Origin of the sequence: Mesorhizobium sp. IMUNJ 23232 (genome assembly GCF_044326205.1) — a bacterium.
GTDB lineage: Bacteria > Pseudomonadota > Alphaproteobacteria > Rhizobiales > Rhizobiaceae > Kumtagia.
In genome coordinates this window covers 1-49,569 of sequence record NZ_JBIRCY010000056.1, presented here as the reverse complement: position 1 = coordinate 49,569, position 49,569 = coordinate 1, and the positions used below count along the sequence as shown (strand labels likewise).

General features: G+C 63.6%; 47 protein-coding genes, 1 pseudogene and 1 riboswitch. Of the genes and pseudogenes, 34 read left to right on the top strand and 14 right to left on the bottom strand.

What is annotated here, in order from left to right:
• Positions 1-396: 396 nt before the first annotated feature.
• Positions 397-1,596 (top strand): MFS transporter, encoded by a 1,200-nt coding sequence (locus ACH196_RS29720; protein WP_396650462.1) that lies wholly within the window; start codon positions 397-399, stop codon positions 1,594-1,596.
• Here ACH196_RS29720 and ACH196_RS29715 read toward each other — a convergent pair.
• Positions 1,589-2,764 (bottom strand): aromatic ring-hydroxylating dioxygenase subunit alpha, encoded by a 1,176-nt coding sequence (locus ACH196_RS29715; RefSeq protein ID WP_396650461.1) that lies wholly within the window; start codon positions 2,762-2,764, stop codon positions 1,589-1,591. The two genes, ACH196_RS29720 and ACH196_RS29715, sit on opposite strands and share 8 nt — an antisense overlap.
• Before the next feature lie 224 nt (positions 2,765-2,988).
• Here ACH196_RS29715 and ACH196_RS29710 point away from each other — a divergent pair, with 224 nt between their 5' ends.
• The 5 genes from ACH196_RS29710 to cobO all read left to right on the top strand — a co-directional run bounded on the left by ACH196_RS29710 (position 2,989) and on the right by cobO (position 5,534).
• The gene (locus ACH196_RS29710; RefSeq protein WP_396650460.1) at positions 2,989-3,165 is read left to right on the top strand and encodes a hypothetical protein; all 177 of its coding nucleotides are present in this window, start codon (positions 2,989-2,991) and stop codon (positions 3,163-3,165) included.
• Positions 3,166-3,220: 55 nt separating this feature from the next.
• Positions 3,221-3,414: riboswitch (cobalamin riboswitch) on the top strand.
• Between the two features lie 33 nt (positions 3,415-3,447).
• Positions 3,448-3,627 carry a CbtB domain-containing protein gene (locus ACH196_RS29705; RefSeq protein ID WP_396650459.1) on the top strand — a complete coding sequence of 60 codons (180 nt, stop codon included), beginning with the start codon at positions 3,448-3,450 and terminating at the stop codon, positions 3,625-3,627.
• Between the two features lie 12 nt (positions 3,628-3,639).
• Entirely contained in the window at positions 3,640-4,410 is a 771-nt protein-coding gene (locus ACH196_RS29700; protein ID WP_396650458.1) for a CbtA family protein, read from the top strand.
• Entirely contained in the window at positions 4,403-4,918 is a 516-nt protein-coding gene (gene cobU, locus ACH196_RS29695; RefSeq protein ID WP_396650457.1) for a bifunctional adenosylcobinamide kinase/adenosylcobinamide-phosphate guanylyltransferase, read from the top strand. Before ACH196_RS29700 ends, cobU begins: the two co-directional genes overlap by 8 nt.
• 1 nt (position 4,919) lies before the next feature.
• Positions 4,920-5,534 (top strand): cob(I)yrinic acid a,c-diamide adenosyltransferase, encoded by a 615-nt coding sequence (gene cobO / locus ACH196_RS29690; RefSeq protein ID WP_396650456.1) that lies wholly within the window; start codon positions 4,920-4,922, stop codon positions 5,532-5,534.
• On the opposite strand, the gene ACH196_RS29685 is transcribed toward cobO, so the two are convergent.
• The gene (locus tag ACH196_RS29685; RefSeq protein WP_396650455.1) at positions 5,464-6,060 is read right to left on the bottom strand and encodes a class I SAM-dependent methyltransferase; all 597 of its coding nucleotides are present in this window, start codon (positions 6,058-6,060) and stop codon (positions 5,464-5,466) included. The genes cobO and ACH196_RS29685 overlap by 71 nt on opposite strands.
• A gap of 92 nt (positions 6,061-6,152) precedes the next feature.
• On the bottom strand, positions 6,153-7,124 hold the full coding sequence (gene cbiB, locus ACH196_RS29680; protein WP_396650454.1) for an adenosylcobinamide-phosphate synthase CbiB: 972 nt from the start codon (positions 7,122-7,124) through the stop codon (positions 6,153-6,155).
• On the opposite strand from cbiB, the gene cobD reads away from it, so the two are divergent.
• Positions 7,123-8,172: a threonine-phosphate decarboxylase CobD gene (cobD, locus tag ACH196_RS29675; protein ID WP_396650453.1), complete on the top strand. Its 1,050-nt coding sequence runs from the start codon at positions 7,123-7,125 to the stop codon at positions 8,170-8,172. The genes cbiB and cobD overlap by 2 nt on opposite strands.
• Positions 8,169-8,678 carry a tyrosine phosphatase family protein gene (locus ACH196_RS29670; protein WP_396650452.1) on the top strand — a complete coding sequence of 170 codons (510 nt, stop codon included), beginning with the start codon at positions 8,169-8,171 and terminating at the stop codon, positions 8,676-8,678. Before cobD ends, ACH196_RS29670 begins: the two co-directional genes overlap by 4 nt.
• Positions 8,679-8,869: 191 nt before the next feature.
• Here ACH196_RS29670 and ACH196_RS29665 read toward each other — a convergent pair whose 3' ends face one another.
• Positions 8,870-9,670 (bottom strand): creatininase family protein, encoded by an 801-nt coding sequence (locus tag ACH196_RS29665; RefSeq protein WP_396650451.1) that lies wholly within the window; start codon positions 9,668-9,670, stop codon positions 8,870-8,872.
• Between the two features lie 152 nt (positions 9,671-9,822).
• Here ACH196_RS29665 and ACH196_RS29660 point away from each other — a divergent pair, with 152 nt between their 5' ends.
• A complete protein-coding gene (locus ACH196_RS29660) occupies positions 9,823-10,059 on the top strand; it encodes a hypothetical protein (RefSeq protein ID WP_396650450.1) in 237 nt (78 codons plus the stop codon).
• On the opposite strand, the gene ACH196_RS29655 is transcribed toward ACH196_RS29660, so the two are convergent.
• The 3 genes from ACH196_RS29655 to ACH196_RS29645 all read right to left on the bottom strand — a co-directional run bounded on the left by ACH196_RS29655 (position 10,056) and on the right by ACH196_RS29645 (position 12,182).
• Positions 10,056-10,439: a RidA family protein gene (locus ACH196_RS29655; protein ID WP_396650463.1), complete on the bottom strand. Its 384-nt coding sequence runs from the start codon at positions 10,437-10,439 to the stop codon at positions 10,056-10,058. The two genes, ACH196_RS29660 and ACH196_RS29655, sit on opposite strands and share 4 nt — an antisense overlap.
• Before the next feature lie 67 nt (positions 10,440-10,506).
• Positions 10,507-11,484, bottom strand: coding sequence for an aldo/keto reductase (locus ACH196_RS29650; protein ID WP_396650449.1), 978 nt, complete (start codon positions 11,482-11,484; stop codon positions 10,507-10,509).
• A gap of 98 nt (positions 11,485-11,582) precedes the next feature.
• Positions 11,583-12,182, bottom strand: a complete 600-nt coding sequence (locus ACH196_RS29645; RefSeq protein ID WP_396650448.1) for an AAA family ATPase — start codon at positions 12,180-12,182, stop codon at positions 11,583-11,585.
• 219 nt (positions 12,183-12,401) lie between these two features.
• Here ACH196_RS29645 and ACH196_RS29640 point away from each other — a divergent pair, with 219 nt between their 5' ends.
• The 7 genes from ACH196_RS29640 to ACH196_RS29610 all read left to right on the top strand — a co-directional run bounded on the left by ACH196_RS29640 (position 12,402) and on the right by ACH196_RS29610 (position 19,247).
• Positions 12,402-13,406, top strand: a complete 1,005-nt coding sequence (locus ACH196_RS29640; protein ID WP_396650447.1) for an ABC transporter substrate-binding protein — start codon at positions 12,402-12,404, stop codon at positions 13,404-13,406.
• Positions 13,407-13,440: 34 nt separating this feature from the next.
• Positions 13,441-14,259 (top strand): ABC transporter ATP-binding protein, encoded by an 819-nt coding sequence (locus ACH196_RS29635; RefSeq protein WP_396650446.1) that lies wholly within the window; start codon positions 13,441-13,443, stop codon positions 14,257-14,259.
• Positions 14,246-15,103 (top strand): ABC transporter permease, encoded by an 858-nt coding sequence (locus ACH196_RS29630; protein ID WP_396650445.1) that lies wholly within the window; start codon positions 14,246-14,248, stop codon positions 15,101-15,103. Before ACH196_RS29635 ends, ACH196_RS29630 begins: the two co-directional genes overlap by 14 nt.
• 7 nt (positions 15,104-15,110) lie before the next feature.
• Positions 15,111-16,454 (top strand): cytosine deaminase, encoded by a 1,344-nt coding sequence (locus ACH196_RS29625; RefSeq protein WP_396650444.1) that lies wholly within the window; start codon positions 15,111-15,113, stop codon positions 16,452-16,454.
• A complete protein-coding gene (locus ACH196_RS29620) occupies positions 16,429-17,826 on the top strand; it encodes an FAD-binding oxidoreductase (protein ID WP_396650443.1) in 1,398 nt (465 codons plus the stop codon). Before ACH196_RS29625 ends, ACH196_RS29620 begins: the two co-directional genes overlap by 26 nt.
• Before the next feature lie 254 nt (positions 17,827-18,080).
• The gene (locus ACH196_RS29615) at positions 18,081-18,662 is read left to right on the top strand and encodes an NAD(P)H-dependent oxidoreductase (RefSeq protein WP_396650442.1); all 582 of its coding nucleotides are present in this window, start codon (positions 18,081-18,083) and stop codon (positions 18,660-18,662) included.
• Positions 18,663-19,247 carry an NAD(P)H-dependent oxidoreductase gene (locus tag ACH196_RS29610; protein ID WP_396650441.1) on the top strand — a complete coding sequence of 195 codons (585 nt, stop codon included), beginning with the start codon at positions 18,663-18,665 and terminating at the stop codon, positions 19,245-19,247.
• Between the two features lie 110 nt (positions 19,248-19,357).
• On the opposite strand, the gene ACH196_RS29605 is transcribed toward ACH196_RS29610, so the two are convergent.
• Together ACH196_RS29605 and ACH196_RS29600 are read right to left on the bottom strand one after the other, a co-directional pair.
• Positions 19,358-22,735 (bottom strand): ExeM/NucH family extracellular endonuclease, encoded by a 3,378-nt coding sequence (locus tag ACH196_RS29605; RefSeq protein WP_396650440.1) that lies wholly within the window; start codon positions 22,733-22,735, stop codon positions 19,358-19,360.
• 281 nt (positions 22,736-23,016) lie between these two features.
• A complete protein-coding gene (locus ACH196_RS29600; protein ID WP_396650439.1) occupies positions 23,017-23,511 on the bottom strand; it encodes a hypothetical protein in 495 nt (164 codons plus the stop codon).
• 355 nt (positions 23,512-23,866) lie between these two features.
• Here ACH196_RS29600 and ACH196_RS29595 point away from each other — a divergent pair, with 355 nt between their 5' ends.
• The 5 genes from ACH196_RS29595 (at position 23,867) to ACH196_RS29575 (ending at position 32,030) form a co-directional block, all read left to right on the top strand.
• Positions 23,867-26,368 (top strand): hypothetical protein, encoded by a 2,502-nt coding sequence (locus ACH196_RS29595; protein WP_396650438.1) that lies wholly within the window; start codon positions 23,867-23,869, stop codon positions 26,366-26,368.
• 154 nt (positions 26,369-26,522) lie between these two features.
• Positions 26,523-27,233 (top strand): response regulator, encoded by a 711-nt coding sequence (locus ACH196_RS29590; protein WP_396650437.1) that lies wholly within the window; start codon positions 26,523-26,525, stop codon positions 27,231-27,233.
• Positions 27,230-28,840, top strand: a complete 1,611-nt coding sequence (locus ACH196_RS29585; protein WP_396650436.1) for an ATP-binding protein — start codon at positions 27,230-27,232, stop codon at positions 28,838-28,840. Before ACH196_RS29590 ends, ACH196_RS29585 begins: the two co-directional genes overlap by 4 nt.
• Positions 28,841-28,995: 155 nt before the next feature.
• Positions 28,996-30,993, top strand: coding sequence for a threonine--tRNA ligase (thrS, locus tag ACH196_RS29580; protein ID WP_396650435.1), 1,998 nt, complete (start codon positions 28,996-28,998; stop codon positions 30,991-30,993).
• Between the two features lie 86 nt (positions 30,994-31,079).
• On the top strand, positions 31,080-32,030 hold the full coding sequence (locus tag ACH196_RS29575; RefSeq protein ID WP_396650434.1) for a 1-acyl-sn-glycerol-3-phosphate acyltransferase: 951 nt from the start codon (positions 31,080-31,082) through the stop codon (positions 32,028-32,030).
• A 19-nt stretch (positions 32,031-32,049) separates the two neighbouring features.
• On the opposite strand, the gene ACH196_RS29570 is transcribed toward ACH196_RS29575, so the two are convergent.
• Complete coding sequence (locus tag ACH196_RS29570) at positions 32,050-33,015, bottom strand: hypothetical protein (RefSeq protein WP_396650433.1); 966 nt, start codon at positions 33,013-33,015, stop codon at positions 32,050-32,052.
• Between the two features lie 244 nt (positions 33,016-33,259).
• Here ACH196_RS29570 and ACH196_RS29565 point away from each other — a divergent pair, with 244 nt between their 5' ends.
• The 3 genes from ACH196_RS29565 to ACH196_RS29555 all read left to right on the top strand — a co-directional run bounded on the left by ACH196_RS29565 (position 33,260) and on the right by ACH196_RS29555 (position 34,877).
• Complete coding sequence (locus ACH196_RS29565; RefSeq protein WP_396650432.1) at positions 33,260-33,844, top strand: nitroreductase; 585 nt, start codon at positions 33,260-33,262, stop codon at positions 33,842-33,844.
• A 2-nt stretch (positions 33,845-33,846) separates the two neighbouring features.
• Positions 33,847-34,452 carry a flavin reductase family protein gene (locus ACH196_RS29560; RefSeq protein WP_396650431.1) on the top strand — a complete coding sequence of 202 codons (606 nt, stop codon included), beginning with the start codon at positions 33,847-33,849 and terminating at the stop codon, positions 34,450-34,452.
• 77 nt (positions 34,453-34,529) lie between these two features.
• Positions 34,530-34,877 carry a hypothetical protein gene (locus ACH196_RS29555; protein WP_396650430.1) on the top strand — a complete coding sequence of 116 codons (348 nt, stop codon included), beginning with the start codon at positions 34,530-34,532 and terminating at the stop codon, positions 34,875-34,877.
• Between the two features lie 68 nt (positions 34,878-34,945).
• On the opposite strand, the gene ACH196_RS29550 is transcribed toward ACH196_RS29555, so the two are convergent.
• Together ACH196_RS29550 and ACH196_RS29545 are read right to left on the bottom strand one after the other, a co-directional pair.
• Complete coding sequence (locus tag ACH196_RS29550) at positions 34,946-35,812, bottom strand: HpcH/HpaI aldolase/citrate lyase family protein (protein WP_396650429.1); 867 nt, start codon at positions 35,810-35,812, stop codon at positions 34,946-34,948.
• Positions 35,812-36,264 (bottom strand): MaoC family dehydratase, encoded by a 453-nt coding sequence (locus ACH196_RS29545; protein WP_396650428.1) that lies wholly within the window; start codon positions 36,262-36,264, stop codon positions 35,812-35,814. Before ACH196_RS29545 ends, ACH196_RS29550 begins: the two co-directional genes overlap by 1 nt.
• A 245-nt stretch (positions 36,265-36,509) precedes the next feature.
• On the opposite strand from ACH196_RS29545, the gene ACH196_RS29540 reads away from it, so the two are divergent.
• The 5 genes from ACH196_RS29540 to ACH196_RS29520 all read left to right on the top strand — a co-directional run bounded on the left by ACH196_RS29540 (position 36,510) and on the right by ACH196_RS29520 (position 43,338).
• Positions 36,510-37,481 carry an ABC transporter permease gene (locus tag ACH196_RS29540; RefSeq protein WP_396650427.1) on the top strand — a complete coding sequence of 324 codons (972 nt, stop codon included), beginning with the start codon at positions 36,510-36,512 and terminating at the stop codon, positions 37,479-37,481.
• 66 nt (positions 37,482-37,547) lie between these two features.
• Positions 37,548-38,567 (top strand): sugar ABC transporter substrate-binding protein, encoded by a 1,020-nt coding sequence (locus ACH196_RS29535; protein WP_396650426.1) that lies wholly within the window; start codon positions 37,548-37,550, stop codon positions 38,565-38,567.
• Between the two features lie 73 nt (positions 38,568-38,640).
• Positions 38,641-40,764: an ABC transporter permease gene (locus ACH196_RS29530; protein ID WP_396650425.1), complete on the top strand. Its 2,124-nt coding sequence runs from the start codon at positions 38,641-38,643 to the stop codon at positions 40,762-40,764.
• The gene (locus tag ACH196_RS29525) at positions 40,761-41,810 is read left to right on the top strand and encodes a hypothetical protein (protein WP_396650424.1); all 1,050 of its coding nucleotides are present in this window, start codon (positions 40,761-40,763) and stop codon (positions 41,808-41,810) included. Before ACH196_RS29530 ends, ACH196_RS29525 begins: the two co-directional genes overlap by 4 nt.
• Position 41,811: 1 nt before the next feature.
• Positions 41,812-43,338 (top strand): sugar ABC transporter ATP-binding protein, encoded by a 1,527-nt coding sequence (locus ACH196_RS29520; RefSeq protein ID WP_396650423.1) that lies wholly within the window; start codon positions 41,812-41,814, stop codon positions 43,336-43,338.
• Positions 43,339-43,553: 215 nt separating this feature from the next.
• On the opposite strand, the gene ACH196_RS29515 is transcribed toward ACH196_RS29520, so the two are convergent.
• Positions 43,554-44,381, bottom strand: a complete 828-nt coding sequence (locus tag ACH196_RS29515) for an alpha/beta fold hydrolase (RefSeq protein WP_396650422.1) — start codon at positions 44,379-44,381, stop codon at positions 43,554-43,556.
• 177 nt (positions 44,382-44,558) lie between these two features.
• Here ACH196_RS29515 and ACH196_RS29510 point away from each other — a divergent pair, with 177 nt between their 5' ends.
• Genes ACH196_RS29510 through ACH196_RS29490 form a run of 5 tightly spaced genes read left to right on the top strand, consistent with a single transcriptional unit; the run spans position 44,559 to position 49,188 of the window.
• Positions 44,559-45,812, top strand: coding sequence for an ABC transporter substrate-binding protein (locus ACH196_RS29510; RefSeq protein WP_396650421.1), 1,254 nt, complete (start codon positions 44,559-44,561; stop codon positions 45,810-45,812).
• 3 nt (positions 45,813-45,815) lie between these two features.
• Positions 45,816-46,553: an ABC transporter ATP-binding protein gene (locus tag ACH196_RS29505; protein WP_396650420.1), complete on the top strand. Its 738-nt coding sequence runs from the start codon at positions 45,816-45,818 to the stop codon at positions 46,551-46,553.
• Complete coding sequence (locus ACH196_RS29500; protein ID WP_396650419.1) at positions 46,550-47,266, top strand: ABC transporter ATP-binding protein; 717 nt, start codon at positions 46,550-46,552, stop codon at positions 47,264-47,266. The genes ACH196_RS29505 and ACH196_RS29500 overlap by 4 nt, the downstream gene beginning before the upstream one ends.
• Positions 47,267-47,272: 6 nt before the next feature.
• Complete coding sequence (locus ACH196_RS29495) at positions 47,273-48,148, top strand: branched-chain amino acid ABC transporter permease (RefSeq protein WP_396650418.1); 876 nt, start codon at positions 47,273-47,275, stop codon at positions 48,146-48,148.
• Positions 48,145-49,188, top strand: a complete 1,044-nt coding sequence (locus ACH196_RS29490; protein WP_396650417.1) for a branched-chain amino acid ABC transporter permease — start codon at positions 48,145-48,147, stop codon at positions 49,186-49,188. Before ACH196_RS29495 ends, ACH196_RS29490 begins: the two co-directional genes overlap by 4 nt.
• Positions 49,189-49,460: 272 nt before the next feature.
• Here ACH196_RS29490 and ACH196_RS29485 read toward each other — a convergent pair.
• Positions 49,461-49,569, bottom strand: a pseudogene (locus tag ACH196_RS29485) (IS5/IS1182 family transposase); the annotation flags it as partial.

Genomic DNA, 49,569 nt, shown 5'->3' with positions numbered 1-49,569 from the left:
CACGAGGCCGGGAATGACGACAGTCATAGTCTGCCTTAGCTAACCTTCGACGTTGACGATTAGCTGAAACGCAAGGTGACTGTCGTCATTCCCGGCCTCGTGAGCGACCGAAGGGAGCGGAGAGTGTCGGGAATCCATGCCTCGATGGTGATGATATCAAAGTCTCAACAGAATTTATCGTCGGTAGGTGCGGGAGCCTCTTCGATCCAAACGTCGATGTGTATGAAAGTGTTGGCTTTCCTCGCTCGGGCTTTGGAGGGGCGCAACTCACCAAGCCTTTGGACCACAAGCGGTTTCGATGCTGGCCAGCATCCCATAACGACGCCGAATCGTCGGTTTCCTGCTAACGGCTGACACCCGCCGCCTGCATTTTTCGGGCGGTTTTGCGGGGCGCCGATGGCAACACAGGTCAGGCATCCGATCTGGCTTCCCGCCGTGCGTCCGCCCGGCGCGCGGACCTTTGCCAGCCTCTATGCGGTGGAATCCTTCGCCCGTGCCACGGTCTCCAGCGTCATCCCGATACAGGCCTACGAAATCCTGGCCAGCAAGCAGGGCGTTTCGATCCTCTACACAATCGTCGCGCTGCTCGGCCTATCGGCCACATTGTTCATGCCGATGATCATCGGACTGTTATCGCGGCGCTGGGTCTACACGATCGGCACGTGTTTCCTGGCGCTGGGTTCGGCGCTGTTCGTCACCCACACGCTGGCCGGGCAGGTCGGCGGCATGCTGCTGCGTGTCATGGGCGCCAGCGCGCTGGCGATCACGCTCAACCTCTACATCATGGACCACATCCGCAAGGCCGACGTGATGCAGTCCGAATCGATGCGCATGGCCTGGTCGATGGTGGCGTGGACCGGCGGGCCGACGCTCGGCGTCTTTCTCTACACGCGCTTCGGCATCGTCGCGCCACATCTGGTGGTCGTGGCCTTCGCGCTGACGCTGATGGTGCTTTTCTGGTATTTCCGGCTGTCTGATAATGCCGTGATCCGCCCCGGCAGGACGAGGGCCACCAATCCACTCAGCAATATCGGCCGCTTCGTGGCGCAACCGCGGCTGAGACTCGCCTGGCTGATCGCCTTCGGCCGCTCCTGTTTCTGGACGACCTTTTTCGTCTACGCGCCGATCCTGATGGTGGCGACGGGGCAGGGCGAGCTTGCCGGCGGGCTGCTGGTGTCGGCCGGCAATGCGGTGTTGTTCACGGCGATCTGGTGGGGACGTCTCGGCCGGCGTTTTGGCGCGCGCAACACCATGGCGGCAAGCTTTTTCGCGCTGTCGGTAGCGCTGTGGCTGGCTGGTCTGTGCGGTGAAGGCTTTCCGCTCGCCGCCGGCCTGCTGCTGCTGGTCGCGTCCTTCTTCGCCGTGGCGCTTGATGCGCTGGGCTCGACGCCCTTCATCCGCTCGGTGCGCGCCTATGAACGGCCGCAGATGACGGCGGTCTACCGCACCTATCTGGATTTTTCCGAACTGCTGCCGCCGCTCGTCTATTCGATCGTGCTGGCCTTCGGCGGCCTCGGCGCGGTTTTCGCCACGCTCGGCGTCTTTACCGCCATTTGCGGCCTGATCGTCTGGCGGTATCTGCCGAAATCTATGTAGCCGCCCGGCGGTGGGCGTCGCGCACCCAATCGTGGAAGCGATGCAGGTCGTATTCCTCTGGCATCAGCACGCCGGCGCGATGCGGCCGCGCGCGCAGGCCGCGCTGGTTGACCTCGCAGATCGCGGCATCCTCCTCCAGAACCGTCCTGCCGAAGGCGACGATGTTGTCGATGTCCTTGGTTGCTTCTGCCAGCGCTTCGGGCAGGAACAGCCATTCGGAGGTCAGTTCCGTCCTTTCCGGCCCGAGGGGTACGAGGCGGACGGTTCTGACATAGTCGACATGGCCGACGATGAACATGGAGGGAAGATTCATCGCATAGTTCTGGCCGGCGGCGCGCTCCTGGTCGCTGAGACCGGTGAAACGATGCGCCAGCGCCGTGCCGTCTTCCGACCAGGTCTCGGCGCCCTGGCGCAGGCCTCCGGAAAATTGCGGCTCGTCATTGTCGGCGTGCAGCGCCCATTCCGGATCGTCGTGCCGGGCCATCAGGCCGCGCCCGTAGATCGGGACCAGCGCCGACAAATGTTTATGCACGCCAGGGCAATGCAGGCATTCGTTGAAGTTTTCCCAGAAGATTTTCCAGTTGCAGTCCATCACCTTGGTCAGCACATGGCCGGTCACTAGATTCTCCAACGGCCAGTTGGAAAGGTCGGCCGAATCGCGGTCGAAGGTAGTGGCCGGCGTGCCGACCGGATCGTCCGCAAGATTGATGAAGACGAAGCCGCGCCAGACGGAAAGGGCTACGGAGTAAAGCGGATAGTCGGCCTTGTCGAAGCCGGCCGGCAGCGATTTCGACGGCACGCGCACGAGGTCGCCGCGCAACGAATAGGACCAGGCGTGATAGGGGCAGGTGAGCAGCCGCGCCTTCAGCCGGCCTTCCGTCTCGCGGCAAAGCTGCGAGCCGCGATGCCGGCAGGTGTTGTGGAAAGCGCGCAGCTCGCCCCGGTCGTCGTGCAGCACCAGCACCTGCTGGGAGCCCAGCGTGAACACGCGGTATGCAAGCGGCTGTGCTAGGTCGGCCTCGCGGCAGACCATGACCCAGTTGCGATACCAGATCGCCTCCATGTCCCGCTCGAATTCGGCGGTTTCCCAATAGGCGGAGGATGGCAAGGTGGCTTCGGCCGTGGTCAGGCCGTTGTAGGGATCGCTCTGTGCCGATTCAGGGTTCATGGCGCTCTCCGATCGCTTGAGCGGATACCTCGCATCGGGCTTTGTCAACCACTGGCGCGTAGCTTGATGTTTTGCCGGAGGACCTTCGGCAGACGAGCGCAAGGAGTACGTCGATGCCGCGGATGTACAGGGTCACGATTGAATGTCTTGAGGTTCCTGACCAAATCGGGCCGGAAGGCTCGATCGATATCGAGTAGGAGTTTCGCGAACACCGCCCATGGCACATGGACCCGAAATGCACGTTCTCCAACGGCATCATGACACTTAGCGCGACGAATGATTTCGACGGCGATGGACGCGCATTGCTGGACGAATTTTGGGATTGCCTTGCGGCCTATGTCGGCGTGCATGGCGAGATGAAGATTGTCTCGGTCGAGGAGATTTTAGGTCGCGGCTCATGACGCAAACGACGTGGAATGCGCCGGGAATTGGTTTGCCGAATGAAGCGATTACGCCTATGGTGCTGGCGTCGTCGGTTCCGATGGGAACCAAGAGGGAATGCGGTGCGGGCTGTTTGTCCAATGCCGCGGCTGCCCCCGCAACTGTAAGCGGCGAGCCCACCCCGAATGCCACTGAGGTTTGTCCTCGGGAAGGCGGGGTCGGGCGAGAACCCGTGAGCCAGGAGACCTGCCGGCGACAGGTTTGGATCAATGGCCCTCGGGTGGAGGGCGGAAGGATATGGAATGAACACGGCTTCGACCTCTCTCGGCGTACAGGTCTCGGCATCGTCGCGCGCGATGCAACTGGCGCTGGCTGCACTCCTCGGCATCTTTATCGTCGGCTTCGTCGGCTTCTCGCATGTGGAGGCCGCGCACAACGCGGCTCATGATTATCGCCATTCGATGGCGTTTCCCTGCCACTGACGAGGATTTGACATGAGCATCTTTCGCAACGTCGTGTTCATCGCGGCGATCGCGGGGCTGTTGGCAAGCCTCGTGATGGCCGCAATGCAATCCTTCGCCACCGATCCGCTGATCCTGAAGGCGGAAACGTATGAAAACGCCGCCGAACCGGCTCACGACCATGGCGCGCCGGCGGCCGACGCCACCGCGCCGGCCTCCAGCGAGGCGGCTCCCGCAGTCGCTGCGCATGAACACGAGCATGACGAGGAAGGTTGGGCGCCCGCCGACGGTTTCGAGCGTTTCGCGTTCAACGTGCTTGCCAATCTCGTCAGCGGCTTTGGTTTCGCACTGATCCTGGTTGCCGTTTCGGAGTTTGCAGGCGGCATCTCGGGCTGGCGCTCCGGCGTGCTTTGGGGTTTTGCCGGCTTTGCCGTGTTCACGCTCGCTCCCGGGCTCGGCCTGCCGCCGGAACTGCCGGCCATGCCCACCGCCGATCTTGGCGCGCGCCAGGTCTGGTGGATCGCCACCGTCGTCGCCACGGCGGCGGGGCTGGCGCTGATTGCCTTCCGGGGAACGGTTGTGCTGTCGATCGTCGGCGTGGCGCTGATCGTCGCGCCGCATATCGTCGGCGCACCTCAGCCTATCAGCCACGAATCGCCGATCCCTGCTGATCTGCATCACCAGTTCGTGGTCGCTTCCACGGTCACCAACCTGATCTTCTGGGTGGTGCTCGGCGGTCTTGTCGGCGCGATCCGGACGCGGTTCTCCGGCTCCGCGGGTTCGCTGCGCAACCAGCTTGCCTGACAAGGCCTTGCTGACTTTCGTTCTCGGCGGCGCGCGCTCCGGCAAGAGTTCGCACGCCGAGACGCTGGTTACAGTCTATCCCGCGCCGTGGGTCTATATCGCCACGGCGCAGGCCTATGGCGACGAGATGCGGGAGCGTATCGCGCTGCATCGCGCCCGTCGGCTGGATGGATGGCAGACGGTGGAGGCGCCGCTTGATGTCGCCGACGCACTGGCCGCAGTGCCGGAGGGCAGGCCGGTCTTGCTCGATTGCCTGACGCTCTGGCTTTCCAACCACATGCTGGCCGAACATGAAGTCGAAACCGAGAGCCACCGGCTGGCCGATGTGCTTTCGCGCCCGCGCGGCCCCTGGTTTGTCGTGTCCAATGAGGTCGGGCTCGGCATCGTGCCGGACAATGCGCTGGCCCGAAAATTTCGCGACGCTGCGGGCAGGCTCAATCAGGCAGTAGCGGCTGTCTCCGACAGCGTTGTCTTCATGGTCGCCGGGCTGCCGATGCGGGTGAAATGAGATGAAGATCGTCGACGACGAGGAAGCGGCCCGCCACAAGGCCAAGATGGCCAAGCGCAAGGCTGTGCAGGATGCCGAGGTGGCTGGCAAGACCATCGAAAAGGGCCTGCTGATCGTCAACACCGGCCCTGGCAAAGGCAAGACGACGGCGGCCTTCGGGCTGGCGCTGCGCATGCTCGGCTACGGCAAACGGGTCGGCGTCGTGCAATTCGTCAAGGGCGCCTGGCATACGGGCGAACGCGCCGCCTTCGCCGCCTTTGGCGACAAGGTCGTCTGGCATTCGATGGGCGAGGGGTTTACCTGGGAGACGCAGGACCTGAAACGGGATGTCGCGGCCGCCGAGGCGGCATGGGCGAAGGCGCTCGAACTGATGGCCGATCCGTCGATCAGCCTGATCGTGCTCGATGAGTTAAACATCGCGCTGCGCTACGACTATCTTGACCTCGAAGCGGTCGTCGCTACGCTGACGAACCGCCGCGAGGGCCTGCACGTCGTGGTGACCGGCCGCAATGCAAAACCGGCGCTGGTCGAGGCCGCCGACCTAGTCACCGAGATGGGTGCGACGAAGCACCATTTTTCCGCTGGCGTGAAGGCGCAGCAGGGAATCGAGTTCTGAAACCCGGCGTCCCGCGGGTTTCGTAGATGAAATACCGGCCTTGGCGCGCGCTTGCTGGAAGCGGCAGTGGCGTGGCGCTGTCAAGTTGCAGCGGCAGATCCGACAGGACGATGGCGCCGGGGGCGAGCAGCGCGGGAAGATGGCGGCTGAGCACCGCACCTCTCACCAGATTCTCGGCGTCGTCATAAGTACCCATATCGGCATGCGCCAGCACGACCTTTCCCCGAAATCGCTCGGTGAAGGAGGGCAGCGTATCCGCGATGTCGCCCAGGACCAGCCGGTTGTCCGGAGGCGTGCAGTCGGCGATGCAGTCGACCTCGCGGTCGAAAACATAGATGTCGCGATCCGCCAGATGCTTTCGCAGATGGTCGTAGGTGCGGCCGTGGCCCAGCCCGAGTTCGAGCACGATTCCGGGAAACCCGGCGATTTCGCCAATGGCCCACCCCAAGCACGCACGCTGAGCCTCCAGCCTGAACAGCAGTTTGTCGAGGCGCGTCAGTTGATCTGTGGCGATCCGGTCAAGCATCATGCGGACCGAACAAAATTCGCGGCATTCGGTTCCGCTCAGGCGAAAGGCAACCGTTATCGGACGCGAATAGGGCAGGACAACCGCACCGTCTAACCGATTGTGATCATTGCCACAGCGACTGCTCCGGTCAGCGCAATCAGCAGCGCATCGGCGGTCCAATGAAGTCGTAGCGCCCGACGAATGTCTGCGGCGGTCGCCTCGCGGCGGCCGCCTTCGCCCATGAAGGCGTCTTCGACCATGACGCCGCCATAGGCACGCGGGCCGTTGAGCGCCAGCCCCAGGGCGCCGGCCATCGCCGCCTCCGGCCAGCCGGCATTGGGCGAGCGGTGTTTTTTGGCGTCGCGCAGCACGGCGCGCCAGGCAGCGCCGGGGCTGGCGCCGGGAACGAGGCAGGCGGCGGCCACCAGCAGCAGGGCAGTCAGGCGCGAGGCGGGCAGGTTGATGAGATCGTCGAAGCGCGCCGCCGCCCAGCCGAAGGCAAGATGCTTTGGCGTGCGGTGGCCGATCATCGAATCGGCGGTGTTGGCGGCCTTATAGGCGACGCCGCCGGCCAATCCGCCGACGGAGAGCCAGAAGGCCGGCGCGACGATGCCGTCGGAGAAATTCTCCGCAAGGCTTTCGATCGCGGCGCGGCAGATGGCCGCTTCGTCGAGTTTTTCCGGGTCGCGGCCAACAATCATCGACACGGCCTTGCGGCCGGCAGGTAGCCCTTCGCGATCAAGGGCTTCAACGACGGCCTTGACGTGGCTGGCGAGGCTGCGCTGAGCCAACAGGGTGCTTGCGAGGATCGCTGTGATCAAGATGTCGAAGGGCAGGGCGCCGAGGAAAGATTCCAGGATCAAGGCGATCCCGGCGGGGATGCCGACCAGCAGAATCAAGGCGATACAGCCCAGAATGCGACGGGTCGTGTCGGAGGCGGTCGGGCGGTTGAGCGTCCGTTCGAGCAGAGAAATCAGATGGCCGATCCAGATCACCGGATGGCCGATTGCGCGCACGAGACGGTCGGGATAACCGAAGGCGAGTTCCACCAGAAGCGACAGGAAGGCGAGCGGAGCGGACATGGCGCCTGCGGGAAAGATCGAAGCGGTGGACGACCACGGCGGCAGCCTGGGCCGGGCGCGGGCGCTGTTTCCGCAGGCCCCTCAACCCTTTATCGACCTTTCGACCGGGATCAATCCGCACTCCTATCCGCTTTTCGACCTGCCCGCCACCGCCTTTGCCCGGCTGCCGGAGCCGGGCCGGGCCAGGGATCTGCGTGAGGTTGCCGCGCAAGCCTATGGCGCGCCGGCCGCCCCGAATGTTGTGGCGGCGCCGGGGACGCAAATCCTACTGCCGCGGGTGATGGCGCTGGTGTCTCCGGGGCGGGCGAAGGTGTTGGGACCGACTTACGCGGAACACGCGCGGACGGCAGCGTTAGCTGGGCATACTGTCGAAGAAGTAAGTGATTTCAAGGATTTGGCTAACGCGGATGTCGCAGTGGTGGTCAATCCGAACAATCCGGACGGTCGGATCACAACACGAGCGGCACTGCTTGATCTGGCGGACGGACTGGGCCGGAGAGGTGGTTTGCTTGTGGTCGACGAGGCTTTCATGGATGTCGGGCCGATGCGCGAAAGCCTTGCCGGCGACGTTGCGCGACCCGGTCTCATCGTGCTGAAATCATTTGGAAAATTCTTCGGGCTGGCCGGCGTGCGGCTGGGATTTGCGGCTGCCGAACACGGGCTTGCGGCAAGGCTCGAAGCCGAGCTTGGGCCGTGGGCGGTCAGCGGCCCGGCGCTGGAGATCGGAATCCGCGCGCTTGCTGACGAAGCGTGGCAGGAGGAGATGCGTAGCCGGCTTGCAGGCGAATCCGAAAGGTTGGATAAACTGTTGGAAATGTTTGGTTTGTGGGTCGCCGGCGGGACCTCGCTCTACCGGTTCTTCGAGACTCCAACGGCGTCGGAACTGTTCGAAGTGCTTGGCCGGAATGGCATCCTGCTCCGCAATTTCAGTTGGAGCAAATCGGCGCTGCGGTGCGGGCTGCCGGCCGACGAGGCGTCCTGGAGCCGGCTGGAACAGGCGCTGGTAATTTGGAAGAATGGAAAGCATTTCAAGGGGTTGGCGTCATGATCTATGTGTGTTCGCTGGCACGGATTGAGGAAACGGTTTCGAGGACCGGCGCCGAATGGATGCTTTCGCTGCTGTCGGAAGGCACGATGGTGACGCGGCCGGCCTCGATCCAGGAGGACCGGCACTTGCATATCAAGATGCATGACATTGCCGAGGCGCAGGAGGGGATGACGCTGCCCGCCGAGGAGCACGTTCGCTCGCTGATCGATTTCGGTCATGCGTGGGACCAGCGCAAGCCATTGATCGTGCATTGTTTTGCTGGCATCAGCCGGTCGACGGCGAGCGCCTACATCATCGCGGCGGCACTTGCGCCCGAGCGTGACGAGGCGGAACTCGCGGCGACGCTGCGAAAGCTATCACCGTCGGCGACGCCCAATCCGCGGTTGATTGCGCTGGCGGATCAAATGCTTGGGCGGGAGAACCGGATGGTCGAGGCGATCCGCTCGATTGGGCGGGGTGCAGATGCTTATGAGGGCGTTCCGTTCGGGCTGGCGATCGATATTTGAGGCCGCCCGCACAGCGCCATAGCTGCTACGCGTCCTAGGTCATGTCTCTAAAGCAATGCCTTTCCAATGGTTTGCGGTCGGGACATCGGGTTTTTTCCGGAACAAGCCGGACATTCCCCCTTACAGGCCGGACATTTTGGCCGTTTTCGGCCCCCAGGCCGACGAGCGAGGTTCGAGGCCTGACCGAAGGCTCATGAAATATAGGTGTTCAGCGAAGCCTTTTGAACATCGGTTAGAAGGCGGATAAAACCGTCGGCCTGATGCACGGCGGTGAGGCGGCCTTTTTCGGCGGTGGCGATCGAGGCGTCGCCGACCACGCCGTGCGGGTTCAGGTCGGTGGCGATCCAGGCGAAGGCGTGGGTGCCGGTGTGGCGCAGCAAATCGAAGTCTTTCTCGGCGCGGGCGACGTTGGAGACGAAATTCTGCGCCTTCGACATGTCGACGAGGTCCGGCCGGAAGTGGAGCATCAGCGAGGTCTCGACATCACCGCCATGGATGCCGTGGCGGTCTTCGAGTTCGGTGTACATGCCGGCGGGCCGGCCGAATCGTTGCCAACTGGTCTTGACCGAAAGCATGCCGAAGCGGACCCGCAATTCGCGGGAGACGATCCCCATGATTTCCTCGTTGCCACCATGCGAGTTGACGAAGACGATCTTTTTCACGCCCGCGCGCGCGACCGAGGCGCCGAGTTCGGTCCATGCCTCGATCAGCACAGGGGCGGGGAGGGTGAGCGTGCCGGGCGCGTAGAGATGCTCGTTCGACTTGCCGACCGACTGCACCGGCAGGATGCGGATGTCGAGGTCTTCCGGCAGGCGGGCAATCACCGTCTCCAGCATGCCCTGCATGATGGTGGTGTCGGTGGAGACTGGCAGGTGCGGGCCATGCTGCTCGATGGCGGCTACGGGCAAGACGGCGATTGTCTTGTCCGGATCGATCGAGGCGTATTCGGTGGTGCGATAGTCTCCCCACCAAAGGCGTTTTGTCTCATTCATCGCGCCAAGCTCCGTCGGGTGCCGATCCCTGTTCGCATCAGGTCATATTTGAAGCCGGCAACTTTTGTAAGCGCCGCGAGTTTCGGAAGGAGACGCGTATGTCGATTGCGCTCACGGCAATTGGCCCAATACCATGTTCCCGGGAGGCGAAAATGGCAGTTATTTTGCTCGGTGCGCTGCTGGTCGTGGCGGGTGTCGTCTATATGGCGGGTGCCGCCATATGGCGCGGGCGGATGAGTGATGCGACGCCGGCGCGGTCTGGCGGTAGCGCGACCTTGGAGCCTGCTCATAGAGGCGTTAGATTCCTCGGCCTTGGCTCGAACTGGCCGGGTATTTTGATGATGGTCGTCGGCGCGATGCTGCTGCTGCTCGGCGGAATGGCCTTTTAGCCAGCCGCGATCACTTCCACCTCCACCTTGAATTCCGGCCGGGCGAAGCCGGAGACGATCATCAGCGTCGAGGCGGGGGCGGGGTTGGAGAACAGCCGGTCGCGGACATCCATGTAAGGGCGCAGATGAGCGCGGTCGGTGACGAAGGCGTTGATGCGTACGATGTCTTTCAGGCTGAGACCCGCCTCGGCCAGGATTGCCGCAATGTTGGCGAAGCACATCTCGGCCTGCGCGCCGGCATCTTCCGGAACCGAATCGTCCGCTGCGATGCCCAACTGGCCGGAGCAAAGCACCAGCCGCTTGCCGGGCGGCACCTCGACGCCATGGCTGTAGCGGGCGAAGGGCGGCTTGATGGTCTTGGGGGCGAGATGTCGCAAGATCTAGGTCCTCGTCTTTATACCATGCAAATTCGGTCGTTCCGTGGATCAAGTTGCTCGACCTTCGGTATTAGAGGCCGGTCGCCTGTTCCATCTGCTCGGGATAGCGCGTTCCCTCAATCGGAATCGAATTGGCGGCCGTGTCGATGTCGCGAAGATCCTCGGCGGAGAGCTGAAGCTCCAGCGCCTCCAGATTTTCCTCCAGGCGCGAAAGCTTCGTGGTGCCGGGAATGGGAACGATCCACGGTTTTTGCGCCAGCAGCCAGGCCAGGGCGACCTGCGCCGGGGTTGCGTTCTTGCGGGTGGCCACCGATGCAAGAAGATCGATAAGGGTCTGGTTCGCCTTCAGCGCCTGCGGCGTGAAACGCGGCAGTTTGCTGCGCATGTCGGCGGCATCGAAGGTGGTGCTGCCGTCCATCTTGCCGGTGAGGAAACCGCGGCCGAGCGGGCTGAAGGCGACAAGGCCGATACCAAGCTCCTCCAGCCCCTTCAGGATTTCGGGGCGCCGGGTCCACAGCGAACATTCGTTCTGCAGCGCGGCGACTGCCTGGACCGCGTGGGCGCGGCGAACTGTATTGAGACCGGCTTCGGACAGGCCGAAATGCCTGACCTTGCCTTGCTTGATCAGATCCTTGACCGTGCCGGCGACATCCTCGATCGGGACGTCCGGATCGACGCGATGCTGGTAGAAAAGGTCGATGACATCCGTTTTCAGGCGCCTGAGCGACGCGTCCGCAACCTCCCTGATGTGCTCCGGCCGACTGTCGACGCCGGAGTGCCGGTCGTCTCCGGCGATGCGGAAGCCGAATTTCGTGGCGATGATCACCTTGTCCCGCACTGGGGCGAGTGCGGCGCCCACCAGTTCCTCGTTGATGAAGGGACCATAGATCTCGGCCGTGTCGAAGAAATCAACGCCGAGGTCGACGGCCTTGCGCAGGAGTACGGTCATTTCGCGGACGTCCTTGGGCGGGCCGTAGGACGAACTCATGCCCATGCAGCCCAGCCCGATCGCCGAGACTTCGAGATTTCCGAGTTTGCGCTTTTGCATGGCGCCGTCCATTAGAGATAAATGTCGCGCGGGCAAGGTAGGGCCTTGCGCCATGATATTCCAGCCATGCGTGACCGTTTTGCCGGACCGGCCGATCGTCACCCCGCAGGGCTGAGCCGAGCGAGGCGCCCAGGCGTTTCGGCATCGTACTCGAGGATCCGCAAATTCTCGGCATCCGCCGGCGGAACGAAGTAGCGGGTGACCTCGTTGAAGAGCGTTTCCGGCACATGGCCGAAGTAAAGGCCTTCCGGCTTCGTCTCGTTGCGCTTGCGCAGGCGCGCCTTGCACGCTTCGTCGGTTGCGGTGATGACGTGCAACACGTGGTCCGCGCCGGCGCCTTCAAAGATGGAGCGCACCCATGCCCGGTCCTCCGGCGTATTGCCGGCGAAATCGAAGATGACCGGGATGCCCAATTCGAGCAGCCTTCCGGCATGCGGCTTCAATGCCGATTTCAGCCGTTGCGAATGATGAACAAAATCGCTGAGGCTATCGATCCGTGCATCGAGCAGCGTCAGCCATTCGTCCTCGCAGAAGAACACCGCCTTGTGTCGCACCGCCAGCTCGCGCCCCAGCGTCGTCTTGCCGGAGGCCGCTTTCCCACAAATGAAATGCAGGGTGCTCATTCGCCACGCATAGTCCGACCGCCCCGAGCGATCAATCCGTAGTTGCCTTCGCATTTGTGGCCGGCAACGGCTCATGGTTTTCGGTCATCCTCGGGCGCGCTCCCGCATGGACAGCGGCCTGTAAAATATGCACGATGCCCTCTTCAGAGGCATAGGCTGACGGGCGCGGTTTTTCGACGGACAGGTGGCGTGCATTCCCACTCAGAAGCGGGCTGCTGGCATACGGATTGCTTCTCGAAATATTGGTTTGAAAAACGCTCCGCGGTGTGCGCGGGCCAGACGAGGGTGGTGTCGATGAACGGGAATCTTGGAAAATTGTCGGTGGCGCTGGCGGCGCTCGCGGCTTCGGCTTTTGGCGCAGCCGCGGCTGAAAAGGTCACCTACATGACCAACTGGCTGGCCCAGGCCGAGCACGGCGGATATTATCAGGCGGTGGCTGACGGCAGCTATGCCGCCTGTGGCATCGAGGTGACCATACAGCCCGGTGGTCCTCAGGTCAGCGGCCGGCCGCTGCTGCTTGCCGGCAAGATCGATTTCTACATGGGCGGCAATTTTTTGCAGGCATTCGACGCCGTTCAGCAGGGAATTCCGCTGCGGGTCGTCGCCGCCTCCTTCCAGAAGGAGCCGCAGGTGCTGATGAGCCATCCCGGCGAGGGGCTGGACAAGTGGGAAGATCTGAAGAACGCCGAGCAGTACATCATCGGCGACGAGGGTTTTCAGAGCTATTTCCAATGGATCGTCACCGACTTCGGCTGGGACCCCGCCAAGCGTGTGCCCTACACCTTCAACCCCGCGCCGTTCATCGCCAACAAGAAGTCAGTGCAGCAGGGTTACGTAACGTCGGAACCCTTCGCGGTGGAGAAGGAAGGTGGTTTCGTGCCGAACCAGTTCCTGTTGGCGGACTACGGTTTCGCCACCTACGCGACCACGATCGAAGTCATGCAGGACACGATCGACAAGCGGCCGCAGGTCGTCCAATGCTTCGTCGATGGCTCTGCCAAGGGCTGGTACAACTATCTCTACGGCGACAACAAGGCCGCCAACGAGATGATCAAGAAGGACAATCCCGACATCACCGACGAGCAGATCGCGTTTTCGATCGCCCAGATGAAAAAATTCGGCATCGTCGATTCCGGCGACACGGAAAAGCTCGGCATCGGCGCCATGACCGACGAGCACATCCAGAAATTCTACGACACGATGGTGAAGGCCAAGGTGGTTCCGGCTGGGCTCGACATCAAGAAGTCGTATACTCTGGACTTCGTCAACAAGGGCGTTGGGCTCGATCTGAAGAAGTGAGGGCGATCCTGCATTTTACGGTGCGTCGTCCGGCATGAGTTCGGCGAACGGATTGGTGCAGCAGCAGGTCGAGGCAGACCCGCTGCTGATCCTGCGTGGGATCGGCAAGACCTTTTCCAGCGGCACGACGGCGTTGCGCGATGCCAATCTGACGATCCGGGAAGGGGATTTTCTGAGCCTGCTCGGGCCTTCAGGCTGCGGCAAGTCGACCGTACTGCGCATCATCGCCGGGCTGCTTTCGCCGACCTCCGGCGTGCTCGATTGGCGCAAGACGCTCGGCGAGGACTGCGTCGGCTTCGTCTTCCAGGAGCCGACACTGCTGCCCTGGGCCAACGTCTTCGACAATGTCTGGCTGCCGCTCAGGCTGCGCGGCGTGTCTCGGGCCAAGGCTGCGCCGGCGATCGGCGAGTTGCTGGAGCGGGTGCGGCTGACCGGCTTCGAGAAGGCGATGCCGCGCGAGCTTTCCGGCGGCATGAAGATGCGGGTGTCGATCGCCCGCGGGCTGGTGACAAAACCCCGGTTGCTGCTGATGGACGAGCCGTTCGCAGCACTAGACGAGATCACCCGCTTCCGGCTGAACGACGATCTGCTCGACCTCTGGCGGGACGAACGTTTCACCGTGGTGTTCGTCACCCACAGCGTGTTCGAGAGTGTGTTCCTGTCGAACCGCATCGTGGTGATGGCGGCGCGGCCGGGCCGGGTGTTCGAGGAATTGCCGGTCGACGCGCCTTACCCGCGCGACGAAAAGTTCCGCACGTCGCCAGAATATGCCGCGCTCTGCCGGCAGGCCTCCGACGTGCTCATCGGGGCGATCAACGCGACCTCGGCGGAGGTGGCGCATGGCGGCCGTTGATCAGCGCACCGGCAGGCTTATCCTCGATCCCGACGAGGCGCGACGGGCGCGCAGCGCGCGGCTGGAAAGCATCGGCAAATGGGTTCTGCCGTTGGTCATCATGCTGGCGGCGATCTTTATGTGGGACCGCATCTGCGTGTGGAACGAGATCCCGAAATACATTCTTCCGCGACCCGGCGTGGTGCTCGACACGCTGATAGCGGATGCCGGCCTGTTGTTCTCATCCCTGCTGGTGACATTGCGCATCACCTTCTTGAGCTTGTTGCTGGCGGTCGCCGGTGGCGTCGGGCTGGCGATCCTGTTCACCCAGTCGAAATGGGTGGAAATGTCGTTCTTCCCCTTCGCCATCGTCTTGCAGGTGACGCCGATCGTGGCGATCTTTCCGCTCATCAACATCTATGTCGACAACCAGACGGCGAAGCTGCTGCTCTGCTCATGGATCGTCGCCTTTTTTCCTATCCTGTCGAACACCACGCTGGGGCTGAACTCGGTGGACCGCAACCTGATCGACCTGTTCCGGCTGAACGGCGCGACGCGCTGGCAGGAACTGTGGCATCTGCGGTTGCCGGCGGCGATGCCGTATTTCCTCGGTGGGCTGAAGATCGCCGGCGGCCTGTCGCTGATCGGCGCTGTGGTGGCGGAATTCGTGGCCGGCGCGGCGGGCCAGTCGTCAGGGCTGGCGTCGCGCATCATCGAGGCGGGCTACCGGCTCAACGCGCCCCGGCTGTTCGCCGCGCTATTCCTGATCTCGCTTACCGGCATCGTCATTTTCCTGGTGCTGACGCTGGTGTCGCATCTCATCCTCAGGCGCTGGCACGAAAGCGCTGTGAGGCAGGAGGGGTGAGAGCAGAGTGAGCGCAGCGGTTAAAATCCCCACCGCCGGCTGGTATGTGCTGGGCAATGCGCGGCTGCATCAGTCGCTGACGCCGGGACTTGACGGTCCGTTCGACCGTGACGGGTTCGTGCTGGTCGACGTGGCCGTTGCGGAGGGACGGATCAAAGGCATCGCGCCACGCGGCGAGCGGCCGAAACCACCGCGCACGGTCGATCTCGCCGGGCGGATCGTGCTGCCGTGTTTCGTCGATTGCCACACCCATCTCGACAAGGGTCATATCTGGCCACGCATGCCCAATCCCGATGGGTCGTTCATGGGCGCGCTGGAGGCGGCAGGCTCCGACCGGCTGGTGCACTGGAATGCCACGGACGTGGCGCGGCGCATGGATTTCTCGCTGCGCACGGCCTACGCCCACGGCACGAAGGCGATCCGCACCCACCTCGATTCGATAGCACCGCAGGAGGAGATTTCCTGGCCGGTGTTCGAGCAAATGCGCGAAAATTGGAGCGGGCGCATCGAGTTGCAGGCGGCGAGCCTGATCGGCATCGAGGGGGTTCGCGAAGAGAAATGGTTCGGGAAGCTGGCGCGACGGGTGGCGGCGGCGAAGGGCGTGCTGGGCGCGGTGACCTATATGGTGCCGGATCTCGATGCATTGCTCGACCGCGTGTTCGGGACCGCGGTGGAACTCGGGCTGGATCTCGACTTCCATGCCGACGAGACGGATGACCTCGCCGCCGTGTCGCTACGCCATATCGCCGAGGCTGTGCTGCGCCACAAATTCGAAGGAAAAATCCTGGTCGGCCATTGCTGCGCGCTGTCGCGCCAGCCGGACCGCGAGGTGAAGGATACGCTGGACAAGGTGGCAGAGGCAGGCCTGAGCGTCGTGTCCCTGCCGATGTGCAATCTTTATCTCCAGGACCGGCGGCAGGACGGCACCACGCCGCGCTGGCGTGGAGTGACGCTGCTGCATGAGATGAAGGCGCGCGGCATTCCGGTGGCGGTCGCCTCCGACAACACGCGCGATCCGTTCTATGCCTATGGCGACCTCGACATGCTGGAAGTCTATCGGATGGCGACGCGCATCCTGCACTTCGACCATCCCGTCGCCGATTGGCCGCGCGCTGTGGCAGCTACACCGGCTGATATGATGGGCTTGGACGGGGTGGGGAAGATGATGGTCGGCGGGCCGGCCGATCTCGTGATCTTCCGGGGCCGCAACTGGACCGAGCTTTTGTCGCGCCCGGAAGCCGACCGTATTGTGGTACGCGACGGCCGGGCGATTGACCGGAGGCTGCCTGACTATGAAGAGCTGGACGACCTGATGGGGGGAACGAATGGACATCGCGGTGCTGAAGCCTGACCTCGAAGGGCTGAAGATCGAGGACAATCCGGCGATCGTCCAGCAGAAGAGCCGCGACTTCTACTGGTACAGCCCGGTGTTGAAACGGCAACTCGATCATGTGACCGGCGATCTGGTCGTGTCGCCGAAGAGCGAGACCGAGGTGATCCGTGTGCTGGCGGCCTGCCACCGCCACGGCATACCGGTGACCCCGCGCGGCACGGGCACCGGCAATTACGGGCAGGCGATGCCGCTGTCGGGCGGCGTCATCCTCAACCTTGCCGAGATGAATGCGGTGAAGTCGATCTCTACCGGGCGCGCCGTGCTGGAGCCGGGCGCGGTGCTGGCCGACATCGACAAGGCGACGAAGGCGGATTCGGCGCAGGAATTGCGCCTGCATCCCTCGACCTACCATACCGCCTCGATCGGCGGCTTCATCGCCGGCGGATCGGGCGGCGTCGGTTCGATCAATTTCGGAGGGCTGCGCGACTTCGGCAATGTGATCCGGCTGCGCGTCGTCACGATGGAGGCCGAACCGAAGGTTTTGGAACTGACCGGCGAGGACCTGCACAAGGTCACCCATGCCTACGGCACCAACGGCATCATCACCGAGGTGGAGATGCCGCTAACCGCCTCCTACGACTGGGTAGACGTCATCGTCGGTTTCGACCGCTTTGCCGACGCTGCGCGCTACGGCAACGCGCTCGGGTGCCAGGACGGAATCCTGACCAAGCTCATCACGCCGGTGGCCGCACCCGCGCCGTGGCTCTACTTCAAGCGGCACCAGAAGTTCCTGAAGGAGCACCAGAGCGTCGTCATCTGCATGGTGGCGCCGCACGCGCTCGACGCTTTCCGCGCCTTCACGCGTCGCGAGAAGGGAGAGATCGTCTACGACGCCTCGCTGGTCGAGGACCGGAAGGGCATTCCGCCGGCGTACGAACTCGCCTGGAACCACACGACGCTCAGGGCGCTGCGTGTCGATCCGTCGATCACCTACCTGCAGTCGCTTTACCCGTTCCCGGATCAGCTTAAACTGGTCGAAAAAGTCGATGGCATGTTTCCGGGGGAAGTCATGTCGCATCTCGAATTCGTACGCTTCGACGGCAACATCACCTGCTTCGGACTGCCGCTGGTGAAATTCACCACCGAGGAGCGGCTGGACGAGATCATCCGCACCTATGAGGAAAACGGCTGCCCGATCTTCAACCCGCATCGCTACACGCTGGAAGAGGGCGGCATGAAGCAGACCGACGACATCCAGCTTGCCTTCAAGCGCCAGGCCGACCCGCAGGGGTTGCTCAATCCGGGCAAGATGATCGCCTGGGAGCATCCGGAGTATGATTATCGAAGCGGCAAGACGTTTTTGTTCAAGGGGTTGGAGCGGGCGGGATAGTCTGTTTCAATGTCGAGGTCGCGTTCCTTCGCACCCCCCTCTGTCCTGTCGGACATCTCCCCCTCACGGGGGGAGATTGGCAGCTTCGATCTTGCCGCTTATCCTACCGCGTTGGCGATTGGCGAAAAGCAAGCGGCCGACGCAATCTGCCCCCTTGAGGGGGAGATGTCCGACAGGACAGAGGGGGGTGCGAAGGAACGCGATTCAGCCACCCGTGATACAGGCGCACATAGCGCGCGTCATGCAGGCCGCGCATGAAAATCCTCGTGCTGCACGCCCATCCGGTCGAGACGAGTTTTAACGCCGCGCTGCACCGGCTGATCGTCGAGCGGCTGGAGAAACGGGGACACGAGATCGACGACTGCGACCTCTACGCCGAAAACTTCGAGCCGCGGCTGAGTGCAGCCGAGCGGCTTGCCTATCACGATCCGCGAACGCATGACGAGGCGATCGCGCCTTATGTCGAACGGCTCAAAAGCGCGGAAGGCCTCGTACTCTGCTATCCCGTGTGGAACTACGGCTATCCTGCGATCCTGAAGGGCTATTTCGACCGTGTGTTCCTGCCCGGCGTCTCTTTCGAGCTGGTTGCCGGCAAGGTGCGGCCATCGCTGCACAACATTTGCAAGGTTGCGGTGGTGACAACCTATGGCGGCAGTTGGTTCCGGGCGGCGCTGATGGGCAACCCGCCGCGCAAGCTCGTCAACCGCGTGCTTCGCGCGACGGTAAAACCTGGCGCGCCGGTCAGCTATCTCGCGCATTACTCAATGAACCTTTCCACCGACGCCTCGCGAAAGGCCTTCATGGACAAGGTGGCGGCCAGGATGGATTCTTTCTGAATGCGCGTTCTGGTCGTCTATTGCCACCCGGTGCCGGAGAGCTTTTGCGCCTCGCTCCGCGACGCGGCGGTGGCGACGCTGACGGGCCGAGGCGACGAAGTCCGGCTGGTCGACCTCTATGCGGAGGGCTTCGATCCGGTCATGCGGCCCGAGGAACGGCGGCGCTATAATGACGGGCCGCCAGCCGATCCGGCGCTGACACCCTATGTCGAGCAGCTAAAATGGGCGGAGGCCGTGCTGTTCGTCTATCCGACGTGGTGGTACGGCCTGCCGGCCATGCTGAAGGGTTTTTTCGACCGCGTCTGGGCGACGGGCGTGGTGTTCGATCTCGCGCCGCAGGGCGGCATCGTTTCGCGCATCCCGCATATCCGCCGCATCGGCGTCGTCACAACCTGCGGCGCGAACCGATTCCTGTCGATCCTGATGGGGCAACCGGGGCGCAAGACGATCCTGCGCGGTATCAGGGCGCTGTGCGGCCTGCGGACGCGCACGATGTATCTGGCGCATTACGACATGGATCGTTCGACGCCGGAGAGCCGGGCGGCGTTTCTGGGGCGGGTGAACCGGAAGCTGAAGCGGTTTTGACGGCGTTTTCTCGCCGTCTCCAACCTATCGGCTTCACACATCATCTATCCGGTTCGGACAAGCCCACCTTCTCTCCGCATAGACGCGGAGAGAAGGCGACGCCGGCGCTCTTAGGCAATCGCCGGGTTGTTGCCGAGGTCGATGCCGATGATCAGCGGGTCGTGGTCAGAAGTGGCGAACGGGTCCGGGCTATAAAAATCCGGGTCCTTGAACTCGCTCGAATAGGACAGCAGGCCCGGTTCGTCCGAGTTGATGTGCCATTCGGTGACGCCGGTGATCTGCGCCAGCAGGGACGCGGTGGAAAGACCCTGGTCGAGCGTGCCGCGCTGGCCGTCGAAGACGTAGCTGTAGGCGTTTTCCTGGCCGATGAACTGGTCGATCAGGTCGATGAAACCGGCGTCGCGCAGAACATCGACCGGATCCTCCTGGGCGTAGGAGTTCAGGTCGCCGATGATCAGCGCGTCGCTGTCGCCGCTGCCGGTCGGGTCGGTGGCGAGCCAGGCGGCTAGCTGCCCGGCGGCTTCGGCGCGGGCAGCGTTCCAGAAACTCTGGCCGTCGCCCTGGTCGTAGTTCGGGTTATTGACGTCGGTCAGACCGCTGTCGCCCTTGGACTTCAGATGGTTGACGGCGACCGTGAAACGCTCGCCTGAAGAAATCTCCTCGAAGGCGACAGCAATCGCCGGCCGGTGCAACTGCTGGCCGTCGAAGGTGCTGTCGAATTCGAGATAGTCGCTGCCGACCACGGTCAGGCTGGTCTGCTTGTAGATGACGCCGGTGGTGATGGCGTCGGTGCCGATGAAGCCATCGGCGGAACCGCCGGTCGGGTCGACGAAGGCATAGACTTCGGCGCCCAGTGCGCTGTTCAGCGCGTTGACGAGGGTGTTGATGGCTGAGGCCGAGGTGAAGCCGTTGTTCTCCAGCTCCTGCAGACCGAACACGTCGGCGTCGATCTCCAGCATCGAGGCGACGATCTTGTCGAGCTGGCGCTCGAGATCGCCGGCCGTGGTGGCACCGCGCGGCTCGAGGTTGTTGGGGCCGGAACCGGCGCCCGAGCCGTCGTTCAGCGTGGTGAAGAAGTTGAGCAGGTTGAAGCTGGACACTTTCAAGGTGCCGCCGACATCGGCGGGGCTGTCTTCGCGGGCGCCGCTGTTGGTCGATTCGTCGATGGAGAGCTGGCCGTCGATAAACATGCGGTAGGCGTCAAAACCGTAGCTGAGCACGCCCTTGACCGGAGCATCGAGTTCGGCGCCGAGCCGCAGCGTCGGGCCTTCGGGGGAAAAAGTGTCGCCGCTGTCGAGGTAACCGTTGCCGTTGTCGCCGACCGAGACCGGGATGTATTTGTATTCGGTCGGGTTCTGTGCCGACACGCCGTCGTCGATGACGAGGCGGTTCAGCGCATTGGCCTCGGTCAGCGCTGCGATCTCGGCGGCGTCGGTGGTCGGGTCGAGCACCTGCGTCGGCTGGTATTTGTTGCCGGCGCTCACCGCGATCTCGCCAAAACGGTCGAGGCTGAAGTTTTCTGTCACGGTGATCGCGTCATCGGTGCCGCTGGTCAGCGAGATGCGCATGCCCTCGAACTGTTCGAGCGCTTCCGAGGTGGCCAGTGGCAGCGTCACGTCCGAATAGTCCGGAAGATCGTTGCCGGAGGAGACCACGTCGAGCGAGACGAGGTCGGTGATCTCGGTAAGGCCGAAAAACTCGTCAACGGTGCCGGCGGCTTTGACGAGATCGCCGGCGGCGACGGAGGGCGCGCCGCCAGTAAAGACGAAGATGCCTTCGGAGGTCAGCGTATTGCCGTCCGAATCGGTTGCTTCTTCCTGCAGGTAGAATCCGTTTTCCAGCGTGTAGGTGACGACGGCCGAAATCAGCACATAGTCGCCTTCGTGCTGGCTGGCTGTGCCGGTGCCCTGCACCTCGGAGATCAATAGTTCGGTCGGATCGCCGGGGTCGGTGCCACCGTCATTTGCCGTGCCCTTGGTGGCGGCTTCAGGACCGGTCCAGGCGGTCGGCGCGTCACCGGTGCGCTGTAAGGACTGGCCGGCCGGCGTGTTGGCTGCTTCCGAGACGCCGATATCGGTGGAGGTCAAGCCGTTCGCCGCGCCGCCAGTGGCGGTGAAGCTTCCCTCATAGCTCAGGAACTCGATAACGGAGCCATTGTTAGACAGGGCCAAGCCGTCCGGGCTGCCGTTCTGGATGCCGGCGAAATCCCAGACATAATAGTCGAAATCGCCGTCGCTGGTCATCGTCAGCGTCGACAGGTCGGTGGAGGCGTATTTGGCGCCGCCCGAGCCGTTGTAGAGCTCGACCGACATGCCGCTGACGTCGGCATCGTGCTCGACGCGGATCTCGACAAACTCGCCGGCATCGGCGCCGTCATTGTCGTAGTGGATTTCGTTGATGCGTGGTGTCGAGGCCGGCGTCTCGTCGGCATCAGTGACGGTCACCGTGACGTCCTGCGTGGCCTCGCCGCCCTTGCCGTCGGAGGTGCCGACGGTCACGTCATAGACATTGTCGCCACCCTGGTCCGCCGGGTTTTCGAAGTCGGGCGCGTTGGCGAATTTGAGCTCGCCGGTCTTGGCGTCGATGGCGAAGAGGGAAGCGTCTGCGCCGCCCAGGATCGAATAGGTGATCTCATCGCCGTCGACATCGTTTGCCGCGACCGCGAGCACCGTGGCGGTGGTGTTTTCCTCGATGGAGGCGGCTGCGGCTGAGGTGATCTCCGGCGCGTCGTTGACGCCCTCGATGGTGACGCTGACGGTGGCGGTATCGCTGCCGCCGCGGCCGTCGTCGACGGTGTAGGTGAAGGTGTCGACGGTGCTTTCGCCGGTGCCGAGATGGTCGAACAAGGTGCCCTGATCGTAGGTCACGGTGCCGTTGGCAAGCGTGACGGTGGCGCCGGCTTCGCTACTCGCCGATACGCTGGCAACGGAAATCTTGTCGCCGTCGAAATCCTTGTCGTTGGCGGTCAGCGTGCTGGTGGCAACCGTCAGCGCGGCGTTTTCGTCGACCGAGAAGGCGTCGTCGCGGGCCAGCACGGGGTTGTTGCGCCCGTCGAGATAGAGCGTGTAGTCATCGGCCTTGAAATACAAAGCCTCGACCGAAGTCAGCAGGTCGGTGCCGCCGTTGATCGTATCCTTGACCGTGGCGACCGGGTTCCAGCGGCCGGGCAGGGTGATGGAATAGTCCGAAACCGCGCCGGAAAAGACGGCGATGTCAAAACCCGCGCCGCCCACAATGGTGTCGGAGCCGAGACCGCCGTCGATGACGTCGTCGCCGCTGCCGGCTTCGACGATGTCATTGCCGTTGCCGGCCGAGATCACGTCATTGCCGGCGCCCGACAGGATGAGATCGTTGCCGCCGCCGGCATTGATCGTGTCGTTCTTGCCGAAGGTTATGATGATGTCGGCCCGTTCGGTGCCGTTGATCGTGTCGGCTTTCCAAGTGCCGAGAAAAAGGGTGGGGAACCAGTTGGTGAAGGCAAAGGACATTTTGGGCGCTCCTCGTGTTGACCTTTGCGCCGAATATCTGCCGTGCCTTTCTACGAAGGGCGATGTCCGCTGAAGTTGCAGCGCCGCGCCCGCCCTAGCGCCGCCGAAGTCCTCCGGATCACCCCTTCAGGCCCGGCCGGAATCCGGCGCGTCCGAAACGGTATGAGCTTCGCTAGCAGCCCGGTATAACAGTTTGTTGAAATGCCGCCGGGCTTCTGCGACCTGTCGGAAGATGGGGCAGGGCGGCCGGAGGGGAAGGGCCGCTCTCGCCGGTTGTGCGATTAGGCCAGTTCGGGATGACTGAGAAGACCTTCCGGTCGCGGGTGCGAAAGCGAAGCGGGCGGTTCGAAACGGTCGAGATAGGCGCGGGCGCGCGGTAGCGCATCGTGGAGGAATTGCTCGGGGCCGCGCAGCCACAGGCCGTCGATGGTCTTTGACTTTGCCTCGGAGACCAGGACTTCCGAAGGCAGCGGCACCAGCGTGTGCGACCACCCCGGCATCAGGCGCTCGGCTTTACGCACAGTATGCGAAATTAGATGCGGCCATGCCGAGAAGCCGTGGTAGTCGAAGGCGAGCTTCCCGTCGGTCGCTATGACATGGTTGCCGATGTGGCCGGCAGCCGGCTTGATCCAGACGGCGCCGAAGCCCGCCTGTAGATATCGTTCGAGAAACGCATAGGCAAGGATGTGGCATGCGCCGCAGGCGAAGAACTGCCGGTCGCCGAGCGCCCATTGCAGTTCCGGTTTGCGTTTGACGCTGCGCTTCAACAGGAACATCGGCCACTCGATCAGGGATGGGGAATCGAGTGGTCATTTTGCCTGGCGCAGGCCTCGCCGGCCACAGAACACCGCTCAGCCGGACACATCGCACAGCCAGGCGCCTTCGACCGTCCCCGCCGCATGAAGCCGTCGCGTTACAGATGAAGCCTGGAAGCCCGGCTTTGTAACACTTCACCGCGTTTTGCCTGAAACATTGACCGAAACCGCCTGAAACATTGGCTACAACGAAACATAAGCGGCGCAAAACTCCAGATACGGGCAATGCCTAAAAACTCCCCATCAAACGCGAGCCACTTCCGGTTCGGCGAAACAAGAGGGGGGCGGCCGTGGTCGCCTCATGACGGAGACCAAAATGGCAATCGACAAAATCATCATCGGCAACGACAGCGATCAGGGCGGCGAGTGGGTCAACTACCCGATCGTCGGCCCGATCTTCGAAGGCGAACTGGTCGGCAGCGATGCGCTGAATGAGATGATCCTTGGCAAGGGCGGCAACGACACGGCCTGGGGCTGGGCAGGGAACGACGAGCTCTACGGGGATGACGGCAACGATTTCCTCGTCGGCAATGACGGCAGCGACAAGCTGTGGGGCGGCGCCGGCCATGACTACATGAGCGGCGACGACGACCTCGGCGACGGCGCGACCGGCAACGACTCCATGTGGGGCGGCAGCGGCAACGACCAGATGTTCGGCGACACCGGCGACGACTACATCTATGGCGAGGACGACCACGACCAGCTCTTCGGCGAACAGGGCAACGACAAGCTCGACGGCGGCGCGGGCCACGACTTGCTCGACGGTGGGGACGCAAACGACGAACTCTACGGCCGCGAAGGCGACGACACGCTTATCGGCGGCGCCGGCAACGACAAGATGTGGGGCGGCTCGGGCGCAAACAAACTCGACGGCGGCGCCGGCGACGACATCTACTACCTCCAGAGCGCGGCCGACATCATCACCGGCGACGCCAGCGGCTATGATGTTGTCTATGCGAGCTATAGCGTGGACTTGTCGACCGGCGGCGCCGGCATCGAGAAGGTCGTGCTGCAGTCGACCGCCGGCGCTACGGTTACGGGCAATTCCCTCGACAACGTGTTCGTCGGCGGTTCGGGCAAGGACACGCTGATCGGCGGCCACGGCAAGGATAATCTCGATGGCGGCGCTGGTGCCGACGTCATGAAGGGCGGCACCGGCTCCGATACCTACACGGTCGACAATGCCGGCGATGTCGTGGACGAGACCGGCGGCGACGCTACCCCCGACCTGATCATGCTGCTCGCCAACACGGCGCTGAACCTCGGCAACGCAGCTCAGGTCAAGGGCAACGTCGAAAACGTCTTCTATTCTGGTTCCGGCGGCTACGGCGTGACGATCACCGGCAACGGCCTTGCCAACATCATCGACGCCACGAAATCCTGGTCCTCCACGCTCAGCGGCGGCGACGGCAACGATACGCTCTATGGCGGCATCGGCGAGGACCTTCTGATCGGCGGCAACGGCGACGACCAAATGGTCGGCGGCACGGGAAGCGACACCTACGAGGTCAACTCGTCCAAGGATAGCGTGACCGAACTAAGCAACGGCGGCGCGGCGGACACCATCCGCACCTGGACGAACTGGACGCTCGGCGACAACATCGAAAATGGGGAGATCATCGATCACAACGCCGGACGGACGCTGACCGGCAATGCCCTCGCCAACAAGCTCACCGGCAATGACGGCAACGACCACCTCTATGGCAAGGAAGGCAACGACGCCCTCTTCGGCGGCGTTGGGAACGACGTGCTCGACGGCGGCAAGGGCGACGACGTGATGGAAGGCTATGCCGGCGACGACGTCTACTACGTCGACGCCCTGTCGGACTCGGTCGTCGAACTCGACGGCGCGGGCATCGACGAGGTCCGCACGAACCTGTCGTCCTACACCTTGGGCAAGAACATCGAGAACCTTGAATACATCTACGCCAACGACTTCATCGGTGTCGGCAACGAACTGGACAACCAGATGGAGGGTGACGACGGCGTGGACCGCCTGTTCGGCATGGACGGCCAGGATACGCTGTACGGCTACAACGGCAACGACAAGCTCTATGGGGCCGACGGCAACGACGTGCTGAACGGCGGCGCCGGGGGCGACCTGATGAACGGCGGCAACGGCGTCGACAAGGTGTCCTATGCCGGAGCCACCGGCAGCGTATCGGTGAACCTGGCGAACCAGTCGGTCGGCGGCTCGGGTGCGCTCAACGATACGATCATGTCGATCGAGGGTGTGATCGGTTCGGATTTCGATGACGTGGTTTATGGCGCTGATTCGTCCGAGAGCTTTGCCGGTGGCAAGGGCAATGACCTGCTTGTCGGCAGCAGCGGCTCGGACAGCTTCGGCGGCGGCGAGGGACGAGACGCCGTGTCCTATTCAGGCTCGAATGCTGCCGTGCAGGTCGACCTTTTCGCCGGCACCGCGACAGGCGGGTTCGCCCAGGGAGACAAGCTCTCCTCGGTCGAGACTGTTGCCGGCTCGGCGTTCGCCGACAAGCTTTATGGCAACGGCGCCGACAATGCGCTTGCCGGGGGCATGGGAATCGACCGGCTGTTCGGCCGCGGCGGCAACGACACTCTGACCGGCGGCGCTGACCAGGACTTCTTCGTGTTCAAGGGCGAGACCGGTCAGGACAAGATCCAGGACTTCGCCGATGGCGTGGATATCCTGCAGTTCTACGATCTGACCTATGCCGACCTGAGCTTCTCGGAAACTCAGCTTGGCACGACCATAAGCATTGCCGGAACGGACGACAGCGTCTTCCTGCTCAACGTGCATGCATCGCAGCTCACCCAGGCGGATTTCAGCTTCATCTGACAGGGTAAATCTTCGACCTGAAGACTGGCCGGCCTGAAGAGGGCCGGCCCGTTGCTTTTGTAGGAGGCCCGAGTTGCCGAGCCAGCCGGGACCGGATATGCAAGAATCAGAGCAGATGGGAAGGGGTATGGACGGAAGGGGGCGGATAATCGCGGTGGACGACGAGCCGGAAATCGGTGCCATGCTCGCCGAGTTCCTTGGCCGTTCGGGTTACGCGATCCGCACTGTGCTCAGCGGCGCCGAACTGGACCGCGAACTGGAGCGGGAAGCGGCCGACCTTATCCTCCTCGACGTCAACATGCCCGGCGAAGACGGGTTCTCGGTGGCGCGGCGGCTGCGTGGCGGGCCCCCTGTGCGCATCATCATGCTGACGGCCGCCAACGAGGTTGTCGATCGCATCGTCGGGCTTGAAATCGGCGCGGACGATTATGTCGCGAAGCCCTTCAATCTGAGGGAATTGCTTGCCCGCGTCCGTGCGGTCCTGCGGCGGCCGTTGGCGCTATCGACGCCGATCGCGCCCTCTGACACCCAGACTAAAGGCGCGTTGGTCGAAGGTCCGCGGTTCGGCGCGATGATACTGGACGATGCGGGCCGCGCCCTGATTGGTCCGGACGGCAGCCGCGACAAGCTCAGCGAAGCCGATTTCGCGCTTCTCTCGGTTTTCGCACGCCACCCGAACCGGGTGCTGACGCGCGAGAAACTTGTCGCGGCGATGGGCGCGGAGGCGGCTGGCGACAGCCGCGCGGTCGACATCCGCATCACCAGGCTGCGTCGCCGCGTCGAACGCAACCCGGCCCAGCCGCAGGTGATCAAGACGGTGCGCGGCGCCGGCTACATCTTCACCGGCATAGGCGAGGACGCATGAGCGGCTCAGCCTCCTGGGAGTTGCCGGAACTCGCCAGCCTCACCAGGCGCCTTCGCGATCTTCAGGAGACGGAAGCCGTCAGCGCCGCGGTGATTGCCTCCTCGCTCGACTGCATCGTCGTGTCCGACGAGGACGGGCGGGTGGTCGAATTCAACCCGGCGGCGCAAAACACGTTCGGTTATTCGCGTGACGAGGCGGTCAGCCAGCCGCTGGCCGAACTTATCATCCCACCCTCGATGCGGCAACTCCATACGGACGGCATGGCGCGCTACATGCGCACGGGCATTCCGCGCGTCCTGGGTCGCCGGCTTGAGCTCGAGGCCATGCGGCGCGACGGCAGCACGGTGCCGGTCGAACTCACCATCACGGAAGTGCGGCTGCCCGAGAGGCGGCTGTTTACCGCGCATCTGCGCGACCTGTCCGCCCGCAAGGCGGCCGAGGCCGAGATCGAACGCCAGCGCGAAAGCCTGTTCCAGTCCGAGAAAATGGCTGCCCTGGGCTCGCTGCTGGCGGGTGTCGCCCATGAGTTGAACAACCCGCTGGCCGTGGTGCTCGGCCAGGCCACGATGCTTTGCGACGGATTCGCGGGGCCAAGCCCCGAGAGTGCCCGCGAAATAGAACGCCGCGCCAAGACCATTGAGCAGGCAGCGGAACGCTGCGCGCGCGTAGTGCGAAGCTTTCTTGCCATCGCCCGGCAGCGCAAGGCGGAACGGCGGGAAATCCATCTCCAGGAAGTCGTCGCGCAAGTGCTCGACCTCCTTGCCTACGGCTTGCGCACAGCAGGCATAGGGGTCCAAACCAGCATTCCCGCCGATTTGCCGGCGATCGGAGCCGACCCAGACCAGTTGCACCAGGTGCTGCTCAACCTGGTGGTGAATGCGCAGCAAGCGCTCGAAGCAAAGGATGGTTCGCGCATGATCCGGATATCGGCCGGACATGACCTGCGCGCCGATCAGCTCTGGATTACCATCGCCGATGATGGCCCAGGTGTTCCGGAATCCATACGCAGCCGGGTGTTCGATCCCTTCTTCACCACCAAGACGGTGGGCGAGGGCACCGGCATAGGTCTCGCCGTCTCGCGGGGGCTGGCCGAAGCGCATGGCGGCACGTTGCGGCTTCTGGACAGCAGCCCGCTCGGTGGCGCTCACTTCGAATTGCGTCTCCCGCGCGGCGGCGCCACCGCGCAGGCAGCAGCGGATGACGCTCCGGCGCCGGCGCCTATGCCGGCCAGAAACCGGCATGCGCTGGTGGTCGACGACGAGCCCGAGATAGCAAGGACGCTTGCCGAGATTCTGGAACGGCGCGGCTACCAGTGCGCCTTAGCCGCCAATGGCCGGGAAGCCCGCGCCCGGCTCGGCGACGGACCATGCGACCTGATCCTCTGCGACATCCGCATGCCTGACACGGACGGCCCCGCCTTCTATCGCTGGCTCGGCGAAAACCGGCCGGAACTGACCGAGCGCATCGTCTTCGTGACGGGTGACACGCTCGGGCCGGCCGCCGGACGTTTCCTGGCTGAGAGCGGAGCGCCGGTGGTGGAGAAGCCGTTTACCCCGTCCGACATCTGGCGCGTGGTCGCGTCGCTAGAGCCAGCGACGGGCCGCTGATCGCTCTGTTTCGAAACCGGTCAGCTGTGCCAGCCCGAGTTTGGCTGGAAATCGCTTTACCTGCGATGTCCGCGCCACTAAAAGACCGCTCCGCCGGGCCTTCCGGCATATTACCACCCGCGCTCGTTTGCGGGACTGGATAGCAGGAGCAAGTCATGTCCAACGTTTCCCTTTCATTCCCCGATGGTTCCCTCCGCGACTACGACGCGGCGACGACCGGCCTCGCATTGGCCGAGTCGATTTCGAAATCGCTCGCCAAGAAGGCTGTGGCCTATGCGCTCGACGGCGAGTTGCGCGACCTCAGTGATCCGCTTGGCCATTCTGGCAAAATCGAGATCGTGACGCGGGAAAGTCCGCGCGCGCTGGAACTCATCCGCCACGATACCGCGCATGTGCTGGCAGAGGCCGTGCAGGAACTGTGGCCGGGCACGCAGGTGACCATCGGACCGGTGATCGAGAACGGGTTCTACTACGACTTCGCCCGCAACGAGCCGTTCACGCCCGAAGACTTTCCGGTCATCGAGAAGAAGATGCGCGAGATTATTTCGCGCAACCGGCCCTTTACCAAAGAGGTGTGGGACCGCGACCATGCGCGAAAAGTGTTCCGCGACAAGGGCGAGGCCTACAAGGTCGAGCTGATCGACGCCATTCCCGACGACCAGGACCTGAAGATCTACTATCAGGGCGATTGGTTCGACCTCTGCCGCGGGCCGCACATGGCTTCCACGGGTCAGATCGGCAATGCCTTCAAGCTTATGAAGGTGGCCGGCGCCTACTGGCGCGGCGACAGCAACAACCCGATGCTGACGCGCATCTACGGCACCGCCTGGGCAGACCAGGCTGAGCTCGACCACTACCTCCATATGCTGGAGGAAGCGGAGAAGCGCGACCACCGCCGGCTGGGCCGCGAGATGGACCTGTTCCACTTTCAGGAAGAAGGGCCGGGCGTGGTCTTCTGGCACGCAAAAGGCTGGAAGATGTTTCAGAACCTGATCGCCTATATGCGCCGGCGGCTCGGCGACGACTATCAGGAGGTCAACGCTCCGCAGGTGCTGGACAAGAGCCTGTGGGAGACGTCCGGCCACTGGGGCTGGTATCAGGAAAACATGTTCGCGGTGAAGTCGGCCCATGCCTTCACCCATCCCGACGACGAGGAGGCGGACCAACGCGTCTTCGCGCTGAAGCCGATGAACTGCCCGGGCCATGTGCAGATCTTCAAGCACGGCTTGAAGTCCTACCGCGATCTGCCGATCCGGCTTGCGGAATTCGGCAACGTGCACCGCTACGAGGCGTCCGGTGCACTGCACGGGTTGATGCGCGTGCGAGGCTTTACGCAGGACGACGCGCACCATTTCTGCACCGAGGCGCAGCTCGAGTCGGAAATCCTGAAGATCAACGATCTGATGATGTCGGTCTACAAGGACTTCGGCTTCGACGAGGTGATGGTGAAGCTCGCGACGCGCCCCGAGAAGCGCGTTGGCACCGACAAGATGTGGGACCACGCTGAGGATATCCTGAAGCGGGCATTGGAGCGCATGGCGCGCGAGGACAACCGCATCAAGACCGGCATAAACGAAGGCGAGGGGACGTTTTACGGGCCTAAGTTCGAGTATACGTTGAAGGACGCCATCGGCCGCGAATGGCAGTGCGGCACGACGCAGGTCGACTTCAACCTGCCGGAACGGTTCGGCGCTTTCTACATCGACAGTGACTCCGAGAAAAAGCAGCCGGTCATGGTGCATCGCGCCGTGGTCGGTTCGCTCGAGCGCTTCCTCGGCATCCTGATCGAGAGTCACTCGGGCAATTTCCCGCTGTGGTTCGCGCCGCTGCAGGTGGTGGTGGCGACGATCACCTCGGACGCCGACGCCTATGCCGAAAAGGTGGTGGCGCGGCTGAAGCGGGCGGGTCTTTCGGCAACCGCCGATCTGCGCAACGAGAAGATCAACTACAAGGTCCGCGAGCATTCGCTGGCAAAGGTACCGGTCATCCTCGTCTGCGGCCGGCGCGAGGCGGAGGAAGACACGGTCAACATGCGCCGCCTCGGCTCCCGCGACCAGCAGTCGATGTCGCTGGAGGAAGCCGTCTCTTCGCTGGTCGAGGAGGCGACCCCGCCGGACCTGCGCCGCGCCCGCGAGTTGGCCGAAGCGGCCTGAGAAGACTCCGAAAATCCCCTTGAAGACGCGCCCTTTGCGGGTGCGTCTTCATACAGGTGTCATGGCACTGCCTTAGCCCGGTCACAATGAAGACCGCGCGATTGAAGACCAGGGACGATTTTCCCGAACTGTCCTATTCCAACGACAGCCAGCCGCGGCTGAAGCGCTGGGTCATCCGCACCGTCGAAGGGCTTTCCGGCCGCAAGCGTTACGCCGCGCTCTATGCCATCTGGCGGGGCGAGGTGCAGCGCGGCAGCCGCCGCTGCTTCTCACGGCTGCTGGAACTGATCGACGTCGAGGTGCGCCACAAGGAGGCGTGGCCGCCGGAGCGGTTGCCGGACACGCCGCTGGTGATGATCGCCAACCATCCCTTCGGTATCGGTGACGGTATCGCCATCCTGTCGCTTGCCGAAAAGCTCGACCGGCCGTTCCGCGTGATGATCGCCGCTGATCTGCTGAAAATTCCGGAAATGGAGCCGTATTCGCTGCCGGTCGATTTTTCCGAGACCAAGCAAGCGCTGAAGAACAATCTTGCCGTGCGCCACGAGGCGGTGCGGCTGCTGAAGGACGGCGTGACGGTGGTGATCTTCCCGGCTGGCGGCGTGGCGACGGCGCCAAAAGTGCTCGGACGCGCCGAAGACCTACCCTGGAAGATTTTCGTCGCCCGGCTGGTGCAGGACGCGCGCGCCTCGGTGGTGCCGATCCATTTCGAAGGCCAGAACGGCCGGCTGTTCCATCTCGTCAGCAAATACATGAACCTCGCCGAAAGCGACCACAAGTTCGCGCGTTTTGTCGGCAATCTGTCGCTGACGCTCCGGCTGTCGCTGCTGGTGCGCGAGTTCGCGCGGCTGTGCGGTAAGTCGGTCGAGGCGCGCATCGGCGAGGTGATGCCTTGGTCGACGCTGGAGCCGCTACGCGACCGCAAGCTTTTGCTCGGCAGGCTGCAGGACGCGGTACGCGATCTCAAGCCGGCATCACGGCCGCCAAGATTGCGCCTGGTTCGCGGCGGCCGCGAGCAGACGCGGACGGCGGCTTAAGCGACTCAGCGAACGGAATTCAATCCGCGCCTTCGACCGCCGTCGGCGTGCTTTCGTCGGCGATGACCTCGACCTCGGCATTGTGGCCGGCTTCCACGGTGAAGTCGCGCTGGTAGATGTGGTCGCGGTTCTTGGCGACGATGGTGTAGTCGCCTTCCGCCAGCACCATGGAAGCGTAGGCGCCGACGCTTTCGCGCACCGGGTCGCCGGAATTGGTCTGCACCGACCAGGAGGTGTCGGCGATCGCTTCGCCGCCAGCCTGGCGCACCAGCTTCATCGTCATCTCGGCGGCGCGATGCTCGACCGTCGCTTCGGTGAGTTTGCCGGCCTCCACCTTGATGTCCGAGCGGATGACGGCGTTGACGTTTCCGTAGGTGGAAACGACATGATAGACGCCGGCGTTGAGCCGGATCACCGTCTTCGGGCTGACGTCGGGAAGGATCAGCGCCCGCTCGCCGCCGGGCTTTTCCTCGGCTTCGTAGATCGAGAACCGCAGCTTGTCGGATGGGATGCGGGCCCCGCCTGAGTTTTCCGCGTCGAGCTTCAATCCTCCCGCATCGAGCACAAAAGCCTCGCGCTTGGCATCATTGCCGACCGAGATGCGCTTGGTGGCCCCGGCGCGGCCGTAGGAGGCATGGACGAGGTATTGCCCGGGCGTCAGGTCGAAGGACTGGGTGCCGCCCTGGGCCGAGGCGACGAGCCTGAGCTTGCCGTCGGCGCCGGGTTCCGTCTCGAAGATGCGCCAGACCAGCCCGCGGGTGACGTCGGCGCCGTCCTGGATCAACTGCGCGGCAAGCGTGATGCGGCCGAGCCCAGCGGTCGCCAGCGGCGAGGTGTGCGGCGCCGGCGCGTAGGTCGACAGGCCGGGCAGGTCGATTTTCGGCAGGCGGTCTCCGAGTTCCTGCGCGGCCGCAACGCGCGGCGTGGAGGCCATGGCGGCGAGGGTGAAGACGGCAAGCAGGCTGCGGATTCTTCGCGCGATCATGGCCGCCATCAAACGCAACGCGGTGGCAATTTCAAGACTGGTGTATGCGTCGGATTACACTGACCCCCAGACGGCGGCTTGCCGAGTTTACAGTGCTCACTTATCTGAGTGTCCGGTTTGCCCGGCCACTATTTGTTGCTCGGCGTGACCCGGAACGAGATAAACCCAGTCCGCGCTCTTTCGCGGCGCAGCCAGAGCCGCCTTCCCGACGCGCTTCAGCCAGATAACCTTAGAAAGCAAAGATATGGCGTCGCCGATCATCGACTTCCTGCTCGCCCGTGGATCGGCCCCGATCCATGAACTGAAAGGCCCTGGCCCGACCGACGACGAGATCGCGCTGATGCTGAAGATCGCGACGCGCGTGCCCGACCACGGCAGGCTGGAGCCGTGGCGCTTCATCCTTTATCGCGGCGACGTCCGCCACAAAATCGGCGAGGCGCTGGCCGAACTGGTGGAAAAGGTCGAGGGACCGCAGCCGGAAGGCCGCAAGCAGAAGGAGCGCGAGCGTTTTTCCCGCGCACCGCTGGTCATCGGTGTGGTCTCCAGCCCGAAACCCAACATGAAGATCCCCGAATGGGAGATGTTCCTGTCGGGAGGTGCCGCAGCGATGAGCCTGCTGATCGCCGCCGGCGGCCTCGGCTACGGCGCCAACTGGATCAGCAACTGGTATTCCGACGTGCCGGAGGGCCGCCGCTTGCTCGGCCTCGCGCCGCATGAGCGGATGATCGGCTTCGTCCACATCGGCAACTATCAGGGACCGGCGCCGGAACGTCCGCGCCCCGACGTGTCGAAACTTTATGCCGATTATTCAGGTCCCTGGAAGGACTAAGGATGTTCTACGAACCCTCGAACGGCCACGGCCTGCCCCACGATCCGTTCAAGGCGATCGTCGCGCCGCGGCCGATCGGCTGGATCTCGACGCTGAGCAAGGCGGGGCATCTCAACCTCGCGCCATACTCGTTCTTCAACGCGTTTTCCTCGCGGCCTTACTTGGTGTGGTTCTCGTCGGAGGGCAACAAGGATAGCGCGACCTTTGCCGGAGAGACCGGCGAGTTCGTCGCCAATCTGGTCGGCCGCGACCTGGCGGAACACATGAACCGAACCTCGGTCAACGCGCCGCGTGGCATCAACGAGTTCGACTATGCCGGGCTGACGGCGGCGCCGTCGCGGCTGGTCAGGCCGCCGCGCGTCGCCGGCGCGCCGGCAGCACTCGAATGCAGGGTGACCGAGGTGATCCATCCCAAGACGCTGGACGGGGTCTCGGATGTCGCCGTGGTTGTCGGCCAGGTCGTCGGCGTCTTCATCGACGACGCCTATCTTACGGACGGCCTGTTTGACACTGCCAAAGCCGGCAACGTCGCCCGCCTCGGCTACCTCGACTATGCGCGGGTCGATGAGACGTTTTCGATGCGCCGGCCGAAATGGGAAGAGGACTGACCTTACGGTATCTCTACACCCCTATACATGCCTGTTCTGATATCTTAAGTAGAGGTTGGGCATATCAGGGGGGATGTATGAAAAGCGCAGTTCGTTTTACCGCCGTCATCGGCGCGGCGCTGCTTGCCGGCTGTTCGATGACGGAAGGTGAATTCAACAATATGCAGGCGACGATCGGCGGAAGCCCGGCAGTGAAGCGGCAGGTCATCGCGGATTGTATTGCACGTCAGAAGAGAAAGCCGCCTTCCGAAATCAAAGAGGTCGCGCTGGTAATGAATGTCAGCCTCTCAAATTTTCCGGAGATTGCCTGCAAGCGGCTTTGGAACGCGACGGCCGCAGGTCGCATAACCTATGCTGATTATGTGAAGCTATCCCAGCCAAGCGCGGACAGCAGCAAGGTAATCCGAATCCTGCAGGGTCGGTAATCGCCGCTTTCCTTGCGTTTCCAAGTATCCGTTCTACTGGCCTCCCTTGGAAAGCCGGTTATCCGAAGTCACGCTCTCGCCCGCGCCAGCACCCGCTCTGCCCGCCGCAGATGTGGGCGGTCGAACATTTTTCCGCCGATGCCGACCACGCCGGGGTTGCCGGCCGCAACAAACGCATCGACCACCATGCGGGCTTCGGCCAGCGCCTCGGGAGAGGGGGTAAAGGCCTCGTTGATGACAGTCACCTGGTCCGGGTGGATCGCCATCTTGCCCGTAAAACCGTCGCGTTCGGCCTCCAGGCATTCAGCACGCAGGCCGGCGGAATCTCGGAAATTGACGAACACCGTGTCGATCGCCGCCGTCTCGGCTACCGATGCAGCCAGCAGCGTGAACGAGCGGGCGAGGCGGAAGAGGTCGGTGTAGCGGCCGTTCTCGTCGCGGGTGGCGCGCGCGCCGATCGCCGCCGAAAGGTCTTCCGCCCCCCAGGTCACGCCCGAAAGCCGCGCGTGGCCGCGCGTGTAGGTGGAGGCGCCGAACACGCCGGCTGCGGTCTCCGAAATGATCGGCAGGATGCGGATTGCCCCGTCAGGAAGGCCATTCTCGGCTTCCTGCACCCTCAGCCTTGCCGACAGCCTTTCGACATCGGCCAGTCCGTCCGCCTTGGGCAGCATGATGCCGTCGGGCCTCGCCGCGACCACCGTCTGGAGGTCGTCTTCCAGCAGGCCGGAGGCAAAATCGTTGACCCGGACATAAATTGCCGCCTTCGCCTCGGCGTGGCGGCTTCGGATGGTATCGGCGGCAAGCGTCCGCGCCGCCGCCTTGTTCTGCGGCGATACAGAATCCTCGAGATCGATGAGGATCACGTCGGCGGCGGACGAAAAGCCCTTTTCCAGCTTGCGCTCGGAATCGCCGGGAACGAACAGCAGGGAGCGCATCAGGCGGGCCTCTTCAAAATCATTGTCTGGCGCAGGCAGCGGGCCACCAGCACGTCGTCCTGGTTGAACGCCCGGTGCTCCATCTCGACGATGCCTCGATCCGGCCTGGACTTCGATTCCCGCACCGACTTGATCTCCGTCTCGACCCGCACCGTGTCGCCGTGGAAGAGCGGATGCGGGAAAACGGTTTCGGTCATGCCGAGATTGCCGACCAGCGTGCCAAGCGTGGTATCGTGGACCGAGATGCCGATCATCAGGCCGAGCGTGAACAGCGAATTGACCAGCGGCTTGCCCCATTCGCTCTTCGCCGCGAAGTCGAAGTCGATGTGCAGCGGCTGCGGGTTCAGCGTCATGGTCGAGAACAGCATGTTGTCGCTTTCGGTCACGCTTTTCCGCAGCGTATGCTGGATCACTAGGCCCGGCCGGAACTCCTCCAGATACAATCCCGCCATGTGCTCTCCTCCGATTTGCCTGCCCTGCTAGCCCGGCGCAGCCCGGCCCGCAAGGCGGTTGAGAAGAACCGGAATGCGCGGCCGGCAAATTCCCGTCGGACGGCCCGTCGACCGCTGCACCGCCACTTCTCCTGCGCTGGCCCACAGCCGCGATTGACGAGACGCCTGATCGGCTAATAACCTCGCAAGTGGAGGGTGGTCGTGGCCGTGTCCTTGGGAGGGGAGGCGGCAAAGGAGCGGGGGCCGTGCGCCAGTCCAGAAAGCTCAGCCAGGAAGGCATCGTCCTGGCCACCGCCGCCGTGATCTTCGTCGTGGCGGGCCTTTCGCTGCCCGGATTCCTGTCTCCCGACAATCTTGTCTCGATCGTGCGCTCGGTCTCCGTGCTCGGCATCCTGGCGCTCGGCATGGCGATCGTCATCATCGGCCGCGGCATCGACCTCGCCGCCGTCGCTATCATGGCGATGTCGGTCGCCTGGTATCTACAGCTTCTCAATGACGGCATGGCCGATGGTTATGCGCTGGCGATCGTGCTCGGCGGCGTGCTGGTCATCGGCCTGCTCAACGGTTTCCTCGTCGCCTATGCCGACGTGCCGGCGATCTTCGTGACGCTGGCCAGCGGCTCCTTCGTGTTCGGTTATGTCCGCTCGCAACTGATCTCGCAGGACGCAGTGCCGGTCCCGCCGGACCACTGGCTGGCGCGCTTCGGCGGTCTCCGCTTTCTCGATATCCCGATCGAGGTCTTCATTTTCGCGGCGCTCGCGGTGCTGATCTTCCTGTTCCTGCGCTTCACCAAATGGGGCCGCTACGTTTATTACGCCGGCGACAATCCGGTCGCCGCGCGCAACATCGGCATCCCGGTTCGGCCAATGCTGGTGCTGCGTTACGTCATCTCGGCGCTGATCGCCTACGTCGCCGGCCTGCTGACGGCCGCCAGCCTGCATTCGATCAACACCCGCGTCGTCAACTCGACGCTGCTCTACGACATCGTGCTGGTAGCCGTCATCGGCGGCATCGGCCTGTCGGGCGGCAAGGGCGGCGTTCGCAACGTGCTGTTCGGCGCGGCCCTCATCGGCATCATGCTCAACGCCATGACCATTATCGACATTCCGCTGATCTACCAGAACCTGATCAAATCGACCATTCTGCTTGCCGCCATCATCATCGACGGGCTGGTCAACCCGCGCGACGAACAGACGGCCCAGCAGGGTGACATCTAGATTCGCGAGCGCCAGCAGCCGTTCGCCGGAAATATCGAAAACCGAAACTGCAAAAAGGGGATTGCCATGAGACTGATGATCAAACTTCTGGCGGCCGCGGCCGCCTTGTCGATACCGTTCCTCGCCGTCCAGGCGAAGGCGCAGGAAGATCCTGGCCCGGCCGCCTATGCCGAGGCGATGAAGGGCAAGCGCGTCATGCTCATCCCGATGGCGATGGGTTTTGACCTGGCGCAAGGCTGGGCCGCCTACATCAAGAAGGAGGTCGATGCCTTCGGCGGCGTCTTCGAGACCCGCGATCCCAACTGGAGCGTCGAGGCCGGCGCTCAGGCCATCACCGAGGCGATCTCTTCAGACACGCGGCCGGACGTGCTGATCGTGCACTCGCCCGATCTCAACTCCTATGCCCGCCTGCTGAAGAAGGCGCAGGCCGCCGGCACCTATGTCATCCTTATCGACAACCCGGCCAACTTCGCCGCCGACGCCTTCGTCGGCTCGGACTGGGACCGTCTCGGCCAGTTGGAAGCCGAAGCCGTGATCAAGGGCTGCGGCCCGAACTCGTCGAAGAAGATCGGCCTGGTGCAGGGCGACCAGGTCAATTCGTCGAGCCTCTACCAGTATGCCGGCATCATGAAGGTGATGGCCAAGAACCCGGACTTCCAGATCGTCGCCAAGCCGGATTCCAACTGGGACGCCACCACCTCGCGCAACGTGACGACCACCATGCTCCAGCAGAACCCCGACATCTGCGGCATCATCGACTTCTGGGACGGTGACGCCGTCGGTGCTGCCGCCGCGATCCGCGATGCCAAGATGCAGGACAAGGTGTTTTTGGTGACCACCGGCGGCGGCGAGAAGACAGCGGACTGCGACAAGCTTGTGGACGGCACCTATGGCGCAGTGGTGATGACCGAACTGCACCAGCAGTCGCGCGACATCAACGCCATCATAAAATTCCTGCTGCAGAGCGGCCAGCCGGCCGGCACGTCGAAGACCTACATCTACACGCTGGAGAAGGCGACGACCAAGGCCGACCTCAAGCCGGATAGCTGCTGGGACCTGAAGGCGCTGCAGGCCGCCGCGCAATAACAAACGCGCAGCCAGAATAGCCAGCCGGCCGGAACCTCCGGCCGGCCTTTTCCCTGTTTTCCGGCAGCCATAAATGACCTTTCGCGAACGCCTGCAGGCCTGGCGCTATAATCTCGTGCCCGATCATCTGGTCGGCGAGATTCTCACCAAGCGCTGGACCGACAATGCGATCCCGTTCCTGGCGCTAGTGATCACCGTCGCCGGTTTCGGCACGGCCATCCCCGGCTTCTTCAAGATCGCATCGCTGCAGGATTCGACCCGGCAACTCGGCGAGTTCTCGATCGTCGTCACCGGCCTGGTGGTCGTCATGCTGGGCGGCGGCATCGACCTCTCCGTCGGCTCGATCTTCGCACTGTCGTGCTTCGCCGCCGTCTCCGTCTTCTTTATCTTCGAGCAACCGGTATGGATGGCGCTTGCCGCGGCGATCGCCACCGGTCTCGCCTGCGGCGCCATCAACGGCTATCTCGTCGGCGTGTTGCGGCTGCGCGCCTTTCTCACCACGCTGGTCACCTTCATCATTGGCCGCGCGCTGTTCGACATCCTCGTCGTCAACTTCGCCGCCCAGATCCAGCTCTCCATGGCGATGTCGGATGTCTGGGATTTCATCGGCGACGGCACGGTGTTCGGCTTCTCCGTCTCCGTGCTGACGGCGATCGTCTTCGCCATCGTCACCCATATCGCGCTCACCCGCTCGCGCCCCGGCTGGCATGTGCTGGCCGTCGGCGGCTCGCGCCGCTCCGCCCACAATGCCGGTATCCGCGTCAAGCGTACCGTCTTCCTCACCTACGTCTTCTCGGGTTTCTGCGCCTCCATCGCCGGTTTCCTGATCGCCACGCGGCTCAGCGGGGCAGGGCCCGGCACTGGCCTCAACCTCGAAATCCTGGCGCTTACGGCGGCCGTCGTCGGCGGCAACAGCCTCGGCGGCGGTCGCGGCTCCGTGGTCAAGGGGCTGATGGGCGCCATCGTCGTGCTGGTCATGACCAACGGCCTTATCCGGCTGGGTTACGGCACCGGCACCAACCAGATGGTGCTCGGCATGATGCTGGCCGTCGCCGTCATCATCGACATCCGCTGGCTGAAGAATCGGCACAAGGTGCTGAACGAGGTCTATGTCGCGCCGGTCTATCTGAAGATGGGCGAGACGCAGTCGGCGGCTCCGGGCTCGGGCACGCCCTACGCGCTGGACAATCGCCTCTCCGAGACCGAATACATCGGCCTTGGGGAACTCGAAGGCCCCGAGGACGTCATCCTCGACCGCGACGACAATCTCTATTGCGGCACTCGCCACGGCGAGATCGTCCGCTTCTTTGCCCCCGACTACATCAGCTCCGAAGTCTTCGCCCACATAGGCGGCTTTCCACTGGGGCTCGCCTTCGACAAGTCAGGCAACCTCATCTCCTGCGTCGGCGCCATGGGCCTCTATTCCGTCTCCCCCGAGCGCGAGGTGAAGCGGCTTTCCGCCGAAACCGCGCGCTCCTGGACCTCGATCGTCGACGACGCCCGGCTGCGCGATCCCAACGATTGCGATGTGGCCCCGGACGGCCGCATCTTTTTCACCGACTCGACCAAGCGCTACGACGCCCACGACTGGGCGCTGGATTCGATCGAGAACCGCGCCACCGGCCGCCTGCTGGTCTACGATCCCAAGGACGGCTCGACCAAAACCCTGCTCGACGGATACCGTTACGCCAACGGCGTCTGCATGGCGCATGACGGCAAATCGCTGTTCTTCGCCGAAAGCTGGGCCTGCCGTGTCCACCGCTACTGGCTGGAAGGGCCGAAGGCAGGCACGGCCGAATGCGTCATCAAGGACATGCCCGGCTATCCCGACAACATCAACCGCGCCTCCGACGGCAATTACTGGATGGCCTGGCTCGGCATGCGCACGCCGAGTTTCGACCTGTCGCTGCGCCATCCCGGCATGCGCAAGCGCATGACGCGCCGCCTGTCGCAGGACGACTGGCTGTTCCCCAACATCAACACCGGCGGCGTGGTGAAGTTCAGCGAGACGGGAACGATCGTCGAGACGCTGGGCGACCTCTCCGGTGTCTCGCATCCTTCGGTCACCTCGATGCGCGAGCACAAGGGATATCTTTATGTCGGCGGCATCCTGAACAACCGCGTCGGCCGCTACCGCGTCCCCGGCGCGGACGAAAGCTGGACCGGGCCGAATTCCTATTGGGGGGCCGGCACATGATCCTCGAACCGATCCTCAATTTTTTCCGAGGCAAAGCGGTCACCATCCCGCCACTCGACGGCGCGTTCCGGCCGAACACAAGGCTCGACGAAGCGGAAGTTTTCACGACGCTCGCCGACGCTGACAATCTGGCCGTTCGCAACCGCACGCTCTTCGCCAGCAGCGGTAACGCTGTCTACGAAATCGCGGCCGGCCAAGCCCCGCGTGTCGCCGAAACCTTTGCCGCGCCGGTTACCGCGCTTGCCGTTGCTCCGGCCGGCGAATTTGCGGTCGGCCTCGAAACCGGCAGTCTGGTCATCGGGGGCAAGAATGTCGAACTGTCGCCTGCCGTCCGCTGCATCACCGCGCTTGCCCTCGGCGCAGACGGCGCGCTCTGGCTGGCGAACGGCTCGGCGGCGCAATCGCCGTCCATGTGGAGCGCCGACCTGATGGCGTATGGCGAAACCGGCAGTGTGTGGAAACGCGACGCCGGCGGGGCCGCCTTCCGCGAAATCGCCTCCGGGCTGGCCTATCCTTATGGATTGCATCCGACCGGCGACGGCGTGATCGTCAGCGAGAGCTGGCGCCATCGCCTGATCCGCATCGACGCCGCCGGCAAGCGCGACATCGTGGTCGACCACCTGCCGGGTTACCCGGCGCGTCTTGCGCCCGCCGGCGACGGCGGCGTCTGGCTGTCGATCTTCGCGCCGCGCAACCGGCTGATCGAGTTCATCCTCCAGGAGGAGGACTACCGGAGCGACATGATGGCGGAGGTCGAGCCGCGATACTGGATCGCGCCGGCGCTCTCCTCCAGCCGGAGTTTCCTCGAGCCGCTGCAATGCGGCGGCATCAAGACGATGGGTGTGCACAAGCCGTGGTCGCCGAGCCGCTCCTACGGGCTGGTGGTCAAGCTCGATACGCGGCTGCGCCCGGTCAAAAGCCTGCACAGCCGCGCCAATGGCGTGCGCCACGGCACCTGCAGTACGGTCGAGCTTGGCGGGCATGTCTATATCGCCTCGCGCGGCGGCGATGCTGTGCTGAAGATCGATTTGGCGGAGGTTTCCTGACATGGATGCCAGCGCGACGAACATGCCCGCCGGCGACGTGATCGTCCGGCTCGAAAACGTCACCAAAGCCTATCGCGGCGTGCCCGCCGTCAGGAACGCCACTTTTGAACTCAGGCGCGGCGAGATCCACGCGCTGCTCGGCGAGAACGGCGCGGGCAAGTCGACGCTGACAAAGATCATCGCCGGCGTCGTCGACATGAGTTCCGGAAAAATGATCCACAACGGCAGGGAGATCGCCTACGCCACGCCCAACGCGGCGCTGGATGCCGGTATCGCCATGGTTTTCCAGGAGACCAGCCTGGTGCCGTCGATGACGGTCGCCCAAAACCTCTATCTCGGCACCGAAGCCTTTCTCAACCGGCTGCGCGGCATCTACATTTCCGCCCAGCAGTTTCTGCAGTCCCTCAATTTCCCGGTCGATCCCACTGCCATGGTCGAGACGCTGGGGGCGGCCAAGCGGCAGATGGTGGAGATCGCGCGCGCCGTCCACCACAATGCCGAGATCATCATTTTCGACGAGCCGACGGCGACGCTGACGCCGGAAGAAAAGCGCCATTTCTTCGCCCTGGTCCGCCGGCTGAAGGCGAGGGGCGTTTCCATCGTCTTCATCAGCCACGCGCTGGAGGAAGCGCTGCTACTGTCGGACCGCATCACCATCCTGCGCGACGGCGAGATCGTGGCTTCCGGCGATACGAAAACCTTCGACCGCGAAAAGATCATCGCCGCGATGGTTGGCCGCAAACTGTCGGCCGAACTCTACCGCAGCCGCGATGCAGCCCAGCTCAGGCCGGCCGGCAAAAAAGTGCTGTCCGTGCAGGACATCTCCATGGGCGCCATGGTGCGCAACAATTCCTTCTCGATCTTCGAGGGCCAGATCACCGGCGTCTTCGGCTTGATCGGCTCCGGCCGCACCGAGACCTTCAAGGTGGTCGCCGGCATCCACAAGCGCGACTTTTTGCGCGGCGGCGTCATCGAGCTGGACGACCGGCCGGTGCGTTACCTCGTGCCGGCTCAGGCGGTGCGCGACGGCGTCGTCTACGTCACCGAGGACCGCAAGAGCGAAGGCATTTTCGAGACCATGTCTATCGCCGAGAATTTTTTCTCAGGCCTGCTTGCGGCGGGGCATGAGCGCGCCTGGGTGATCAGCCTGAAGGAGATGCACGCGCTGTCGCGCGAGTGGACGGAAAAACTCAGCATCCGCGCCATCAACGACAACGCCCGCGTCGTCGAGCTTTCCGGCGGCAACCAGCAGAAGGTGGTGATCGGCAAGGGGCTGGTGGAGCGCCCGCGCCTCGTCATCTTCGACGAGCCGACCCGCGGCGTCGACGTCGGCGCCATCGTCGAGATCCACCAGATCATCAACCGGCTGGCCGACGAGGGCCTGGCCGTCGTCGTCATCTCGTCCTACCTGCCGGAGATCATAAATCTCTCCGACCGCATCCTCGTCTGCCGCCAGGGCCGTATCGTCGAGGAGTTTTCACCGACCGAGGCGACCGAGGAGAAGATCATGTACGCGGCGGTGCATTGAGGGGGTAGCGCTTCGTCGTACCCCCCTCTGTCCTGCCGGACATCTCCCCCGCAAGGGGGGAGATTGGCAGCGTCAACGATGCCGCTTCTCCTGCACTGTCGAAGGTTGGCGAAACCCAAGCGGACGCCCCAATCTCCCCCCTTGCGGGGGAGATGTCCGGCAGGACAGAGGGGGGTGATGTCCCGCGAATCTCTCAGCAAAACTGCAAAGGAGCGCTACCCCCGCCACTCCTTCTCCAAACTCTTCAAAAACCGGTCAAAAATAGGATCGAATCGTTCCGGCGAATCCCAGAACGGCGCGTGGCCCGATTTTGAGATAACGTGCTTCTTGCCCTCCCACAGATTCGAGAAGGGGATGGTGTCTACGAATTCAACATTGACGAACGGCTCGTCGATCCCGTTCAGCACGGCGATCGGCGGCGTGTCGCCCAAAATGATCTGGCTCTGGTCGCGGCCGACGCCTTCGGCGAACTTGCCCAGCATCAGCTTTCGGGCGCGGCCATCGGTGCGCTTCACGGCATCATAGAGCAGCTGGTCAAACGGCTCGCCGCAGGTACTGTGGGCATAGTTGTCGATATCTTCCGGCGAAAAATGCTCCTGGCCGGCCAGCCCCATATGCGGGCTCGGGCGGAATCCTTTGCCGAGGTCGGCGGCCGAAACCGGCGGCGTGCCGGTGATCATCAGGCCGAGCATGCCCTTGTAGAGGCCGATCATCTCCAGCCCGATATGGCCGCCCAGCGACCAGCCGAAGATCGCCGCGCGCTCATGGCCGAGCTTCAGCATCGCCTCGGTGAAGGCGTCGGCGTAGCCCGGCATGCTGTAGGTGCGGTCGGGGTCGATCGCATCGGCCGACTCGCCATGCCCGGGCAGGTCGATGACGATCAAATGAAAATCCCGGCCGATCCGGCCGTCGAACTGGTTGCGGAACACCTCCGACGACGACGAATTGCCGTGGATCATCAGGACGGGCATGCCGGAACTGTCCGTCTCGCGCACCGCGAGCGTGCCGTGACTGGTCTCCACCTTGAACTTTTTCGTCGCCACCCCGGCCTCCATTCCCACTTCAGGCAATTGCACACAAAACGATCACGCACCGCCGCGCGTTCGCCGAATAGGCAAAAATGCGTGACGGCCATGAAAATATCTTTTCAGATTGAACCGTGTGTGCATAGATTGTCAATCATTCAACCAAGCCAACCGCACGCAACAGGGGAACGTGTCATGATTTGCAACGCCGTGGGCCGCCGTGTCCGCCAACTCGTCCTGGGGGCCTCGATCGTGGCGCTCTCGGCCGCCGCCAGCACCGCCGGATGGGCCGACACCATCAAGATCGGCCTGCTCGCGCCGCTCACCGGCCCGGCCGCCGCCGATGGCCAGGAGTTCCAGCGCGGCGCCCAGCTTGCTATCGACGAGATCAATGCTGCTGGCGGCTTCAATGGCAGCACCTTCGAACTGACGGTCGGCGATGTGAAGGACCAGTCGGCCGGCGCGGTGACCAGCGCGGTCGAGCGCCTGCTTGGCGACCAGGACGTGCATTTCATGGCGTCCGGCTACGCCAGCCTGACCAATTTCGAGATCGAGAACATGGCCGAGGCCGAGATGCCCTACATTCTCTCGGCCAACTCGCAGCAGACCAAAGACATCGTCGCGCCCGAGCCCGACAAATACGGCTGCTGCTGGTCGCTGACGCCGTCCTTCGACGCCTATAACACCGACGTCACGTCCTTCGTCGAGAAGCTGGCCGCCAACGGCAAGATCCAGCTTCCGACAAAGAAGGTGGCGATCGTCTCCTCCGACAACGCCTATTCAAAAACCATCTCGGAAGGCATGAAGAAGACCTTCGCCGACAAGGGTTGGACCATCACGGTGGACGAACTCGTGCCGTTCGGCGAGGTCACCGACTGGCGCGCCATCCTGGCGAAGGTCCGCGAGAACGTTCCGGACGTCGTCATCAACACCGACTATCTGCCCGGCAATTCGGCCTCCTTCCTTAACCAGTTCCTGGAGCAGCCGACCAAGAGCCTCGTCTTCCTGCAATACGCGCCGAGCGTGCCGGAATTCGTCGAACTGACGAAGGCCAATTCCAACGGCGTCATCTACGACCTGCTCGGCGGGCCGCTGACCACGCCGAAGAACCCGCGCGCGGCGGAAGTCGCCGACAAATACAAGGCGAAATACGGCGTCGAGAGCGGCACCTACGGCGTGGCGCTCTACGAGACGGTCTATCTCTATCTCGACGCGCTGAAGAAGGCCGGGGACTATAAGGACCACGCGGCCGTCATGAAGGCGCTGGGCGAGAGCGACAAGCAAATCGCCGCCGGCCGCCTGAAGTTCGACCCGGCGACCCATCTCGCCATGCAGGGCGACGAGTTCATCCCGATCACTTTCTTCCAGATATGGGACGGCAAGCGCGACTTGATCTCGCCGGCGCAATACGCCACCGGCGAGTTCAAGATCCAGCCCTGGATGCAGTGACGCATGGCACTGCTTGAACTGGACGACGTCTCGAAAGCCTTCGGTTCGCTGAAGGCCGTCGACGGCGTTTCCTTCAAGGTCGAGGCCGGCGAGATCTTTGGCATCGCCGGCCCGAACGGCAGCGGCAAGAGCACGCTGTTCAACGTGATTACCGGCATCCCGTTCAGGCCGGATCGCGGCACGATCCGTTTCGACGGCGTCGAGATCCAGGGCCTGCGCGGCCACCGCATCGCCCGGCTCGGCTTGGCGCGCACCTTTCAGCGCGAGACCAGTTTTGACGGCCTGACCGTGTTCGAGAATGCGCTGATGGGCTCAAGTTTTGGCGCCGCCAGCCAGCCGGCGGTCGCGGCGCGGGAAGCCGCTGCCGAGGCGCTGGAATTCGTCGGGCTCGGCGCGGCCCAGTTCGGCCGCCTGGCCGGAGAGCTTTCCGTCTTCCAGCGCAAATGCCTGATGCTTGCCACTGCGATCGCCATGAAACCCAAAATGCTGCTGCTCGACGAACCGGCCTCCAGCCTCACTAAGCCGGAGATCGACAGTTCCATCGAACTAATCCGCCGCACCGCCGCGCGCGGCATCACCATCCTCTTGATCGAGCACGTCTTGACCTTCCTGATGAGCCTCTCCCAGCACCTGCTCGTGCTCAACCAGGGCACCATGCTGGCCATGGGCGAGCCGCGGAAAGTGATCGCCGACGAGCGGGTCGTCGAAGCCTATCTCGGCACGCGAAGGGCGGCCGCGTGAGTGATCCCATGCTCAACGTCGCCCGGCTCACTGCCGGCTACGGCCGCGTCACCGTGCTCGACGGCATCTCGATGGAGGCCGGCCGCTTCGGCAATGTCGGCCTGTTCGGCCCCAATGGCCACGGCAAGACAACGCTGCTGCGCGCCGTCTCCGGCCTGCTCAAGCCGCGCGGCGGCGCCGTGCAGTTCGACGGCGAGGACATCACCGGTCTTTCGCCGCGCGCCATCGTCGGCAAGGGGCTGATCCACGTGCCGCAAGGCAACACGCTGTTCCCCGACCTCACCATCGCCGACTGCCTGGCGCTCGGCGCCTATTCGCCGCGCGCCCGTCCGCACGAGGCCGCCAACCGGGAAAAGGTGCTGAAACTGTTCCCGAAGCTCCGCGAACGCTGGCGCCAGCGGGTGCGTACACTGTCCGGCGGCGAGCGGCAGATGGTGTCCATCGGCACCGCCTTGATGAGCCACCCGAAACTGCTCATCCTCGACGAGCCGACGCTCGGCCTCGCGCCAAAAATCAAGGACGAACTCTGCAAGTCCGTGCTCGACATCTCGAAAAGCGGCGTGCCGCTGATCGTCGTCGAGCAGGACGTCGAGTTCCTGCTCGAACTCACAAAACACCTCTATTTCGTCAATCACGGCCAGGTGGAGACGGAGATCAAGCCGGGCGAGAATCTCGCCCACTCCGACATCATGGCCATGTATTTTGGGCATTGACGCTAGATGAACACCGCTGCGGACATCCTTTTCGGCGGCCTGTTCCAGGGCTCGCTCTACGCCATGATGGCGGTCGGCCTGGCGCTGGTCTGGACCACCATCGGCGTCTTCAATTTTTCCCACGGCGTCTTCATGATGCTTGGCGCCTACCTCGCCTGGCAATTCGTGGCACTGGGTTTCCCTGCCTACGTCGCCTTTCCGTTCGCGGTGGCGCTGATGGCCGGTGTCGGCTGGCTGCTGCAGGCGACCGTGGTCAGGCCGCTGATCGGCCGCGCCAACCTCGTGCTGGTCGTCGTCATCACCACGCTCGCCGCCGGCTCGCTGATCGAGAACGGCGCGCTGGTCGTCTGGGGCCCGCGCTCGAAACAGCTTCCGCCGCTGTTGGAAGGCAACATCACGCTGGGCGGCATCGGCGTCTCGCTGCACCAGATCGCCATCATCGTGATCACGCCGATCATCCTCGCCGCGCTCTGGGCCTTCCTCAACCGCACGCGGCTCGGCCTCGCGCTGCGCGCCGTGGCGCAGAACGAGGACGCCAGCCGCCTCGTCGGCCTCAACGTCACCATGCTCTACGCGCTGGCCTTCGGCATCGCCGCCGCCCTTGCGGCGCTCGCCGGCATCTTCCTCGGCGGCTACCGCTTCATGACGCCGGTGATGGGCGCCGATCCGCTGCTGAAAGCCTTGATCGTCGTCGTCTTCGGCGGCATCTCCAGCATTTCCGGGCCGATCTTCGCGGCCTATGTGATCGGCTTCTTCGAGGCGATCTGCAGCTATTATTTCGGCCTCTACTGGACGCCGGCGCTGCTGTTCGCAGCACTCATCCTGACCCTGATGGTCAAGCCCGAAGGCCTGTTCACCAGAAGCGGCGGGAGGCTGGCATGACCACTGCTGATCTCACCGACGCCCAGCCCTCCGGCCCGGCGGCGAGCGCCGTCCCCGTCGGCCCGGGCCGTGTGCCGTGGCAGCGCGAGGCGATTGCCGTCATCATCGGCTTTGCGCTGCTCGCGCTGCTACCTTTCGTGTTCACGGACAGTTACAGTCGCCACGTGCTGATCATGGTGTTCATCTACGCCATCGTCGCCTCGAACTGGGACCTCAGCCTGGGGTACGGCGGCGTCTTCAATTTCGGCCACATCGCGCTCTTCGGCATAGGCGTCTACGCCTACAGCCTGCTGACAAAACTGGCCGAAGTGGACCCGTGGGTGGCAATGGCCTTGAGCGGCGTCATCGCCGTCATCGCGGCGGTCGCCGTCACTATTCCGATTCTCCGACTGAAGGGCATCTACATAATCCTCGTCACCTTCGGCTTCGCCCAACTGGTCATGCAGGTCATTTTGAGCCAGTCCGATTATACCGGCGGCACGGTCGGCCTCGTGCGCATCCCTTCGCTCTATTTGTTCGACCACAACATGGTCCGCGACGGCAAATTCGCCTATTTCTACATCGCGCTGGCGCTGCTGGCGGCGAGCACCGTCTTCCTGCGCGTCTTTGTGCGCTCGCGCACCGGCATCAGCATCGTGGCGCTGCGCGACAACGAGGACTATGCGGTCAGCCGCGGCATCTCGCTGGTCAAGCAGCGGCTGATCACGCTTGCCGCCAGCGCCTTCTTCACCGGCGTCGCCGGCGCCTTCTACGCCGCCTACCAGCGCAACGCCTCGGTGGAAGTGTTCAGCATGAGCCTCGGCACCATCATCCTGTCGATGGTCCTGCTCGGCGGCACCAGCACGATCTACGGCGCCATCATCGCCTCCTTCGTGCTGACGGTGTTTTCCGAAGCGATGGCCGATTTCGGCGCCTGGCGTCCGATCATCACCGCCTTGCTGATTCTTGTCGTGATGCTCGCCTATCCCGGCGGCATTTTCGGCATGCTGAAAAGCGGACTCGGCGTGTTCTCGCGCCGCAGTGCGGCGGGGAAGAGCTAAGCAGGCTGGGCAGGCTTCGCCGGCGGATGGCGTGGGCGAGGCAATTCGATGTCGTCCGTGCCGGGACGTCCACAGTGGTGGAAAGCAGCCGTTGGATGGGTAGACGATTCCACATATTTTGTTCGCCAATCAGGCATGCCTAGCAAGTGAGGGCTGTCACTGGATTCCTTTGAGAAAACGTGAAACCTCAACTCAAACAATTACAACTCAGCCAATGGCCTGCACTCCAACGATGAAGTCGCCATGATTTCCTTAGAGTCAGTCCGGTAACTTTATGATGGATTACAAAGTCTTCTGATCATGAGGCGGATGGAGGCGAGCTTTAGGAAAGCGAGTGCCCTGGCGTTGAGGCATTCCCAGTCCTTGGCCAGGCGCCGACAG

Bases quoted from the DNA above. Each gene is read 5' to 3' on its own strand.
- ACH196_RS29605 (WP_396650440.1), bottom strand. From the start codon at position 22,735: ATGTCCTTTGCCTTCACCAACTGGTTCCCCACCCTTTTTCTCGGCACT.
- ACH196_RS29665 (WP_396650451.1), bottom strand. From the start codon at position 9,670: ATGAATGAGACAAAACGCCTTTGGTGGGGAGACTATCGCACCACCGAA.
- ACH196_RS29710 (WP_396650460.1), top strand. From the start codon at position 2,989: ATGGACCCGAAATGCACGTTCTCCAACGGCATCATGACACTTAGCGCG.
- ACH196_RS29635 (WP_396650446.1), top strand. From the start codon at position 13,441: ATGAGTTCGGCGAACGGATTGGTGCAGCAGCAGGTCGAGGCAGACCCG.
- ACH196_RS29685 (WP_396650455.1), bottom strand. From the start codon at position 6,060: ATGCTTGACCGGATCGCCACAGATCAACTGACGCGCCTCGACAAACTG.
- ACH196_RS29660 (WP_396650450.1), top strand. From the start codon at position 9,823: ATGGCAGTTATTTTGCTCGGTGCGCTGCTGGTCGTGGCGGGTGTCGTC.
- ACH196_RS29555 (WP_396650430.1), top strand. From the start codon at position 34,530: ATGAAAAGCGCAGTTCGTTTTACCGCCGTCATCGGCGCGGCGCTGCTT.
- ACH196_RS29630 (WP_396650445.1), top strand. From the start codon at position 14,246: ATGGCGGCCGTTGATCAGCGCACCGGCAGGCTTATCCTCGATCCCGAC.
- ACH196_RS29490 (WP_396650417.1), top strand. From the start codon at position 48,145: ATGACCACTGCTGATCTCACCGACGCCCAGCCCTCCGGCCCGGCGGCG.
- ACH196_RS29640 (WP_396650447.1), top strand. From the start codon at position 12,402: ATGAACGGGAATCTTGGAAAATTGTCGGTGGCGCTGGCGGCGCTCGCG.
- ACH196_RS29510 (WP_396650421.1), top strand. From the start codon at position 44,559: ATGATTTGCAACGCCGTGGGCCGCCGTGTCCGCCAACTCGTCCTGGGG.
- cobO (WP_396650456.1), top strand. From the start codon at position 4,920: ATGAAGATCGTCGACGACGAGGAAGCGGCCCGCCACAAGGCCAAGATG.
- ACH196_RS29530 (WP_396650425.1), top strand. From the start codon at position 38,641: ATGACCTTTCGCGAACGCCTGCAGGCCTGGCGCTATAATCTCGTGCCC.
- ACH196_RS29720 (WP_396650462.1), top strand. From the start codon at position 397: ATGGCAACACAGGTCAGGCATCCGATCTGGCTTCCCGCCGTGCGTCCG.
- ACH196_RS29545 (WP_396650428.1), bottom strand. From the start codon at position 36,264: ATGGCGGGATTGTATCTGGAGGAGTTCCGGCCGGGCCTAGTGATCCAG.
- ACH196_RS29525 (WP_396650424.1), top strand. From the start codon at position 40,761: ATGATCCTCGAACCGATCCTCAATTTTTTCCGAGGCAAAGCGGTCACC.
- ACH196_RS29700 (WP_396650458.1), top strand. From the start codon at position 3,640: ATGAGCATCTTTCGCAACGTCGTGTTCATCGCGGCGATCGCGGGGCTG.
- ACH196_RS29600 (WP_396650439.1), bottom strand. From the start codon at position 23,511: ATGTTCCTGTTGAAGCGCAGCGTCAAACGCAAACCGGAACTGCAATGG.
- thrS (WP_396650435.1), top strand. From the start codon at position 28,996: ATGTCCAACGTTTCCCTTTCATTCCCCGATGGTTCCCTCCGCGACTAC.
- cbiB (WP_396650454.1), bottom strand. From the start codon at position 7,124: ATGTCCGCTCCGCTCGCCTTCCTGTCGCTTCTGGTGGAACTCGCCTTC.
- ACH196_RS29610 (WP_396650441.1), top strand. From the start codon at position 18,663: ATGCGCGTTCTGGTCGTCTATTGCCACCCGGTGCCGGAGAGCTTTTGC.
- ACH196_RS29715 (WP_396650461.1), bottom strand. From the start codon at position 2,764: ATGAACCCTGAATCGGCACAGAGCGATCCCTACAACGGCCTGACCACG.
- ACH196_RS29570 (WP_396650433.1), bottom strand. From the start codon at position 33,015: ATGATCGCGCGAAGAATCCGCAGCCTGCTTGCCGTCTTCACCCTCGCC.
- cobD (WP_396650453.1), top strand. From the start codon at position 7,123: ATGGCGCCTGCGGGAAAGATCGAAGCGGTGGACGACCACGGCGGCAGC.
- ACH196_RS29585 (WP_396650436.1), top strand. From the start codon at position 27,230: ATGAGCGGCTCAGCCTCCTGGGAGTTGCCGGAACTCGCCAGCCTCACC.
- ACH196_RS29560 (WP_396650431.1), top strand. From the start codon at position 33,847: ATGTTCTACGAACCCTCGAACGGCCACGGCCTGCCCCACGATCCGTTC.
- ACH196_RS29670 (WP_396650452.1), top strand. From the start codon at position 8,169: ATGATCTATGTGTGTTCGCTGGCACGGATTGAGGAAACGGTTTCGAGG.
- ACH196_RS29615 (WP_396650442.1), top strand. From the start codon at position 18,081: ATGAAAATCCTCGTGCTGCACGCCCATCCGGTCGAGACGAGTTTTAAC.
- ACH196_RS29650 (WP_396650449.1), bottom strand. From the start codon at position 11,484: ATGCAAAAGCGCAAACTCGGAAATCTCGAAGTCTCGGCGATCGGGCTG.
- ACH196_RS29520 (WP_396650423.1), top strand. From the start codon at position 41,812: ATGGATGCCAGCGCGACGAACATGCCCGCCGGCGACGTGATCGTCCGG.
- ACH196_RS29595 (WP_396650438.1), top strand. From the start codon at position 23,867: ATGGCAATCGACAAAATCATCATCGGCAACGACAGCGATCAGGGCGGC.
- ACH196_RS29620 (WP_396650443.1), top strand. From the start codon at position 16,429: ATGGACATCGCGGTGCTGAAGCCTGACCTCGAAGGGCTGAAGATCGAG.
- ACH196_RS29505 (WP_396650420.1), top strand. From the start codon at position 45,816: ATGGCACTGCTTGAACTGGACGACGTCTCGAAAGCCTTCGGTTCGCTG.
- ACH196_RS29645 (WP_396650448.1), bottom strand. From the start codon at position 12,182: ATGAGCCGTTGCCGGCCACAAATGCGAAGGCAACTACGGATTGATCGC.
- ACH196_RS29535 (WP_396650426.1), top strand. From the start codon at position 37,548: ATGAGACTGATGATCAAACTTCTGGCGGCCGCGGCCGCCTTGTCGATA.
- ACH196_RS29565 (WP_396650432.1), top strand. From the start codon at position 33,260: ATGGCGTCGCCGATCATCGACTTCCTGCTCGCCCGTGGATCGGCCCCG.
- ACH196_RS29575 (WP_396650434.1), top strand. From the start codon at position 31,080: ATGAAGACCGCGCGATTGAAGACCAGGGACGATTTTCCCGAACTGTCC.
- ACH196_RS29705 (WP_396650459.1), top strand. From the start codon at position 3,448: ATGAACACGGCTTCGACCTCTCTCGGCGTACAGGTCTCGGCATCGTCG.
- ACH196_RS29550 (WP_396650429.1), bottom strand. From the start codon at position 35,812: ATGCGCTCCCTGCTGTTCGTTCCCGGCGATTCCGAGCGCAAGCTGGAA.
- ACH196_RS29495 (WP_396650418.1), top strand. From the start codon at position 47,273: ATGAACACCGCTGCGGACATCCTTTTCGGCGGCCTGTTCCAGGGCTCG.